This is a genomic window from Gilvirhabdus luticola (assembly GCF_040117515.1).
Lineage (GTDB): Bacteria > Bacteroidota > Bacteroidia > Flavobacteriales > Flavobacteriaceae > Gilvirhabdus > Gilvirhabdus luticola.
Window position 1 is genome coordinate 865,068 of the sequence record NZ_JBEEEN010000001.1, and the last position, 57,671, is coordinate 922,738.

Below are 57,671 nucleotides of genomic sequence, written 5' to 3' on the forward strand. Positions count from 1 at the left end.
GAGGTAGGGACAGTATTGACTGTTGGAGATGGGATTGTACGTGCTTATGGATTGTCTAATGCACAATATGGCGAATTAGTTGAATTTAAAGGAGGATTAGAAGGGATTGTATTAAACCTTGAAGAAGATAACGTAGGTATAGTATTGCTAGGACATTCTAGTGAAATAAAAGAAGGGTCGACAGTAAAACGTACAGAACGTATCGCCTCTATTAATGTTGGAGAAGATATTGTTGGCCGTGTTGTTGATACATTGGGAAACCCAATAGATGGTAAAGGCCCAATAACCGGAAAGACTTATCAAATGCCATTAGAGCGTAAAGCACCTGGAGTTATTTTCCGTGAGCCTGTAACGGAACCATTACAAACTGGAATTAAATCTATTGATGCAATGATTCCAATTGGTCGTGGACAACGTGAGTTGGTCATTGGTGATCGTCAAACAGGTAAAACAACAGTTTGTATAGATACTATCTTAAATCAAAAGGAATTTTATGATGCTGGTAATCCAGTCTATTGTATATATGTAGCTATTGGTCAAAAAGCATCAACAGTTGCAAACATTGCTAAAATACTAGAAGACAAAGGAGCTCTTGCCTACACAACAATTGTTGCTGCAAATGCGTCAGATCCAGCCGCTATGCAAGTATATGCACCTATGGCCGGAGCTGCAATTGGCGAGTATTTTAGAGATACTGGTCGCCCGGCTTTAATCATTTATGACGATTTATCAAAACAAGCAGTAGCCTACAGAGAAATTTCATTATTGTTACGCCGCCCACCAGGGCGTGAAGCATATCCGGGAGACGTATTCTACTTACACTCTCGTTTGTTAGAACGTTCTGCAAAAATAATTGCAGATGATGACATTGCTAAAGAAATGAACGACTTGCCAGAGGTTTTAAAACCAATGGTAAAAGGAGGAGGTTCTTTAACAGCACTGCCAATTATTGAAACACAAGCTGGAGACGTTTCTGCATATATTCCTACAAACGTAATATCTATTACTGACGGACAAATATTCTTAGATGGTGATTTGTTTAATTCCGGTGTTCGTCCTGCAATTAACGTAGGTATTTCTGTATCTCGTGTTGGTGGAAATGCACAAATTAAATCCATGAAAAAAGTAGCAGGAACATTAAAATTAGACCAAGCTCAATTCCGCGAGTTAGAGGCTTTTGCGAAATTTGGTTCAGATCTTGATGCTGCAACATTAAATGTAATTGAGAAAGGAAAACGAAACGTTGAAATCTTAAAGCAAGCCCAAAACGATCCGTTTACTGTAGAAGATCAAATTGCAATTATTTATGCAGGTTCTAAAAACTTATTAAGAGATGTTCCTGTAGAAAAAGTAAAACAATTTGAAGGCGAATATTTAGAAGTTTTAAGAGCAAAGCACAGTGACGTTTTGGGAACTTTAAAAGCAGGAAAATTAACTGACGAAGTTACAGATACATTGGCAAGAGTAACTAAAGATTTAGTAGCAGGATATAAAGCTTAATTCTAAATAATAGGAATGGCAAACTTAAAAGAAATACGTAACAGAATATCATCGGTATCTTCAACAATGCAGATAACCAGTGCCATGAAAATGGTTTCTGCTGCAAAGTTAAAGAAGGCTCAAGATGCTATTACTGCAATGAGGCCTTATGCCAATAAGTTAACCGAGCTTTTACAAAGTTTAAGTGCAACATTAGATGCAGATTCTGGAAGTAAATTTTCAATGCAACGCGAAGTAAACAATGTTCTTATTGTTGCTATTACTTCTAATAGAGGGTTATGTGGTGCTTTTAATTCAAACATTATTAAGCAAGTAATCAAACTTAAAGACGAAGAATATAAAAACAAAAATGTTTCTTTTGTTGCCATTGGTAAAAAAGCAAATGATGCTTTTAAAAAATCGTCAAGAGTAATTGCTAATAAGAGCAGTGTTTATGATGATTTAACATTTGATAATGTAGCAGAAATTGCTCAAATGCTTATGGATAAATTTGTTATTGGTGATTTTGATAAAATTGAATTGGTTTACAACAAGTTTAAAAATGCTGCAACACAAGAAATCATGACAGAACAGTTTCTTCCAATTGTTCCAGTTGAAGGTGAAGGTGAAGCAAACACTAATGTTGATTATATATTTGAACCATCAAAAATTGAGATTGTTGAAGCACTAATTCCCAAAGCATTAAAAACTCAATTATATAAAGCTATTAGAGATTCTTTCGCAAGTGAACATGGTGCACGTATGACAGCAATGCATAAGGCAACAGATAATGCCACAGAATTGAGAGATCAGCTTAAATTAACGTATAATAAAGCTAGACAAGCCGCTATTACTAACGAGATTTTAGAAATTGTTGGTGGTGCTGAAGCGTTAAATAATTAAATATTATAGAATTGTCGCCTTAAGTGCAGTCGAAAGATCTTTTCAAACAATTAAAATTTAGTCTTACTTTTTAGTAGGGCTTTTTTATGGCATATCTTTTGAAATAGTATCTTTATAATATTCTATTTTGAAAATGAAACAGATTGTAAATATATTTTTTGGAAGCTTTATTTTACTTAGTTTTTCGCATTGTTCAAGTGCGCAAAATTTGCAAGACAATGCTCCAGTTGAACTTGGAGAAGTCTATTATCAAAAATGGGTAGCAGGTATTCAAGGTGGTGGCTCTGGAATCAATCTTTTTGTAAACCTTGTTGAGAACAATCAAAATGTGATTTTTGACAGTGTTTATTTTAGAGGAAAAAGTGTAAAATTGGGAACGAATTCGAGTAATAATTCTTTTGTAGGTAGGTTTTCAACAGTATTAAACAGAAAGCCAGATGTTATTTTAAGTGATAAACCGCAAGGCGAATTTGGCAATCAAGTGCCAATAATTCCAAAGAGTATTCCTTTTAATCTTAAAGACAATGAATGTGTTATAAGCTATAAGGAAAATAATAGAATAAAATATTTCAAAATTAAGAAGATTAAAGAGAAGCCAACATTGTCTTACCCAAGCACACCGCAGAATAAGCAATGAGTTATCTTTGGTTTACGTTTGCTAAAAACGTATTTTTAGCAACATAAATTGTTATCTATTGGGTGCATTAAAAACCTTTTTTAAAGACACAGTAATCTATGGTATGGCAACTGTTTTACCTAGATTAATGAACTTTATTTTAGTGCCTCTTCATACGGATACTCTAGAAACTACCAGTTATTCTGATAATACAACGTTTTATGTCTATGCTGCTTTTTTTAATGTACTATTAACTTATGGCATGGAGACAGCTTTCTTCAGGTTCTTTAGTAAAAGTGAAGAAAAAGGCAAAGTTTTTTCTACAACACTTATTAGCTTAACAGCTACAGCCGTTCTATTTTTTGTGGTTAGTTTTAGTTTTAATCGGCAATTAGCAACATTAGTAAACCTTAATCAAGATTATTTCAATTTATTATTAAGTGTTTTAGTTTTAGACACGCTTGTTGTTGCTCCTTTTGCATATTTAAGAGCTACAGGAAGACCAATAAAATTTACAGCAATAAAACTATCAAATATTGCTATTTATGTGTTATTAAATTTCTTCTTTCTTTGGGCTGTTCCAAGATTCGGGTTTCAATTTTTCAATTTTGATTCTAATGATTTGGTCAAGTATATTTTCATTGCTAATCTAGTAGCAAGTATAGCCACATTACTGCTTTTGTCGCCTTATTTCTTTAAAACGAAGTTTCAATTTGATATATCAATATTAAAGCAATTGCTAAATTATGGCTGGCCGATAATGGTGGCTGGATTAGCCTATGTTATTAATGAGAATTTCGATAAATGGTTGCTTCCTGAAATGTTAGGAAAAGATATAAATGGTGCTTATAGTGGATGTTATAAGATAGCAGTTTTTATGACCATTTTTATTCAAGGATTTAGACTTGGAGCAGAGCCATTCTTCTTTAATCATTCAAAAGAAACCAATGCAAAAAGTACCTATGCAACGATAATGAAATACTTTGTAATCTTTGGAAGTTTTATGCTGGTATTTATAGTTGCTTATCTGGATATCATAAAAGAATTTTTAGTAAAAGATGAAAGCTATTGGATTGCCATAGAAATTGTTCCAATAGTGCTATTGGCAAATCTTTGTTTGGGAATTTACTTCAATCTAGCCATTTGGTATAAACTTACTGATAGAACACAGTACGGTATGTATTTGTCTCTTGTAGGTGCAATAATAACGATTGCATTTAATTATATCATGATTCCTAAAATAGGATTTATGGCATCAGCTTGGGCAACACTTGCTGCATATGGTGTTATGATGTTGTTATCGTACTTTTTCGGACAAAAATATTATCCTGTACCATACAATTTAAAGAATATTGCTTTCTATTTAATTTTAGCTATTGTGTTTTCAGTTTTAGCGTTAAGGACTAATAGCAACTATTATTTAAATACAGGTTTAGTTTTAGTATTTTTGGGAATTGTATCAGTTCTAGAAAAAAATCAATTAAAACTATTTTTAAAAAGTTAAAATGAACATTAAAATATTAAATAAATCCAATCACGAATTACCCAATTATGAAACTTTAGCTTCAGCAGGGATGGATTTACGCGCGAATCTTTCAGAATCAAGAACATTAAAGCCATTTGAACGCAGTATAGTTGGTACTGGCTTGTTTATTGAATTACCAATAGGCTACGAAGCACAAGTAAGACCCAGAAGTGGATTAGCAGCAAAAAAAGGAATAACAGTTTTAAATGCGCCTGGAACTATTGATGCCGATTACCGAGGAGAAATAGGTGTAATTTTAGTGAATTTGTCTAATGAAGATTTTATAATTCAGAATGGAGAACGCATTGCACAATTAGTCATAGCCAAACACGAACATGCCGACTGGATTAATATTGATGAACTTTCTGAGACTACTAGAGGAGAAGGTGGTTTTGGAAGTACAGGAACAAAATAGAAAAACTAATTTATGAAAATTATAGTCCCAATGGCTGGCCGTGGTTCTCGACTTCGCCCACATACATTAACAATTCCGAAGCCATTAATACCTGTCGCTGGTCAACCCATTGTTCATCGTTTGGTTAAAGATATAGCTAAAGTTCTTAAACAGCCTATAGACGAAATAGCTTTCATATTAGGAGACGAAGCCTTTTTTGGGAATGATGTTGTTTCAAGCTTAAAACAATTGGCTGAAAGTTTAAATGCAAAAGCTTCCATTTATCGTCAAGATCAACCTTTAGGAACCGGTCATGCCATTATGTGTGCGAAAGAGTCACTTTCTGGACCAGCTGTAATTGCATATGCCGATACATTAATAAGAGCAGACTTTAATTTAGATCAAGAAGCAGACTCCGTAATATGGGTAAAAAAAGTTGACAATCCTGAAGCATTTGGTGTTGTAAACCTTAACGATAAAAATGAAATTATTGAATTAGTTGAAAAGCCAAAAACTTATATAAGCGATTTAGCTGTTATTGGAATATACTACTTTAAGGATGTTGGCGTTTTAAAAGCTGAACTTCAAAAAGTATTGGATAACAATATTAAAAATGGAGGTGAATATCAAATAAATGACGGGATAAAAGGAATGATGGCAAACGGTAACATATTTAAAACTGGACAGGTAAAAGCTTGGATGGATTGTGGCAACAAAGCTGTGACTATAGAAACCAACTCAAAAATGCTTAATTTTTTACAGAAGGACAGAACGGAACAATTAATTTCACCTGATGTTTCAAAGAAAAACTCAGATATTATAGTGCCTTGTTTTATTGGTCAAAATGTGAAGCTAGTCAACACAACGATTGGCCCGAACGTGTCAATTGGTAACGATTGCACCATAGAAAACTCAACCGTTAAAAATAGCTTAATTCAAAACCATTCCATGATAAAAAATGCTAATTTAGACCAAGCCATGATAGGTAATCATGTTAGTTATGATGGTAAATTTACTAAAGTAAGCTTGGGAGATTATTCAGTTTTGGAATAATACTTGTTAAACTTCAATTGAAGAACATTAAATATCAATGAAATTAAACATTTACATAAAGTTATTTATTCTTGGAATTTTTTTAATTCCTAAAATAAATTTTGCTCAAGTAGATTTTAATAAAAAGCCTGATGACGATTTAGGACAAGTTGAAGACAACTTTCAAGAACATTTTTTCGAAGCACTTAAACAAAAAGGAATAGAAAATTACGATAGGGCAGTTAATGAATTATTAAAATGTTTAGAATTAGATGATTCTAATTCAGTAGTGTATTTTGAATTAGGAAAAAACTATGTAAAACTAAAAAATTTTGGTGCCGCCGAAGATGCATTAAAAAAAGCAGTAAATAAAGAGCCAGATAATGAATGGTATCTAGACGAATTGTATGAAGTTTATGCTCAACAAAATGATTATGATAAAGCTATTAAAACTGTCAGACAATTAGTTAAATATCATCCAGACTATAAGGAAGATTTAGCTGCTCTTTATGTTAAAACACAAAAATATAAAAACGCTCTAGAAGTTCTGGATGAACTTGATGCAGAGTTTGGAGTTACTTATAACAGAGATATTTTAAGAAACCAAATTTATGATGCTACAGGAAAGAAAAAAGATCAAATAGAAAATCTTGAAGAGCGTGTAGAAAATAATCCTGATCAAGAAACTAATTATCTGGCACTTATTTATAGATATAGCGAAAACAATCAAAAAGAAGAAGCCTTTGAAACAGCTAAAAAACTGTTAGAAATTAGCCCTGATTCTCATTTGGCACATTTAGCCTTATATAAATTTTATCTAGACGAAAACAATCCAGATAAAGCCATTGAATCCATGAAAATTGTTGTACAGAGTTCCCAGATAAAACCCAATGCAAAAGCATTAGTACTATCAGATTTTGTTAAGTATGTAAAATTAAATCCACAATATGAACCCGATTTAATTGAAGCCACGATTGTCGCTGGAGGTGAAGATAATAATGTGAATAGCTATTTAAAAGTAGCAGAGTATTATCATGCCAAAGAAGATAAAATAAATGCTTTAAAGTACTACAAAGAAGCTCTAAAAAGCCATACTGAAGATTACACAATTCTAAAGAATATCTTGCTATTGGAAATAGATTTAGAACAATACGAAGTTGCAAAATCAGAAAGTTTAAATGCCATTAACAGCTATCCATCTCAACCCTTATTATATTTAATAAATGGCGTTGCTTCCAATAAACTAAATAAACCCAAAGATGCCATTGAAATGCTAGAAATGGGTCTTGATTATATCATTGATGACACAAAAATGGAATTAGATTTTTATAAACAATTAAGTATCGCATATATGCAAACCAACAATACGCAGAAAGCAAAAACGTTTAGTGATAAAGCCAAACAATTAGAGATTCATAATTAATGAGATACAAGCGCTATATAGGTTTTATTTTTGTTTTATTATTGGTAGTTGAATTTGGATGTAAGTCCTCTAAATCATTGAGTACAAGTGATGCGAATCTAAACCTAAATAAAAAACAAGTTATAAGAGAAAACTCAAAGCGAGAGGCGACATTTAGAACCTTATCATCAAGAGTAAAAATTAATATACTTGACGGAAATAGAGAACAGAGCTATACGGTGAATTTGAGAATCGAAAAGGATAAGCAAATCTTGTTGATGTCAACTCCAATATCTGTAGTTAAGGCCTTAATTACACCAGAGAAAGTAAGTTTTTACAATAAATTGGATAACACGTATTTTGATGGCGATTTTGAGTATTTAAGTGATTTGTTAGGAACTGAATTAGATTTCGAAAAGGTTCAAAACTTGTTATTAGGAGAAGCGCTATATGATTTAAAAGCTGAAAATTATTTGCTTTCGGTTGATAACAATACTTATATTTTACAACCAAAAACCGCAAATGAATTGTTTGAAGTTTTCTTTCTCATAAACCCTTCACATTTTAAGTTAAATTCGCAACAATTTTTACAAACTGAAGAATCAAGGTTTCTGGAAATTGACTATCTAAATTATCAAAAAGTAAATAGGCAAATAGTTCCTGAAAATATTAAGATTATTGCGTTAGAAGCTGCGGACCAAATGATTATTGATTTAGAATATAAATCTGTTTCTTTAAATGAAGATTTAAGATTTCCATTTAAAATTCCTTCGGGATATGACGAAATAGTTCTAAAATGAGACTATCTAAACTTACATATAGAATAAATACTTTTCTGATATTTTTCTTTTGTTGCTTATTATCATTTTCGCAAAATGATAAACAAAAAGAACTAGAACAACGCAGACAGCAGATATTAAATGAAATCAAACAAATTAATGCTTTAATATCTGATAATAATTATAAAAAAAAATCGCAACTATCGGTTATTGAAGACTTAAATTATAAAATCAACTCGCTTAATAATTTAATTAAAGTAACGAATCAACAAGCCAATTTGTTGACTCGAGAAATCAACTTTAACCAAAACCAAATAACTGAACTCCGCGAAGACCTCAAGGGTTTAAAGGACAATTATGCCGCTATGATTGTTAAATCCTATAAAAGCAAAAACGAACAAAGCAGAGTCATGTTTTTATTGTCTTCAAGTGATTTTAGTCAAGCTCTTAAAAGGTTGAATTACATAAAGCAGTACTCAAATTATCAAAAAGAACAAGGCGAAATTATAAAAGCAAAAACGATTGAACTTCAGGAATTAAACACCAAATTACTAAAGCAAAAAGATGACAAACAAAAACTTATTGCCGAAAATAAAGTAACTCAAAGAGAATTAGAAGCTCAAAGAAAGCAACATCAAGCTGTTATGAGCTCGATAAATAAGAATCTAAATATTTATACTGCTCAAATAAAAGCAAAGCAAAGAGAGGCCGATAGAATTGATAAAGAAATAGAGAAAATTATTAAAGAAGCGATAGCAAGTTCAAATAAAAAAGCAGGGAAAAGTAATACAACTTTTGAATTAACTGCGGAAGCAAAAGCTTTGGCTGCTAGCTTTGTAGCCAACAAAGGAAGTCTGCCTTGGCCTGTAGAAAAAGGAATTGTTACTTTACGATATGGGAAACAACAACATCCAGTCGTGAAAACAGCAACAATACAAAGTAATGGCGTTCGCATTGCTACAGAAAAGAATGCCCAAGTTCGCGCTGTATTTGATGGTGAAGTATTGGCGGTTTCTACAATAAGGCACGGTAATCCCACGGTTTTGATACAACATGGAAATTACATTACAGCATATAAAAACCTCGCAAAAGTCTATGTAAAAAAAGGAGACAAAGTGAAAACAAAACAAAGCATTGGAGAAGTTTTTACTAACTCATCCAACGGCGAAACCATTTTAAACTTTAGTGTTTTTAAAGAAAGTACGACCCAAAATCCAGCAGAATGGATTTATAAAATGTAATTATTGAAACAGTGCTTTTAATTCGGTAGCATCATTTGGGTTCATTTTACCTGCCAGAACTAAGCTTAACTGTTTACGTCTTAAAGCACCTTCATAACGTTCCTTTTCTAAATCTGTTTCTGGATTTATTGCTGGGATTTTGACTGGTTTACCAGACTCGTCAACCGCAACAAAAGTGTATATAGCTTCATTGGCTTTTTCCCTTTCACCAGATTCCCTATCTTCAATCCAGACATCCAAAAACACTTCCATAGAAGTTTTAAATGCACGTGATACTTTAGCTTCAACAGTAACAACGCTTCCTAAAGGAATAGATCTATTGAATGCTACATGGTTTACTGAAGCTGTAACGGTTATCTTTCGTGAATGTCTTCTTGCAGCAATGCTAGCAGCACGATCCATTCTAGCCAAGAGCTCACCTCCAAAAAGATTGTTTAGTGGATTGGTTTCACTTGGCAAAACCATGTCCGTCAATATTGTTCTAGATTGCGTTGGTGTTTTGTATTCCATTGAAATGTCTTGATAAAACACAAAGGTAAGTTCCTTTTAGGAGGTATTAAAGAAAATGCGAATTAAAGTTCTTTAACCAATAACCAAGCTTCAGAATTATGCTCTTTTCTTATTTTTCGCAGAGCCTGTAGAGCTTCCAGTCTATCTTCATAACTTGAATATACCACTTCATGCAATCCATATTTGTTTTCACCAATGTAACGTGCATTATAACCCAAATTCTTTAATTGATCTATTATTTTTGTAGAATTTTCTTCAATTCTGAAAGCACCAGCTATAATGTGGTATTTACCAACTTGTTTTGTAACATTAAGTGTAATAGTTGGTAAAGGATTGTCTATTATAAAAGTGGCTTCTTGAATTCTGTTTTCAAGCTGTTGATTGGCTTCTTCTTGCGCTATTCTGTTATGAATTTCAATTTGATTGACATAATAATTAGACATACCAAAACCTCCAAGAGTTAATGCGATTAGTGCCACAGCAGCGTACTTTAAATACAGACGTGCTTTTTGACGCTCTGGCGTAACAGTAATAGGAACTACTTTCTCAATTTTTTCACCCTCTTTTTTATAGATTTCTCTATTTACTTTAGGCGATACAAATTGAGATAATCCAAAAGAATCTGTTAGATAATTTAGATGATAGGAAGGTTCAAACAAGATATTACCTTCTATGTTCAAAGAGATTTCGCCAATATTCGAAAAGTTTAATGTTTGTCCCTGTGTTAAATAAGACTTTAACAATTTTACTCGCTTTCTAATTTTATTGGAAGCAATCTCAAAAGGAATTTTTTCTACATCGGCTATATAATGTGCCAGTAAACCATCACTCTTTTGAATCTGTTCGTTAAAAGACAGCACTTTTTTTGGAGGATAAAAAGTGTTTGTGTTTTCGGTAATACTTGCAGAAACACGCTGTGTTAAAAACGCCCCAAACTCTGGTATGGTAACACATTCGTACCTATACAATAAATCGCTAATGTAGGTTTCAAGTTGCATATTAACAAAGTTAGAATTTTTTGCTAGTCAATAAAACATACTACTAATTTTTTATTAACAGTCCAAAATTTTGTTATTTGTAACCATAATTTAATGTTTTATGACCGAGCAGGAACTTATTTATACTTTAGCTCTACAACATGTTCCAAAAATTGGAGATATAACTGCAAAAAAGCTTATTTCACATTGTGGTTCTGGAGAAGCTGTTTTTAAAGAGAAAAAGCAAAATCTGCTTAAGATTGAAGGCATTGGCACCATTGTTATTAATGAACTGTTCGAAACAAATCATTTAAATGCAGCTGAAGGGGAGTTGAATTTCATTAAAAACAATAATATTTCATATTGGTACTTTACAGATTATCTCTACCCAGAAAAATTAAAACATTGTATTGATGGTCCAATTCTATTGTTTTATTCTGGGAATATTAATTTAAGAAATCAAAATATTATTAGTGTTGTTGGTACTCGTAAAATCACAACACAAGGCATCTCTTTTTGTGAAAATTTAATAGAAACCTTAACACCATATAATCCAATAATAGTTTCAGGCTTTGCTTATGGAACAGACATCACAGCTCAAAAAGGTGCTGTTAAAAATAACTTACAAACCATAGGTTGTTTGGCTCATGGGTTAAATCAAATTTATCCTAAAGCACACAAAAAGTATGTGCATGACATTGAAAAGAATGGAGGTTTTATGACAGACTTTTGGAGTAGCGATGTATTTGATAGAAACAATTTTTTAAAACGAAATCGAATTATTGCTGGCTTAAGCGAGGCAACTGTTGTTATTGAGTCTGCTGAAAAAGGAGGAAGTTTGGTAACGGTTGAGATTGCAAATTCATACAACAGAGAAGTTTTTGCTGTGCCAGGCAGAACAACAGATTCACAAAGTGTAGGCTGTAATAATTTAATAAAACATCAAAAAGCGCATTTACTTTCAAACCCTTTGGATGTTCCTTATATGCTTAATTGGAATTTAGAAACTGATAAAAAGCCTAGTGTTCAAAAAAAGCTATTTGTTAAATTGGATGATTTTGAAAAAGTGATTTATAATTATTTAAAAGAAAATAACAAACAACAACTAGATGTTATTGCTTTAAACTGTAATATGCCAACATTTAAAGTAGCTAGTCTATTATTAAATATGGAATTAAAAGGCGTGATTAGACCTTTACCGGGCAAGCAATTTGAGATTATTTAATAACCTACCTTTTCTCTTACTCTATTCAATACATCATCAGCCACATTTTTTGCTTTTGAAGCCCCTAAATTTAAAGCGATATCTACTTTTGAAAGGTTTTTCATGTAGTAATTATATTGCTCTCTTTCTGTAGCGAATTTTTCTAAAATAAGTTCAAACAAAGCTTGCTTTGCATGACCATAACCATATCCACCTTGTTCGTAATTAACTTTCATGGCTTCAATATTTTTTTTTGAAGCCAACAGGCTATATAATGCAAAACAATTACAAGATTTCCAGTCTTTAGGATCTTCAAGAGGAGTACTATCAGTCTGAATAGACATGATTTGTTTGCGCAGTTTTTTTTCTTCTAAAAAAATGTTGATTGTATTCCCTCTACTTTTACTCATCTTTTCACCGTCAGTTCCTGGAATCAGCATTGTGTTTTTTTGTACGTCGGCTTCTGGCAAAACAAATGTGTTACCCATTTTAGCATGGAATCTTGAAGCCACATCTCGGGTCATTTCTATATGTTGCAACTGGTCTTTTCCAACAGGAATAATATTAGCATCAAACAACAAAATATCAGCAGCCATAAGCATTGGATAAGTAAACAGGCCTGCATTTATATCATCCAATCTATCCACTTTGTCTTTAAAGCTGTGCGCTAAAGTTAAACGTTGATATGGAAAAAAGCAACTTAAATGCCACGCTAATTCAGTTACTTGAGGCACATCACTTTGTCTGTAAAATGTACTTTTTTCGATATCTAAACCACAGGCCAGCCAAGTTGCTGCCGTTGAATATGTATTTTCTCTTAAAGTTTTGGAGTCTTTTATTTGTGTTAGTGTATGTAAATTGGCAATAAATAAAAAAGAATCATTGTCAGGGTTGTTTGCCATTTCTATTGCTGGTAAAATAGCGCCTAGAATATTTCCTAAATGGGGTGTTCCAGTGCTTTGAATTCCTGTAAGTATTCTTGCCATAGGTTAAATTAATAATTCCTGCAAAGGTAATTGTTTTATTAAATTAGCTCAATACAATTGTGTATTTTTGAACCTTATGAATATTTTTAAATATCCTTTTTGGGTTTTATATCGAATTTGGTTTTATATATTAGTTGCCTTACCCATCATTTTATTACTTCCAATTTTATTGATTTCAATTTCTAGAGATTCTTGGTACAGGTTCTTTTTTAGACTAGCTAGATTTTGGGCCAAATTTATTTTAATTGGAATGGGGTTTAAATGGAAAATTAAATATGAGCAAATACCCGACCAAAGCAAAAGTTATATGTTTATAGCCAATCATACTTCGATGATTGATATTATGATGATGTTGGTGTCAGTAAAAAACCCATTTGTATTTGTAGGGAAGAAGGAATTGGCTAAAATTCCACTTTTCGGATATTTTTATAAAAAGACCTGTATTTTGGTCGATAGAAGTTCAGCAAAAAGTCGTCAGGCAGTTTTTTTAAGAGCACAACGAAAATTACAATCAGGTTTGAGCATCTGTATTTTTCCAGAAGGCGGAGTGCCAGAAGCGCATATTGTTTTGGACGAATTTAAAGATGGCGCTTTTAGATTAGCAATCAACCATCAAATACCTATTGTACCCTTAAGTTTTTTGGATAATAAAAAAAGATTCTCTTACTCACTTTTTAGCGGTGGACCTGGATTGATACGTGTTATTGTGAATAAGTTTATTCAAACCAAAGGATTGATTGTCGAAGACACAAAAGAACTGAATAATAAATCCAGAAGCATTATTTTAAATCAGCTATTAGAGGTAAACAAAAAAGCTATTCTGGATTAAGAATAGCTTTTAATAAAATAAGATATTTGAATTAGCTTAAAATTTAAAGCTAAAACCTGTGTAAAACCCTATAAAGTAAGGATTAAAGCTTCCAGAGACATTGTTAAATGTATTAATTTGATATTTAAAAATAGGTTCCAGATTAAAGTTAAAACTTTTAGAAAAACTATAATTTAATCCCAACCCTAAATTGGCACTATAACTTATATCATTTACATTGTTTGCTTCACCAATTAAGGTACTGTTTCCATTTATTTCTGAACGTAATTCATTTTCACTTAAAAAGAAAGAACTAAAGCCTCCAATAATATTTACGCCCAGTTTAGTGTTTAAAATATTGTATTGCAATTCAATAGGAATTTCAACAAATCCTAAAGCTTGATTGATTGATCCTACATTCGATGTGTTTACGATATTAGAGTTTTGGTCTAGTACCACAGATCTAGCATTAACAATAGATAAATGAGTATCATTTTTATTTTCTGAAACATTACTTAACAAAGCAGAATTTGGTCCTTTCCCAGTTGTTTCAAAAACAAGAATATCATTGGTATTATAACCCAAATTTACTTTATTAATTCCAGCACGAACCACCAATTTGTCATTAATAGCATAGCTTCCCGTAACACCATAACTCATATTAATTTCTCCAGTCTTTGAGTTTTGGTTAAACTGTTCATCAATTGAAGAACCATTTCCTAAACTGTTAAAATAAACAGGTGCAACATTAGGAGATATGCTCCACCTGTTCAGGTTTTTTTCTTCTTCAATAATATTTTTAAGATCTTCAATTTTTGCAATTTCTTCTTCAATTGATAGAGAGTCAACAGAAGCTATATTTACTAGTTCGTCTTCTTCTTCAGTTATATCATTTTGTGCTACTATAATAGGTGAATCGTCAACTAAACTTTTGTTGGATTTTATCTTTTGTAAATCTTCGGCACTAGTATTGTCTTGCGGTAAATTATCATCTGATTTCTGTGAAGTAATAGCCGCAGAGTTTGATGGCACACCTTGATTGATATTGGTTTTATTGTCTAAAGCAATAGAATTATCGATGTTTTTAGGTACACCATTATCGTTTGTTAATCCCTCGTTGTTCAAATCTTTATTTGAAGAAGTAGTTGTTGCTATGTTTGTTTCGTTATCAATAACATCATTAGGGATATCAACAGAAATGGCAGAATTATTTAAATTCTTATTTGTATTGTCAATATTACTTTCTTGTTTAGATTGAGGAGAAATTTTATCTTCTGAAGCTAAAGATTCATTTTGATTACTGTCTAAATTTAAATCAACTGAATTTTTTTCATCATCAGAAAGATTTTGAAGGGTTGAATTTCCTGAAGATGTTGTATTTTCCGAATCTACAACTTTTATTTCAGGCTCTGAATTAGCGTCGTTATTAAACATCAAACCACCAATGGATAGAAACAATAACAATAAAGCAGCAACTCCAGCATAGCGCCACCAAATTGGAATAAGCTTATCGTCATCTTTTTCTTTTTCAAGCTCTGACTTTATGTTTTCCCAAACCGCATCATCTGGAATGGCCTCAAAACCTTTTAGCCTTTCCTGAAAAATTCTATCTATATGTTTTTTTTCACTCATTATAAGGATTGCAATTTCTGCTCGTCTTTATAAACCTCTATTTTTTTCTTTAAAATCTCTCTTGCTCTAGCCAAGTTAGATTTTGAGGTTCCTTGTGATATTTCCAACATATTCGCAATTTCTTTGTGCGAATAATCATCCAATACATATAGGTTGAAAACCAATCTATATCTATCAGGCAATTCTTGAATAATTTGCAACAAATAATCCATTGAAATCTCATCTGTGTCTTCAACTTCCCAATCGGTTTCATCAAGTATATCTTCATTAACAATGCTAAAAACACCTTTGGTTCTATAACACTGCAACGCAGTGTTGATAGTTATCCGTTTAATCCAACCTTCAAAAGAACCTTTATTCTTAAATTGTGATATTTTTTTAAAAATAGTCACAAATGCATCTTGCAGATTATCTTGTGCTTCTGCATGACTTCTTGAATACTTTAAGCATAATGTAAATAATTTACTCTTATAGAGCTTGTATAATTCACCTTGAGCTTTAGTATCATTTTTTTTGCATTTTACTATGAGTTGCTCTAAACTCAAATTTTCTCGTATAAATTGTTTTAAACCTTATTCTACTACTGGCACTTCTACTTCATAATACAGATCATTATCATTGTCATCCAAACCTTGCCAAAACTTAAACACATAAGAGCCTGAATATAAGCAAACAAAGTTAAAAGAGACTTCAACTAAATCATCCGCTAAATCTTCACAATTATCACTTTCAATTACACGATTTATGACTGCTACAGTGCGCTCGTTCCCGTTTTTTTGAAAATAAAAGTCGTTGAAAGAATGACATATTGTAGGCCTGTAATAAGTAACATTTATTTGATATGTCTCATTCAAGACCATAGTGTCTGGAACATCTGCAGTTTCTATGGGTAGAAATTCAAAATAGTAGTTATTACCACTATCATTATCACCAACACTACATGAAACAGCAAGTATAGATATCAAACACAGAAAAACTAACTTTTTCATCGTAAAAAAGATTAAAGGTTTATTTATACATCTATAATATAGATGCTTTTATGTAGAAAAGGTTGCGCTATTCGGTATAAATAATTTTATTTACCCATTAATGGCAATCTTAATTTTTCCCTCAAGTTCTTCCAGTAATTCAGGATTATCTTTGATAATTTCTTTTACAGAGTCTCTTCCCTGACCTAATTTCGTGTCTTCATAACTAAACCAAGACCCACTTTTCTTGATGATTTCGTTTTCAACCGCTATATCAAGTACTTCACCAACTTTAGATATACCTTCACCATACATGATATCAAATTCTGCAGTTTTAAATGGCGGTGCAACTTTGTTTTTTACAACCTTAACCCTTGTTTTGTTTCCAACTACATTACCATTATTATCTTTAATCTGTGTAGATCTTCTAATATCTAGTCTTACAGAAGCATAGAATTTTAAAGCATTTCCACCTGTAGTTGTTTCTGGGTTTCCAAACATAACGCCTATTTTCTCTCGTAACTGATTGATAAAAATCATTGTACAGTTCGTTTTACTAATAGTAGCTGTTAGCTTTCTTAACGCTTGAGACATTAAACGCGCATGAAGCCCCATTTTTGAGTCACCCATTTCGCCTTCTATTTCACTTTTTGGAGTTAATGCCGCGACAGAATCTATAACCAAAATATCTATGGCTCCAGAACGCACCAAATTTTCAGCAATTTCTAAAGCTTGTTCTCCATGATCAGGTTGAGAAATAATCAAATTATCGATATCTACGCCCAACTTTTCTGCATAAAACCTATCAAAAGCATGTTCTGCATCAATAAAAGCCGCAATACCACCAGCTTTTTGTGCTTCTGCTATGGCGTGCAAGGTTAAAGTAGTTTTTCCAGATGATTCTGGTCCGTAAACTTCTATAACCCTTCCACGAGGATAACCACCAACACCTAGAGCTATATCCAATCCCAATGAACCAGATGAAATGGCCTCAATATCAACTACTGCCGAATCACTCATTCTCATTACAGTTCCTTTTCCGTATGCTTTATCTAATTTATCTAAAGTTAATTTTAGCGCCTTTAATTTCGCTTCTTTATCGTTACTCATTTGTTATATTTTTTCTTGTGAAGGTGATGCTAAAATACTACAACTTTTATCATATTACAATTTTATAACGCAACCTTTCACGTTTTTTTGCATCTACTTATTAAAGTGGGAATTTTTTTGCTATGAAAAAGGGTTTTATCGGTTAGTTAGGCCCTAAAATTCAACTTTTTAAGATTTTTGATTTTATAGAACTAAAAGTCTTTAAGGTGCTTTGTTAAAAGCACCTTTTTTTGTTTCTGAACTTGCTGTATTTTAAAAAAGGAGTATTTTTGCCCAAAACATTCTTTAACCTTAAAAATTAGTATAGCATGCAACTGTACAATAAATTAAGTGCTAAAGAAAGGGCTCAATTAATTGATAAGGCTGGCAAAAACAGACTTACCCTTTCTTTTTATCAATATGCTAAAATTGGCAATCCACAACTATTTAGAGATCATTTGTTCATTACTTGGGATGCGTTAGATGTATTGGGTAGAATATATGTGGCTCACGAAGGTATAAATGCTCAATTATCGCTTCCAGCAGATCGTTTTAATGAGTTTAAAACGCATTTAGACAGCATAACTTTTTTAAAAGACATTCGATTAAACATTGCTAGAGAACAAGACGATAAGTCTTTTTTAAAACTAAAAATTAAAGTGAGACATAAGATTTTAGCAGACGGGTTAAATGATAAAACTTTTGATGTCACAAACAAAGGAGTTCATGTAGATGCTAAAAGATTCAATGACCTTATTGAAAATGAAAATACGGTTTTAGTTGATATGAGAAATCATTACGAAAGCGAAATTGGACATTTTAAAAATGCAGTTACTCCAGATGTAGATACTTTTAGAGAATCTTTAGATATTATTGAAGAAGATTTAAAGGACCATAAAGAGGATAAAAATCTTGTCATGTATTGTACTGGAGGCATCCGCTGTGAAAAAGCTAGTGCTTATTTTAAACATAAGGGGTTTAAAAATGTATATCAGCTAGAAGGTGGTATAATTGAATATGCAAGGCAGGTAAACGAAATAGGTTTAGAAAACAAATATTTAGGACAGAATTTTGTTTTCGATGATAGAAGGGCTGAACGCATTAGCAATGACATTATTGCAAATTGTCATCAATGCGGAAAGCCGTTTGATATTCATACTAATTGCGCTAATGAAGCCTGTCACCTGCTTTTTATACAATGTGATCAATGCAAAGAAGTAATGGAAAATTGCTGTTCCGCCAATTGCATGGAAATAAATAGATTACCCTATGAGGAACAGAAAGCTTTAAGGAAAGGACAAGGCAACAGTAATGATATCTTTAAAAAAGGACGAGCAGATTATTTACCTTACAAAAAAGATTTAAGAAATATTTTTGAAGTGTTAAAACAAAAGGCAAATTAAAACCTATTTTATTTTTAAACTAAGAATAGTTCCTTTTAAGTCTTTAGAATAATAGTATATTTACGTTTAAATAATTATTAACTTCCATTCGCAACTTTTTGTTGACGAATTCAACATATATAAAAAAATGGCTTGTAACAGTTGTTCAACTGGTAAAGATGGTCAACCTAAAGGCTGTAAAAATAATGGGACATGTGGAACAGACAGCTGTAACAAACTTACTGTTTTTGATTGGCTCTCTAACATGTCGCTTCCGCAAGGTGAAAAACCATTTAATTGGGTAGAGGTACGTTTTAAGAATGGGAGAAAGCATTACTACCAAAACACAGAAAATTTATCATTAAGTATTGGTGATATTGTCGCCACTCAAGCAAAATCAGGACATGATATAGGGATGGTAACACTTACAGGCGAACTTGTAAGAGTACAAATGAAACGTAAAAATATTTCTGAAGATAGTGATGAAATATTTAAAATATATCGTAAGGCATCACAGAAAGACATAGATATTTGGTCTGCTTCACGCGACAAAGAAGAACTAATGAAGGTGAAAGCAAGACAGTTTGCAATTGACCTAAAACTTGAAATGAAAATTTCAGATATAGAATATCAAGGCGATGGCAGCAAAGCAACTTTTTATTATACCGCAGAAGATCGTGTGGATTTTAGAGAACTTATCAAAGTTTTTGCCAGAGAATTCAGAACACGAATAGAAATGAAACAAGTAGGTTTTAGACAAGAAGCCGCTAGGCTGGGCGGAATAGGTTCTTGTGGTCGTGAGCTGTGCTGTTCAACTTGGTTAACAGATTTTCGTTCTGTAAGTACATCTGCAGCCAGGTATCAACAACTTTCTTTAAATCCTTTAAAATTGGCTGGGCAATGTGGTAAGTTAAAATGTTGTTTAAATTATGAGTTAGACGCTTATTTAGATGCTTTAAAAGATTTTCCCAAAACAGAGATTAAACTTCAAACCGAAAAAGGTACAGCCGTTTGTCAAAAAACAGATATTTTTAAAGGACTTATGTGGTATGCTTATGAAGGAGAATGGGCAAATTGGCATATAATAACTAATGCGCAGGCCAAGGAAATTATAGTCTTGAATGAAAAAAACAAAAAAGTATCAAGCCTTGAAGACTATGCTTTAGATGTGCCTGTAAATACTAAAACTGATTTTGAAAACGTTGTTGGACAAGATAGTTTAACACGATTTGATAGACCAAAAAGCAAAAGAAAACGTAACTATAAAAGAAACAAAAGAAAACCAAACAATGCAAAGTAAATTATTGACAATTATTTTAATCCTATCTTTTGTCATTACATCCTGCAATTCTAATAGTGTTTTCGATAGTTATAAAACTGTTCCAAATAAATGGGATAAAGACTCCATTATCAGTTTTAAAATAAAACCTCCAGACTCGATTAATGCTTACAATTTGTTTGTAACTTTAAGAAATGACAACAATTATAAGTATAGCAATCTTTTTTTAATTGTTGGTATAAATTTCCCTAACGGAAAAGTAATTAAAGACACATTAGAATACCAAATGGCAGAACCTAGTGGTGAGTTTTTAGGCACTGGTTTTTCAGACATAAAAGAAAATAAACTTTGGTACAAAGAGAATGTTATATTTTCTGAAACTGGGGAGTATATTGTTAATATTCAGCACGCCATGCGAGAAAATGGAAAAGTAAACGGCGTTAAAGAATTAGAAGGCATTATCGATATTGGTTTTAGAATAGAAAATGCACCCACCAATTAAGCTTTTATTATGGCAAAGAAAACCCCAGCAAAAAACATAAACTATTTTGAAAAGTATATTCGTTGGTTTTGGATATTGTTTTCATCAGGTATTTTATTTATTATCCTTATTTTTTTACTGGCATCTTGGGGAGTTTTTGGCGAAATGCCAGATCACACAGTTTTAGAAAACCCTAAAACAAATTTAGCGACAGAAATAATTTCATCTGATGCTAAAACACTAGGGAAATTCTATTTTAATGATAATAGAACACCAGTTGATTATGATGAACTACCTCAACATTTAGTTGACGCTCTAATTGCAACTGAGGATGCACGTTATCATTCACATTCTGGGATTGATACAAGAGGCACATTAAGAGCGATTCTTACACTTGGTAATGGAGGTGGCGCTAGTACTATTTCACAACAACTTGCTAAACAACTATTTCATGGAGAAGGATCTAAAAACACACTAGGAAGAATTACTCAAAAAGTTAAAGAGTGGATTATTGCAATACGTTTGGAACGTCAATACACAAAAGAAGAAATTATCGCTCAATATTTTAATATTTATGATTTTCTGAATAATGCTGATGGTATTAGAAGTGCTGCGCGCATATATTTTGGCAAGGAACCTAGTGAGTTAGATTTAAAAGAAGCTTCAATGCTGGTAGGCATGTTTAAAAACTCATCACTTTATAATCCTAGAGTTCGCCCAGAACTTACCAAAAATAGGCGTAATGTAGTTTTAGCTCAAATGGCAAAGTATGATTATATTACTGAAAAAGTTAAAGATTCAGTTCAGCAGTTAGAACTAGATTTAAACTATTCTCCAGAATCCCATCGTGAAGGAATTGCGACATATTTCAGGGAATATTTGAGGGATTTTATCAAAAAATGGATAGAAGACAATCCCAAACCAGATGGCACAAAATATAACTTATATAGTGATGGGTTAAAGATTTATACAACCATAGATTCACGTATGCAACAATATGCTGAAGATGCAGTGCAACAACACATGCCTCGTCTTCAAGCGGAATTTTTTCATCAAAATACACCACAGCGCAATCCTACAGCTCCATTTTTAGAACTTACTGTTGGCGCTATTGATACACTAATGAAGCGATCAATGAAGCAATCTGAACGTTGGAGGAAAATGAAGTATGATTTAAAAAAGAGTGACGATGAAATAATTGCATCTTTCAATAAGCCAACAGAAATGACTATTTTCTCTTGGGAAGGAGAAATAGATACCATTATGAAACCATGGGATTCAATGCGTTATTACAAATCGTTTTTACACCCTGGTATGATGTCTATGGATCCACAAACCGGTCATGTAAAAGCTTGGGTTGGCGGAATGAATTATAAACATTTTCAATATGATCATGTAAAGACCAGTAAGCGTCAGGTAGGCTCTACATTTAAGCCTTTTGTTTATGCAACTGCTATTGACCAATTACATTATTCGCCATGCGACGAACTTCCAGACACGCCTTTTTGCATTGAAAAATATAAATATGGAAACCCTGAAGAATGGTGCCCTAAAAACTCAAGTGACGAATATGGAGGTGTAAGAACCTTGAAGAATGCACTTGCAAATTCAGTCAACACAGTCACAGCAAGGTTAATAGATAAAGTAGGGCCTCAACCAGTAATTGATTTAGCTGAAAAATTAGGAGTTACCACTGAAATTCCACCCGTACCTTCAATTGCGTTAGGGACAACAGACTTGAGTGTTTATGAAATGGTAGGAGCTTATTCGGCTTTTGCCAATAAGGGAGTATATACAAAACCTGTGATGGTTATGAGTATTGAAGATAAAAATGGAGCAATTTTATATCAATTTACTCCAGAGACTAGAGATGTATTAAGTGATGAAGCTGCGTATATTACTGTAAAACTTTTGGAAGGCGTTACACAATATGGCTCTGGTGTTCGTTTAAGAACAAAAGGAGCAGATGAGTATCGGGCGGAGTATAGAGAAATTATTACAGGATACCCATATCAGTTTACAAATCCTATCGCTGGAAAAACTGGAACTACACAAAATCAAAGTGACGGTTGGTTTATGGGTATGGTACCTAATCTGGTGACTGGAGTTTGGGTTGGGGCTGAAGAGCGAGCTGCACATTTTGCGAGTATCACTTATGGGCAAGGAGCATCTATGGCTTTACCAATTTGGGCTATCTATATGAGAAGCTGTTATGAGGATGAAGACTTAAATATTTCTAAAGAAGACTTTGTAGCACCTAAAGAACTGTCAATTAATGTAGATTGCTCTAAATCGGGTGAATTGTTAGAGGACAATAAGGGTGAAATTCAAGAAACTCCTGACGAGTTAGAATTTTAGGTTTTAATCCATTGTTTTATGGATTTCGCAAACTCAATAAAATAATCTACTGATTCCGGGTTACGCATAGAGTCGAAATTAATAGATCTTTCTAACGGCATTTTTAATAGAATTTTTTTTATCGGTGCTTCCATTTTTTTCCCACTAATTGTATATGGAATGTCATTTACTTCTAGTATTTCATCAGGAACATGTCTTGGGGTATATTCTCTTTTTAATTGAAATATTATTTTGCCCTTGATGTCTTCTGTTAAAGTCAAATTATTTTTCATTTTAACAAACAAAGGCATATAATGTTTTCCTTCGTCAAGTTCTAAATTCACAATTAACGAATCTTCAACCTCTTCAATTTTATTAACTGCTCTGTAAATTTCACTAGTGCCAATTCTAATGCCGTGCCTGTTTAAAGTTGCATCAGAGCGGCCATAAATAATTAAGCCATTGGTTTTAGAATTGATTTTTATAAAGTCACCATGTCTCCATATTCCGGAGTAATGTTCAAAATAACTTGATTTATAACGTTTATTGTCTTTATCGTTCCAAAAATAAATGGGCATAGAGGGCATTGGTTTGACAATAACCATTTCACCTAATTCATCATAAACGGGTTTTGCCTTGTCGTCATATGCATAAAGGGCAACTCCTAGAGCCCTACATTGTATCTCTCCAGCATGAACTGAATAAAAAGGTGTTCCACCAACAAATGCCGTACAAACATCTGTTCCACCAGCCATAGAGCATAACCAGACATCTTTTTTAATGTTGTTGTAAACATACTCAAATGCTTCATACGGTAAAGGCGCTCCAGTAGAACTAATTGAACGAATCGAACTTAAATCAAAATTTGATTTAGCATCAACTCCTTTTTTCATACTTGCTACCAAGTAAGGTGCGCTTGTACCAAAATGATGAATATCAATCTTATCTGAAATAGCCCAAAGAGAATCAAAATTAGGATATGTTGGACTACCATCATATAAAACTATTGAGGCTCCCATTAATAAGGCAGACTGAACAAAATTCCACATCATCCAGCCAGTCGTAGAAAACCAGAAATAACGTTCGTCTGGATGTACATCATTATGGAACGCCATATACTTATAATGTTCTAATAGAATACCTCCGTGAGAATGTACTATTGCTTTGGGTATTCCTGTTGTACCAGATGAATACAATACCCAAATAGGATGGTTAAAATCTACTGCTTCAAAGGTTAGTTCATTCTCAGAGACATCAAAAACAGAATTGATATTTACAAAATCATCTGAAAAATTATCTAAAACATTAGGATTCAAATAAGGCTGAATGATAACCATTTTTAGAGAAGGTAAAGCTTTAACAATATCTTTTACAATTTTAGATTTATCATAAGGTTTTCCATTATAATGGTAGCCATCTACTGCAATTAAAACTTTAGGTTCAATTTGAGCAAATCTATCGACGACACTTTCTGTACCAAAGTCGGGCGATGTGCTGGACCAAACAGCTCCTAACGAATTGACAGCTAAAAACGATATTGTAGCTTCTGGGATGTTTGGTAAAAAAGCAACAACTCGATCACCTTTTGTGACGCCAAGAGATTTTAAGTAGTTAGCCATTGAAGCTACTTTGTTTTTTAATTCTTTCCAAGTAATTTCTGAATATTTTCCAGATTCGTTTTTAAAATAAACGGCTATTTTATTGTCATCTTTATGTCTAAAAATATGTTCAGAATAGTTTAATGTGGCGCCTTCAAACCAACTACAATTTGGCATACCATTGTCTATAAGAACATTTTTGTAAGGGCTATGAGAAATGATTTTGAAGTATTTCCAGATACTTTCCCAGAATAAATCTATATGATCTACAGACCATTTCCAGATACTTTGATAGCTTTCAAATTTAAGATTATAGGTTTCTTCTAACCATTTTTGATAGCAGTATAAATGGCTATTGGTTTTAAATTGATTATCACCTTCCCAAAGTTTTTTATTAGACATTCTTAAAGTTATTTTTTAAGGTTTTCAAATATAGTTAATTTGAAAGGTTGTAGTTCTAGATACTGTGAAATATCTATTTGAAAAATTTTAATGTTCAAACTTAAGTTATTATCAAATGTTAAAAAAACATGCATTTTATCGAATAAATATACTTTTAAACTGATAATTGAAAAATTTATCACATATTTACATCACCCAAATAAATTAAATATTATAAAAGATTCCCCAAATCTACCATAAATTTAACTTATGAATTTTGCCTCAAATCTACCTGAACCTACTTACAAATCTGAAAGAACTATAGCAAGCTTTGAAAACACCAAAAAGTTTTTAAGAAGTATTGCTTATTTGACCAAGAAACTATTGATGCTATAACCCTTTTGGGATAGCATCAATTAATTTTTTAGTATAGTCTTTTTGAGGGTTACAGTAAATTTTATCAGCTTCATCTAACTCTTCAATTTTACCATTATTCATTACCAATAATTGGTCTGACATATATTTTACAACTGCAAGATCGTGTGAAATAAAGATGTAGGTAAAATTATATGTCTCTTTTAATGTATTTAGTAAATTAAGAACTTGAGCTTGAACAGAAATATCCAGAGCAGATACAGATTCATCGCAAATTATGAGTTTAGGCTGTAAAACTATAGTTCTGGCAATACCTATACGTTGTCTTTGCCCTCCAGAAAATTCGTGTGGATATCGATTAAAATAACTCTCATCTAGCCCAACATTTTTTAAAATATCTAATACTTTTGTTTTTCTTTCAGAGTTAGATTTGTAAAGGTTATGCACTTTCATAGGCTCCATAATGGCATTTCCAATAGAAATTCTGGGATTAAGTGAAGAATAAGGATCTTGAAAAATTATCTGAATATCTTTTCTTAATGCCAAAAGGTCATTTTTTGAAATTTTGGTGATATCTTTTCCTCTATAAAATATAGAACCAGAAGTTGCTTTATCAAGTTGCAGAATAGCATTTCCTAATGTAGATTTCCCACAGCCAGACTCTCCAACAAGACCAAGGGTCTCTCCTTCATATAGCTTGAAACTCACATCATTTACTGCTTTAAAGGTTTTAGGCTTTGAAAACCAACCAGATTTTGAAATGTATTCTTTTTCTAAATTAATGACTTTTAAAAGAGGAGCTTTAGAATATAAATTTTTATGCTGTTTTTTTCTGGCTTCGACAGTCACAATTTCTTCAGTAAAGCTTCCTTCCATATAATCTTGAATTGTAGGTAATTTTTTTAATCTATGTTTCAGAGAAGGTCGAGAATTTATGAGAGCTCTTGTATAAATATGTTCTGGAAATTTGAATATGTTCTTAACTGTATTTTGCTCAACTATTTTTCCTTGGTACATAACCAAAACGCGGTCTGCAATTTCAGAAATTAAGGCAAGGTCGTGTGTTATAAAAATAACACTCATATTATTTCTTTCCTGCAGTTCTTTCAGTAATGTGACAATATCTTTTTGGACCGTAACATCTAGGGCAGTTGTTGGCTCGTCTGCAATTAAAATATCAGGATTACATGCTATTGCCATGGCAATCATGACACGTTGTTTTTGACCTCCAGAAATTTCATGAGGATAAGCATCATAAATTCTTTCAGGAATAGGAAGTTTTACGTTTTTAAAAAGTTCTACAACCTCCTTTTTCGATTCTAATTTTGTAAGTCTGGTATGCTTTAATAAAATTTCCTGAACTTGCTTACCACAAGTCATAGATGGATTTAAAGAGCTCATGGGTTCTTGAAAAATCATAGCGATTTTCCTACCTCTAATTTTTTCAAAAGCTTTAGGAGTTAAAGTTGTTAAATCAAGATTTTCAAAAAGAATTTCTCCATCAGTAATTTTTGAAATATTTTTTGGCAACAGTCCTAATATAGCTAATGATGAAACAGATTTACCGCTGCCAGACTCTCCAACAATGCCCAGAATCTCATTTTTGTTTAAGACATAGGAAATATCTTTTATCACTTCATTTTCTCCAAACGAAATACTTAAATTTTTGACTTGTAAAATAGATTGTTCTTCCATTTAAACATGAAGTATTTCTTCATCGCTTAATAGCTCATCGTTACGTAAACGCAGAAATATCTGCGCTACAGCAATAGTATCTTTCTCACAATATTGAATTATTTTATCAATATCATTTTCAGCGTAATAAACACGATATACATCACTACCTTCAATATCGTCTTTTGGTGAAGGAATTCCTAAAACATTAGTTAGAAGTTTAAGAGAAGTATAGTTTTTGTAATCGCCAAACTTCCATAATTCAAGTGTGTCTAGATGAGGTACTTCCCAAGGTTTTTTGCCAAATAGATTTAGTTTGTATGGCAATTCTATATTATGAATTATCATGCGTCTGGCAATATACGGAAAGTCAAATTCTTTACCATTGTGAGCGCAAAGTAGATGTTTGGCTTGACTAAAATGAGAAATTAATAAGCTTTTAAAATCTTTCAGAATTTTAATTTCTTCACCATAAAAAGAGGTTGTTCTAAATTGTCTCGTATCACCTTGAAAGGTAAAATATCCAACTGAAATACAAATAATTTTTCCGAATTCAGCCCAAATACCAGCACGTTCATAAAACTCTTCGGCAGTAAATTCATCTTTTCTTTGGTATTGTGATTTTAATTCCCAAAGCTCTTGTTTAGTCTTATTTAAATCAGAAAAATGCTGTACTTCTGGAACCGTTTCTATATCCAGAAATAAAATGTTTTCGAGATTTAATTTAGAGATCATTTTACTTTCAAATTAATTTTTAGTTGCTAATAGCACAGAACATTGTTTCCCAAATACACCTGCAATACCTCCTGCTATTCCACCAATTATACCAGTAAAAAGCATCAAAAGCGTAACATTTCCATTAAGTGGAAATAATACCGCAATTTTTTTTGCTAGTATAAAATCGTTACTACTGCTTAAGATGTATGAATAAACAATCCAGAAAATGAGAATTGCTAAAAACGGCACAAAAAACACAGCGGCCTTTTTTAAGTTAATAAATAAACCTGTTGCAAAACTCGCTACCATGATTGTCCACCAAGGAAAAAATTGAGATAATATAGCCGCGATAATAATAGTCCCTATAAAATTGATGATATTTTTGCTCATTGTTTTGGTGTTAAAGTTTGGGTAGCTATTACATTATCTGTTTGACTTTCATTTTGTAAGAAGTTTAAACTATGATAGTTACCAACTGCCCAATCGTCTATAAAATTATCATAATATTTGCTACCAGGGTTTCCAGATTGTCCACCTGGGTAAATACCTAAAGCTGTTGGAGGTGTTGTCATTTCAACAATCATTCGCCAAGAAGGCCCCCAATTTTTTGCGGCGGCATTTACTGTATTTTTATCACCACCAATGGGTAAATCGAACCTTGAAAAAGCTGGTATTGCTTGTAGTAAATGGCCAACATATGTGCCTTTATAGGCTTGCCAATTATAATCTCCATTTTCAGATTTCCAATCAATCAATTCTTTTGCAGTTTTCTTAAACGCAATCAGAAATAAATCATGAGAAGTTTCTTTTTCTGGAGTTTTGAGAATATCCATGAACTCATCATTTGGGTAGTTTTTCAACATCGAAATGGCTTGGTAGGTAAAGGGTTTTTCTAATACAACATCTTTAGTTTCAAATTCGTCCCAAATCAAGTCATATAAATTGTTCCACCAAGAATCCCAAATGCTTGGAGCTACTTTATCAATATCACTATTAAAGTCCCAAGTTTTAATGCTACTTAAAATTTCGTTTTCTTCATCAGAAAGTGTAGAAACATCCATATTATCAAACATATATGGCAATAATTCTGAAGCTTTCTTATTAAAATTTGTGTTCTGTAAATCTTTAAAATCTTTAATATTGAATTTTTCTTTAGACCTAAAGAAATCATTTATAACTCTATTGCGATAAGCGTCGTAACCATCGTTGAACACATAAAATGGATATAATGAATCTGTTGGATGCTGATTTGATGAACTCACGAAACCACGCTCTGGATTTTTAGTATGCGCATTAAACTTTTGAGGAATAAAACTTTGCCAGTCATGATCTGGATTACTACCATCCAATAAAAACTTGCCTTGACCTCTCCATTTATTAGGAAACTGCCCTTGAATCCATAGTGCAATATCACCAGTTGTTGACGCAAAGACAAAATTCTGTGCTGGAGCTACCCAATTTTTAATAGCATTTAAATAATCATCATAATTTTTTCCTTTATTTAAATCTAAAAAAATATAAGAATTCGCTTTAGCCATGTGTCCAATCCACTTCATAGCATATCCTTCTTTTTTACCATTCCCTTTAAAAGCTTGGTCATAACTTACGGGACCATGATGTGTGTAAATCACAGAATCAATATAGGTCTCTTTGTCTTTAATTTTTATTTTTTCAACTCTTACAGAGGTGTTTTTCCAATTATTATCATGTTTGTACTGTTTTCTACTTTTATCTTTAAATTCAATTTTATACCAATCTTTCACATCTCTAGTAGCATTGGTTTCTCCCCATGAAATATGATTGTTAAATCCAGAGATAATTCCTAGAGCTCCAGGCAAGGTTGCTCCCATAGAGTTGTGTTCTGGTGTTGCTAACTGCATCACATACCAAATAGATGGTAAGTTTAGTCCTAAATGCGGATCATTTGCTAAAATTGGATTACCCGAATAGGATTTACTTGGACCTACTGCCCAATTGTTACTTCCATTATGTGGATTTGGTTTTTCCAATACCGAAGTGATTGAATCTAATGGTAACTCACTTTGTGGCGTTTTAGTCATTTCAACATCAATAAAACTCCAGTCTGTATCCGTTGGGATTACAGGCTCATCAAAATCGTAAAAATCAGGATAAAGCATATCAAATCTATCTTTGCCAAATTCTCTTAAGGCATTGGTATATTCAAAATCTGTTTCACCTCCGCAAAGCATATCAGTCATATACATAAGTAATAATGCAGATTTTTTTAAAGTCCAAGGTTCTGGTTTATAGTCTAATAGTTTATACTCTAAAGGCAGTTCACTTTGATTTAATGAATTAATGTAATTATTAACGCCATTTGTATATGCACTTAATAGATTTTTTACATTTGTATTTTGGTTCCATTTTTTTAGTAAAACCTCGGCGCCATAACCCATTCCCTTTCTACGTTGGGCTCTATCATAATTTAATGCTTTCTCACCAATAATTTCTGATAAGCGTCCAGCTGATGCATGCGTTTGGAATTCCATTTGCCATAATCGGTGTTTTGCCGTTATATAGCCTTGTGCTCTATATAAATCTGCATCGTTTTGAGCAAAAACATGAGGAATTAATTGCTCATCATAATGTACAATTACCTCGTCTTTCAATCCTTCAATTTGAATCTTTCCATCAATAGATTCATCACTCTCATTTTGCCAAACACCTTGTGAAGGGCTTAAAAATTTTCCAATTGGAGGAGCAGACCCAATTTTTGTATCCAGAATATAAAAAACACCAACAGTTAAGATAAAAGATAAGAGGAATTTGAATAGTTTCATTTAGGTGATTTTAATCGATTAAATATAGGAAATATTTTGCGCAAATGAGTTTTAAACGAGTAACTATAACTAAAAAAGCGATTGCTGTTTATAAGGGCTTTCGTGCTCTAACAACCATTGTTTTCTATGCAAGCCACCAGCATAACCAGTTAAATTTCCATCACTTCCTATTACTCTATGGCATGGTACAACAATCCAAAGTGGGTTCTTACCATTGGCGCTAGCAACAGCACGAATGGCTTTTACATCACCAAGCTGTTTGGAAAGATCAAGGTATGATATTGTTTTACCATAAGGAATATTAAGTAATGCATCCCAAACTGTTCTCTGAAAATCTGTCCCGCTAGGGTTTAATTTTAAATTAAATCCTTTGCGTTTACCATCAAAGTATTCTCGTAATTGAAAAACACAATCTTCTAATTCTAAAGGAATAACATCTGTAATTTTTTCTTCAGAATTAAGCACAGTAATCGTAGAAATGCCATCAATATCACCAACAATTTTTGTGAAGCCCAAAGGCGATGAAATGATACATGTTTCCATTATTCTTCTGGTGTTGTGTCTTCTAAAATTCCCAATTTTTTAGCGCGAGCTTCCCAGTTTCTACGTGCTTGTAATTGTAGGTCTGAAACATTATCACTTTCGTCCATAATTTCTAGCCCCAACAGGGTTTCAATTACATCTTCCATAGTTACCAATCCACTAACTGAACCATATTCATCTACCACTAAAGCCATGTGATTTCTACTTTCAACGAGTTTTTCAAACAAAATAGGAATGGATAAATTTCTATTGACAATTATAATTTCACGTTTTAATTCAGATAGTTTTTTAGCACCATTATCTAATGCCATTTCCTTAAAAACATCATCCTTTAAAACAAGTCCTTTTATATTATCTTCTGCGTCAACAAAAACAGGAATTCGTGAAAAACGAAGATTTAAATTTTTATTAAAAAATTCTTCAACTGTTGTATTCTCATCTTCGGTTTTCATAACGGTTCTAGGTGTCATGATGTTTTTAGCCATAACGTCTTTAAAAGTTAATAAATTTTTGATGACCTTGCTTTCACTCTCATGAAAAACACCTTCTTCATGAGCGATATCTGCCATAACCAAAAACCCTTCACGACTTAAAATACTTCCATGACCTTTGCCACCAATGAGTTTGGTTGTTAAGCGTAATACCCATAAAATACCTGTCCATTTTAATGGGAATATTAAAATTTTTAAAGCGGTAGCGGTAAATCTAGCCAATGATTTCCAGTAGGTCGCACCAATGGTTTTTGGAATTATCTCTGAAGCAATCAAAATAAGCAAGGTCATAATTGCAGAAACAATACCAACTGTGTTTATTCCAAATATTTCAACTTTGTAAGGTAATTTTTCGGCTTCTATACCAACCATCATGGCACCTAATGTATGTGCAATAGTATTAAGAGTAAGTATTGCGATAAGAGGATGATCGACATCCTTTTTTAAGTTTTCCAATGTTAAAGCATAATCTTTGCCCTCCTGCTTTTTAACATTGATAAATGTTGGTGTGACACTTAACAAAACAGCTTCTAGGATTGAACATAAAAAAGAAAAGAAAATAGAAACGGTTGCCCAAAGAATTAATGTACCCATTAAATAGTAATTAGTTTAGGCTAATTTACAAAATCAATTTCACACAATTTTTAGTTATTCTGCCAAATAAAAAACTTCTTGTAAGGCTGGGCGAATATTTAAATCATAAATATTTCTATGGGTTCTAGAAGGGTAAACACGATTGGATAAAAACACAAAAACTAATTCAGTTTTAGGATCTGCCCAGACAAATGTTCCAGTAAAACCTGAATGACCAAAACTTTTAGGACTCACTTCTGGCGCAGGATAAGCTTTATCAATGCTTAAGGTATCGTTACCAATCAATGGTTTGTCAAAACCTAAACCTCTTCGGTTATTATTTTCAGGATATTGAATTCGAGTAAACTCATTTACGGTAGAAGGTTTTAAATATTGTTTTCCGTTGTATTCACCTTTTTGCAAATACATTTGCATAATAATAGCCAAGTCTAATGCACTACCGAACAATCCAGCATTTCCTGAAACTCCACCTAATAAAGCTGCATTTTCATCATGAACGTAAGCAGTGGTTAGTTCTTTTCTGAAAATAGTGTCAATTTCTGTTGGAACGATACGATTTTTAAAATCTCTTTCAGAAGGTAGATAAGCTAAAGTTTTACACCCTAATGGTTCATAAAAGTTTTTCTCTAGGTAAGTTTGATAAGGCGTGCGAGTAATATCTTCAATTAATTGTGGATAAATTAATGATGCCATTCCTGAATACAGATAAACTTTTTTTGAGTTTACTTCAGATTTTTTAATTTTTCTAAACATTACATTTTTGAAACGATTATTTGCATAAATATTGGTGTAAACTAGTTTAGAAAATCGTTTCGATTTTTTATATCTGATAAATCGTTTTTTTACCTTTCCGTTTTTAGTTACTTCATTTAGAAAAACAATATAGGATTGCAAACCCGATTGATGAGCCAATAATTCACGTAGCGTAATATCTTTTTTGTCTTTTCTATGTTTCCAAGACTTCCAGTAAGTACTAAAAGGTTTATCCAAATCTAATTTGCCTTCTTCATAAAGTTTCATTAAAGCTGGCAGTGGACCAGTTATTTTAGTAACCGAGGCCAAATCATAAATATCGTCTAGTGCAACTTTTTGAATACTATCATAAGTATGATAACCATAAGCCTTGTGAAATATGATTTTTCCTTTCTTGGCAACCAAAAGTTGAGCGCCAGGGAAAGCTTCTTGTTTAATTCCAGCAGTAATTATTGAGTCTATTTTGGGTTGAATAAACTTTGAATTTAACCCAACAGATTCGGGAGTATCATGGGCAAGTTGAGCATTCGCTATTAATGCAGAAAAAATAAAAAAGTAAACAATTAAAAGATTAATACGAAGCATGAATTCAAGCGAATTAGTCTTCTTGAAAGTTACGAAATCAATTTTACAATATCTTTAGCAAAATAACTAGCAATGATATCTGCTCCAGCACGTTTGAAAGCCATTGTACTTTCAATCATAATTTGATTATGGTCTAACCAACCTCTTTCTGCTGCTGCTTTAATCATGGCATATTCACCAGAAACCTGATATACAGCAACCGGAACATCAAAATTATTTTTTACATCTCTGACTATATCTAGATAGGCCATTCCAGGTTTTACCATTACAATATCTGCGCCTTCGTCAATATCCATTTCTGTTTCACGGAGCGCTTCAAGACGATTGGCATAATCCATTTGGTAAGTTTTCTTGTTCTTTGGAACTTCTTCAGCATCTACAGGAGCAGAGTCTAAAGCATCGCGAAAAGGCCCATAAAAACCAGATGCATATTTTGCAGAATAGCTCATAATGCCAGTATCAGTATGCCCTTGTTCTTCTAATGCTTCACGTATGGAAAGAATTCTGCCATCCATCATATCGCTTGGAGCAACAAAATTGGCACCTTCTTTTGCGTGAGAAACACTCATTTCTGATAAAACACCAACCGTTTCATCATTTAAAATTTTGCCTTTTTCAATAATACCATCATGACCATAAGATGAATAAGGATCAAGTGCAACATCTGTCATCACTAACATGTCTGGACATGCATTTTTAACAGTTTTAATGGCGCGTTGCATCAAACCATTTGGATTTAATGCTTCTGTGCCTTTATTGTCTTTCAGGTTGTCAGGAACTTTTACAAATAGCAAGACCGCTTTCAATCCTAAACGCCAAAGTTCTTTTACTTCTTTGTCAAGTAAGTCCAAACTAAACCTAAAATAATTAGGCATTGAAGCTATTTCTTCTTTAATCCCTTTTCCTTCTACAATAAAAAGGGGCACTAAAAAATCATTAGGTGTGATAGTAGTTTCACGAACCAAAGAACGAATGGCTTCACTACTTCGTAATCTTCTATTTCGTCTTAATGGATACATACTATATGGTTAAATGGTCATTGAAAAAATTCTCGTTTCTGGTTTTTTATCAATCAATCTTAAATCGAAAGCCATACAAATATTACGCACAAACATGCGTCCTTTTTCTTTAATGACCAATTTTTCTTCAAACACTTCAATCAAGTCATCATCTTTCATTTCTTGTAAACGTTCTATAATTTCGTATTTAGTTTGAGAGTCAAGATTTTCGTTCCAAATGGTCTCTAAATTACACATTAAATCTAAAATGTGCTTTCTTATAATCAAATCAGTTTCGGTTAAAAGATGGCCTCTAAAAACAGGAAGCTTTCCTTGATTAACCCTTTGCGCGTAAGTTTCTACTTTCTTTTCGTTTTGAGCAAAACCATACCAGGAATCACTAATAGAGGACATTCCCAGGCCAATCATTAATTGTGTTTTGCCAGAAGTATAACCCATAAAATTGCGATGCAATTTTTTATTTTTCATCGATTCGTATAGAGAATCGGTTGGTAATGCAAAATGGTCCATTCCAATTTCTACATAACCGTTTTCAAAAAACAAATCTTTACCTAGTTCATATAAGTGACGCTTTTCTTCATCTTTTGGCAAATCGTTTTCATCAAAACCTCTTTGGCCAACTCCTTTTATCCATGGTACATGAGCATAACTGTAATAAGCAATTCTATCAGGCTTTAATTCAATAGTTTTTTTAATACTGTCTCTAATGGAGCTTTCTGTTTGAAACGGAAGCCCAAAAATTAAATCATGACTAATAGATGTATAACCAATCTCTTTTGAAAGATGATGGACTTTTTTCACCTGTTCAAAACTTTGAATTCTATGAATAGCTTTTTGAACAACTGGATCGTAATCTTGAATACCAAAACTGTTTCTTCTGGAACCTAAATTGTATAAGGTTTGTAACTGCTCTTTATTAGTGTGATTGGGATGGCCTTCATAACTTAATTCAAATTCAGCAAACTTATCTGCTTTTTTAAAAATTCCATGTATAAGTTTTTCTAAATTCTCTGACGAAAAGAAAGTTGGGGTTCCACCACCAAGATGAATTTCTCTTATCTTTGGGCGAACAATTAATAAATCACAGTACAAATCCCATTCTTTTAGAATAGTGTCTACATATGGTTCTTCAACACTGTGCTGTACAGTTATTCGCTTATGGCAAGCACAGAATGTGCATAAGCTTTCACAAAAAGGTAAATGTATATATAAGCTTATGCCTTCAGAATCGTTACTTTCATTAAAAGCCTTTACAACAGATTTTTTCCAAGAATCTATGGCAATACCATTTTCGTCCCAAAACGGAACAGTTGGATAGCTGGTATAGCGAGGTCCTGGAATATTATATTTTTGAATTAGCTCTTTCATATTAAAACCTAATATACAGGTTCATATTCTTTTACGGCATCAACAAAGGCTTTAGCATTTTCTAAAGGAATATTTGGTAAAATACCGTGACCAAGGTTGACAATATATTTGTCTTTACCAAACTCATCAATCATTTGTCTAACCATTTTTTTAATTTCTGAAGGTGGAGATAATAATCTTGAAGGATCAAAATTTCCTTGAAGTGTAATATTTCCACCAGTTAAATATCTTGCATTTCGCGCAGTGCAAGTCCAGTCGATTCCTAAAGCGGACGCATTGGATTTTGACATTTCATGCAATGCAAACCAACATCCTTTACCAAAAGCAATTACAGGAGTTAAATCTTTTAAGGCTTCAATAATTTGGTTGATATATTGCCATGAAAATTCTTGATAATCTGTTGGAGAAAGCATGCCTCCCCAAGAATCAAAAATTTGAACAGCGTTGCAACCAGCTAGAACCTTTTCTTTTAAATAGGCAATAGTTGTATCTGTTATTTTTTGTAATAATTGGTGTGCCGCAACTGGATTGGTAAAACAAAATTCTTTTGCTTTATTAAATGTTTTACTACCTTGACCTTCTACACAATAACATAAAATAGTCCAAGGAGAACCCGCAAAACCAATTAAAGGAATTTCGTTGTTAAGTAGTTCTTTAGTTGCTTTTATAGCTTGATAAACATAATCTAATTCTTGCTTTACATCAGGGACAATAACATTATCTACCTCTTTTTGTGAATGAATAGGATTTGGTAAATAAGGACCAAAATTTGGTTTCATTTGCACCTCAATATTCATGGCTTGTGGAATGACTAAAATATCAGAAAACAAAATGGCTGCATCCATCCCGAACCTACGAATAGGTTGAACAGTAATTTCACTAGCTAATTCTGGCGTTTTACAACGCGTAAAGAAATCATATTTTTCTCTAATCGCAATAAATTCAGGCAAATATCTACCAGCTTGTCTCATCATCCAAACTGGCGGACGCTCAACGGTTTCTCCCTTTAATGCTTTTAAAAATAAGTCGTTATTAATCATATTTTTTGCCTTAAACTGTTTATATATAATGATTGTTTACCAATTCAATAACACTTTCAACGGTTGGTACTTTTGCAGTATAAACTTTTTTGAAATATTTTGAAGCTTCTTTTGCGGTAGTTTCTCCAATACAAAAGGCAATACTTTCTGCCTTGTTTTTCTTTAAAAACCCTTGAACTGTTGAAGGGCTATAAAACATTACACTTTCTATATTGGGATCTATTTTTATAGAATCATATTTTGTTTGGTAAGCTTCAACTTCATAGACGGTTATATTGTTTTCAGATAAAATAGTTGGTAATTCATCTAATCTTAAATCGCTACAGAAATAAGTAACTTCTGTGCCTTCCAAATATTTAACCAAATATTCTGCTAACGCTTTGGCGTTTTTAGCAGAATACTTTACTTGGCCAATTTTATCTTCAATCATACGTTTGGTACGACGTCCAACGCAGTAAATATTTTTAAACTTTAAATCTTCTTTAGGGCAATTGTTCAAAATTGCTTCAACAGCATTTTTACTGGTTATTATGACGTTTTCAACAGGTGATTTTAAAAGAGTTATGGGGATTCTATTTAAACTAATTTTAATGGCATCATTACTTTCTACAACCAGATTATTATTAAATAGAAATTTCTGTGCTTCTGTTATTTTTTTAGTAGAATACACATTTGCTTTTTTGACAGTGAGCTTAATATCATCCATAAGTCGCTTTCCACCATGTTCAATAATATAGTCGGAAGCAAATCTTGCAATATTGTGGTGATTACCTAATTTTTCTGAACGATTAACCTCAATTTTTTTGCTTCCATCAGGGCTTAACAAAACACCTTTAAAATTGACCTCTTCATTTTTAATATAAGCCAACGCTCCAATTGGAGCCGTGCATCCTCCTTCAAGTAAATTTAAAAACGCACGTTCTATTGAAGTGCAAACTTCGGTTTCTTCGTGGTTAATTTCTTGACAGATGGCCTTAATTTCTTCATCATTCTTCAAGGCCGTAATCATGATTGCTCCTTGAGCTGGCGCAGGAATCATCCAATCTAAATTATCTGAAGTTTCTGGTTTTAGATTCAACCTTCCTAAACCAGCCGCAGCGAAAATAGCTCCATTCCATTCTTTATTATTTTCTAGTTTTTGTAGCCTAGAATTAACATTGCCTCGTAAATCTACAATAGTGTGTGTAGGATACCTATTTAACCATTGAGATCTTCTGCGTAAACTTCCAGTCGCGATAATTGCATCTTTTTGAGACATGAACTCTTCATTTTTTTTGTAAACGAGCATGTCTTTTACATTTCCTCTTTTTAAAACAGCGACTTGAACTATATCTTCAGGTAAAACAGTTGGTACGTCCTTTAAGGAATGTACAGCAATATCAATATCACCATTAAGCATGGCTATGTCTAAAGTTTTTGTAAAAATTCCAGTAATTCCAAGTTGATAAAGAGGCTTGTCTAATACTAAATCTCCAGTAGATTTTAATGGTACTATAACAGTTTTATGACCTAAAGCTTCAAGTTGTTGTTGTGCGATTTTTGCTTGCCAAAGAGCTAGTTGACTGTCACGAGTACCTATTCTAATAGTTTTCATTCTGTCGTGCTTTCAAGTTGAAACACTTTTTTTATCAATTCAAGGCTTTCGTCGGTTGGAAATTCGTCGTCTTTTAGATGATGTGCAAAATGATTGGTTATTTTTTGGATAATATTATTACTTATGAGTTCTGCTTGATCTTCATTAAAGTTCAGCATTTTTTTTCTTTGTGCTTCCAATTCAGAATTTTTGAATTCCAACAATTTGCCTTTTAACGCATGAATTGTTGGCGCGAATTTTCTAGTTTCTAACCACGAAATAAATTCAGACATTATATTATTAATAATATCTTCTGCTATAGGAATATGAGCTTTTCTGTTTTCTAATGTTTCATCTGTGATTTGCGACAAATGATCTAAATGAACTAGTGATACGTTATCTAATTCATCAACATTTTCATCAACATTTTTTGGAATTGAAAGATCTAATATTAAAAGAGGTTTGTTCGTTTGTATGATGTAATTGTCGATGGTTGGGTTTTGAGCTCCCGTTGCAACAATCAGGATATCAGTCTTGTTTATTTCTTCTTGTAAATCGCCATAGTCTTTAACAATTAAATTAAACTTACCAGCAATTTTTTCTGCTTTGTCTTTAGTCCTATTAATTAATGTGATATGACTGTTTTTAGTATGCTTAATAAGGTTTTCGCAGGTGTTTCTGCCAATTTTTCCTGTTCCAAACAATAAAATATTTTTAGAAGAAACATTTTCTATGTTCTTAAGTATATATTGAACCGAAGCAAATGAAACAGAAGTTGCTCCGGATGAAATTTCTGTTTCTGTTTTTATACGCTTACTGGCTTGAATTACAGCATTAATTAAACGTTCTGAAAATGCATTCAACAAACCATACTTTTTTGATATACGCGCGCTGGTTTTTAATTGAGATATTATTTCGAAGTCACCAAGAATCTGACTATCAAGCCCAGAACCTACTCTAAACATATGAGAAATAGCTTCCTTGTTTTTGTAAACATAAGCTACTTTTTGAAATTCTTCAAGAGTTCCTCTGGTATTATCACATAATAGTTTTATGAGTTGAAAAGGATGTTGTGCATGACCATAAAGTTCTGTTCTATTACAAGTTGAAGCAATAATAAGGCTTTCAATGTTGTTTTCTTTAGCCTGTTCAAGTAGAATTTGTTTAGTCTTTTCATCTAAACTAAAATCACCTCTAACTTTGGCATCAGCTTTTTTGTAGCTTAACCCAATAGTATAAAAGGAATTTCCTTTTGCAGCGGTATTATAATCCATAATAATGAACAGAATAAAACGAAACAACAAATTTATAAGCCTTAATGCTAAAAAAATAACGCCAGAAGAACTTTTAGTATCGTTGATGGTTTTTTGTAGTATTTCATATTGGATATTTCGTATTTATACTATTTTTGTAGTAAATTCAATATATTTGGGGCAATTAAAATAGAATGAATCTAAATAATATAAAAGACAATAGTGTGAATTTGATTCAAAAAAATAACGCAGAAAGTACTTTCCATAAAGTTGCAATTGATGATGATTTTGAAGTACTTACGTTTAAAAACTCAAGTAGCGAGGAGCAATATGCATCACGGGATGTTGATTGTAATTTTATTCAATTTCATTTTTGCATAAAAGGATCTAGTAAATTTAAATTTAACAATGGAAGCTATACTTTAGATATTCTTGAAGAAAACTCATTGTTGCTATATAACCCTAATCGAGAACTACCTTTAAATCTTGAGATCAGTCCTAATTCATGGTTGCTGACAGTCATTATATCTATAAAGAAGTTTCATGGTTTATTTTCTCAAGAAGCAGATTATATTACCTTTTTGAGTCCTGAAAATAAAGGAAAGAAATATTATAAAGACGGAAAGATAACTCCATCTATGGCTATTGTTCTTAATCAGCTTATTAACTTTAATCTAAATCGGTCAATCAAGACCTTATATTTTAAAGGGAAGACTTATGAACTATTGAGTTTATACTTTAACAGAAGTGAAGACACTAATGTTGAACAATGCCCTTTTTTGGTTGACGAGACCAATGTAATTAAGATTAGAAAAGCAAAAGATATTATCATTTCAAGAATGGCAGAACCGCCTACCTTACAAGAACTCGCTGACGAAATACAGTTAAGTTTAAAAAAGCTTAAGGAAGGATTTAAACAAATTTATGGCGATTCAGTTTTTAGTTTTTTGTTCGATTATAAAATGGAAGTGGCAAGAAAGCTTTTAGAAACTGGTGATAACAATGTTAATGAGGTAGGCTTAAAGGTTGGCTATAGCACAGCAAGTCATTTTATTTCGGCTTTCAAAAAGAAATATGGAACGACTCCTAAAAAATATGTGCAATCCATAAATTAAGAATAGTTTAGATGAAATATTTAACCCCAGAAATTGAAGCTCTATCAAAGAATAAACATTTAAATTCTTTAGTCCATATAACCATATCCTGTGGAATTTTTCAAGAATATGTAAATAATAAACGACCAAAGTTGAATTATCAAGAAAGTAATGAAATAAAGTAAATGAAAAAAGGTGTTTTACTTATCAATTTGGGTTCTCCAGACAGCTACAACCCAAAGGATGTAAAAAAGTATTTAGGCGAATTTTTAATGGATGAACGTGTTATAGATATTCCATATGTTGCAAGAGCTTTGCTTGTAAGAGGAATAATTTTAAAAACCCGACCAAAAGCTTCTGCCGCAGCTTACAAAAAGATCTGGTGGGAAGAAGGGTCACCTCTTATAGTAATTTCAGAACGCTTAAAGAAGAAAGTGCAAAAGCAACTGAAGGTGCCAGTGGCATTAGCTATGAGATATGGAAGCATGACTATAAAAAAAGGGCTTCAAGAACTTGTAGATAAAGAGGTAGAAGAAGTCATATTGTTTCCTTTGTATCCACAGTTTGCAATGGCTACTACTGAAACTATTTTAGTACTGGCAGAACAGTTGAAACAAGACTATTTTCCAAATTTAAAATTAAGTTCTATTCCTGCATTTTATAATAAGCCAGATTATATCGAATTACTTTCCAACTCTATTAAGAAACACCTACAAGGCATCAATTATGAGCATATTTTATTCTCGTACCATGGTGTACCAGAAAGGCACATTAAAAAAAGCGATATCACAAAATCACATTGTAAAATTGATGGAAGTTGTTGCATTACACCTAGTAAAGCACATCAATTTTGTTACAGACATCAATGTTTAGAAGTTACTAGATTAGTAGCTGAAAGACTTCAATTTAAAGAAGGAACGTTTTCTACATCTTTTCAATCGCGTTTAGGATTTGACCCATGGTTACAGCCATATACAGATAGAACGATTGAACGTATGGGAAAAAATGGCATAAAAAATATGGCTATCGTGACACCTGCATTTGTAAGTGACTGTTTGGAAACGCTTGAAGAAATTGCTATGGAAGGAAAAGAAATATTTGAAGAAATGGGAGGAGAAACTTTTACAACCATCCCATGTTTGAACGATGATGAAGAATGGGCAAGTTTGATTTCTAAATGGGTTAAAGAACAATTTGAAACTACAAATAATTAATTTAGTTTTTAAAAATAATGGAATACTATTACTATATAAAATCGTTGCATCTCATTTTTGTAATCACCTGGTTTGCCGGACTTTTTTACATCCCCAGGCTTTTTATTTATCACATTGAAGCTCAAGATAAGCCTTCTCCGGACAAAGAAATTTTAAGTAATCAATTAAAACTCATGGCAAATCGTTTGTGGAATATTATCACTTGGCCATCTGCTATTCTGGCTACACTCTTTGCTATTTGGCTATTAATATTGATGCCTTCTTGGCTTGAACAAGGCTGGATGCTTGTAAAATTGCTTTTTGTTTTATTGTTGATAATTTATCATTTAAAAACACATCAATTTTATAAGGAACTTCAAAACAATGTAATAAAACGAACCTCTAACTTTATGAGGCTATGGAATGAAGGAGCTACATTTATTTTATTTGCTGTTATTTTTCTAGCTGTTTTAAAAAATGCTTTAAATTGGATGTTCGGCATTATTGGAATTGTTGTGTTAGCAATCTTAATTTTCCTTGGGTTTAAACTATACAAAAACATCCGCTCTAATAATCCTGATGCTTGATATAATTGGTGTGATTATTGCTATATTTATGTCAATATTTTTTTGAATGAATCTTAAAAATCTTTCTTTACGTAATCGCATATTTATAGCAATGATCCTCTTGGTTGTATTTGCTTCAGTGTTAATTGCTGCTGTTGCGATTTATCAATACAGTGAGGAGACTAAAGATTATCATGAACAAAGACTTGAACGAAAGGAAAAAAACATAAGAGCTCATATCAGTTTTATTATAAGAGGTAGGGAGAATACTTATGAAACGAAAACCGAAAACATTCCATTTATATTTAAAGATAAAATATACGAAATTGCAGATATACACAGTCTTCAAATTAACTTATATGATTTAGAAGGATCACTTTTGATCTCATCTAAAGCTGCTTTGGTTCAAGATACTATACCCAAATGTTTACCAGCTGAAATTCTGAATACACTTTCAGAATCGGTTGAAAGACGATATGTTGAAAAAAGAATTATAAACGACAAAATTTCACAATCTTCCTATACCTACGTTACAGATCAAAAGTTCAAACCGCTAGCAATTTTAAACCTACCATATCTTGAAGACGATGATTTTCTCTCAAAAGAGCTGAATGAGTTTTTAGAGCGTTTAGGCTACGTGTACCTTTTGGTTTTAATAACAGGAATTATTATTGCTTTTTTACTTTCAAAATATATTACTAAATCTCTTAAACAGATAAGTGATAAGATAAATGCTACACGATTAGAAAAACAAAATGAAAAGATTGAGATTATTGATGGCAGTGAAGAAATTTCAACATTAGTGAACTCATATAATAGTATGATTGACGAACTAGAAGAAAGCGCAATAAAACTAGCGAGAAGTGAACGAGAACAAGCATGGAGAGAAATGGCAAAACAAGTAGCGCACGAGATAAAAAACCCTTTAACTCCCATGAGGTTAAGTGTTCAAAACTTTGAGCGTAAATTTGACCCCAATGATCCAGATATTGACAAAAGAGTTAAAGAATATACCAAAACACTTATTCAGCAAATAGACACGATGAGTTCTATTGCTTCTGCATTTTCTAATTTTGCCAAGATGCCAGCACAACAAAATGAAACCTTAAATGTGGTGAACATTGTTAAGTTGGCGTTAGATATTTTTAGCGAGAATTATATTGAGTTTCAGTCAACAGAAAAGGAAATTGTTGCCAAATTTGATAGAACCCAACTGATCCGTGTGGTGACCAATCTGGTTAAAAATGCCATTCAAGCTATGCCTGCTGAAAATGAGCCTAAAATATTTGTGATAGTAGATTCAGACAAAGACAATGTTATTATAACGGTCGCTGATAATGGTGTTGGTGTTTCAGAAGATAATAGAAACAAAGTCTTTGAACCCAAATTTACTACCAAAACAAGTGGCATGGGATTAGGTTTGGCTATGGTCAAAAATATTGTCGAAACCTATAACGGGACGATTACATTTACGTCTAAAAAAGGTGTAGGTACAACCTTTAAAGTTACATTTCCAAAATCTTAAAATATGAGTTATAATAATATTCTTGTTGATTATAATAATAACATTACAGTTATTACCATAAACAGACCAAACAAGCTAAATGCTTTAAACAGAGAAACCATTCAAGAACTTCATGAAGCTTTTGACGAAGCAGATGAAGACAAAGACACCAAAGTCATTATTGTAACAGGAAGTGGAGAAAAAGCCTTTGTAGCTGGTGCAGATATTAGCGAGTTTGCTCATTTTGATGTCAAAAAAGGCAAGAAGCTTGCAAAAAAAGGACAAGAACTACTATTTGATTTTGTTGAAAATCTATCTACTCCGGTTATTGCGGCTATTAATGGTTTTGCCCTTGGTGGTGGTTTAGAATTGGCTATGGCTGCACATTTCAGGGTAGCCAGCGACAATGCTAAAATGGGATTACCAGAAGTTTCACTTGGAGTTATTCCAGGTTATGGAGGCACACAAAGATTGCCTCAATTGGTTGGTAAAGGCAGAGCTATGGAAATGATAACAACAGCAGGTATGATAGATGCCCAAACGGCTTTAAATTATGGTTTGGTTAACCATGTCACTACACAAGAAGAACTTATCTTATTGGCTCAAAAAATTGCCACAAAAATTGCAAGGAACTCTTCTGTGGCAATTGGTGCTGCAATAGAAGCTGTAAACGCAAATTATGAAGAAGGCGTTAATGGTTTTGATGTTGAAATAGAAGCTTTTGGTAATTGTTTTGGTACTAAAGATTTTAAGGAAGGTACATCTGCGTTTTTAGCCAAAAGACAAGCTAATTTTCCAGGGGAATAATTTTAAGTTTCGTTTAACGGTCTCGTGTATGCGGCGTTGCCAGCTTCTGCTGACAATGAACGCATATACAATGTTACAGTCAGTTTTCTTTCTTATGATATTCTAATCCAAATCCGAATTCGAACAATGGATTTTCGCTATCATACGGGACATCTGTTTTTTGATTTTTGACAGTGTCCATAGAAGACGGCAGCTCGAAAGGTAACTTTCCTTGCGGTGCAGTATTTCCAAAAAGCACTTCACAAACCGATTTATCACTTGCACCATAATTAGCAATCAGAGCCGCTGCGGCATTCGTAATTTCAGGAATGACAGCAGGTCTATCTAAATAAATATCCACGATGGTTGGCACTTTGTTTAATAAATCTAAAATTCGCTGTTTTTCATCGCCTTTAAAATCCAAATCACCATGATGAAACCCTTTTGCCATAGGTACATTTGTTTCGGCAGGATACCACGGCGTATTTAATCTAATAATTGCAAAATCAGCCGCTTCTGGTGTTGCTACTACTTCTGCGTAGTTCGCTACCGCTGCACTGTCTATGTTTTCAAGATATACTTTGAATTTCTTTTGTGATAATGGCAAAGTTGATTTGTCATTTTTCAAAAGTGTCATAGAGATTTTTTGCGTTTTTTCTCCTAATGCCACTGATGCTTCCGTACCAACAATTTCGTTGACTTTAGTTTCATCCACAAAAGGATTATCAAACAAACCCAACTCGAATTTTTGTTTCAGCAAACGTTTTATGGAAACATCAATACGTTCTTCCGTCAATTTACCTTCTTTGACCAATTGCACCACCAACTCTGGTCTATTTTCACCACCAAACTGGTCACAACCTGCTTCAATAATCTTCAACGCTCGGTCGGCAGCATTTAAATCTTCTACGCCCCACGCCCTTGCTTTCCAAACTACATCTGGCCCCATAGGCAGGTCGGTAATTAAGCCCCAATCTGTACAGACAACACCATCGTATTTGTACTTTTCTCTCAATAAAGTGGTAATAATGGTTTTGTTATAAGCCATCGCTACATTCTCATCCGTTTGGTCAGTCGGTACGCCATAGTAAGGCATGATAGCAGCCGTATTGACTTCAAAAGCGGCTTCAAAAGGAATCAAGTGATAGTCAAAGTTATCACCTGGATATATTTGTCCTTTTTGAAATGAAAAATGTGGGTCTAAACCTTCCTTTTGTGGTCCACCGCCTGGGAAGTGCTTCGTCATACAAGCTATGCCATTGCTCAATTTCTCGCCTTGCAAACCACGAATATAAGGTTTGACCAATCGAGCAGTTAACTCCGCATCTTCGCTAAAGTTCCCACTAATCCTTGCCCAACGAGGTTCAGTAGCTAAATCGATTTGAGGATGCAATGCCTCTCTAATACCAATAGCCAAATATTCTTGACGGACGATATTTGCAAATTCCGCCACCAAGTTTTCGTCACCAATAGCCGCAAAACCCGGCATTTCACAAAATTGAGCAAAACCCTTTGCACTCATTGAAAAAATCGTATTACTAAAATGATGTCTTGGGTCAGATGCAATAGTAATTGGGATACCTAACCTTGTTTTTTCAGCGACTTGTTGAGTATTATTATACCATTTAGCAAAAAAATTTGGGTCAGCAGGAATGCTCCAAATATTAAAATGTGTCATTTTTAGTTTATCCATGTTTTCGACAACCGAAGCCATTCGTGACGCAGGACCTTCAAGACCTTCTTTGCCATCTGGTTTCGCATCAGCACTAACAGGCGCACCATTGATAAACATCATACCTGCTTTTTCTTCCAAAGTCATTTGGCTTAATAAATCGTCAATTCTAGCTTCGATAGGTTGATTGATATCTTCGTATATGTCCAACTTTTTGTTTTTGTTCAAATCTCTAAATTGGACACCATTCTGGTCAACAAGAATGGTGGATTTGCCTTGCACAACTTCATTTAGCTCCAATGACTCTTTTTTCTTTTGAGATTGCTGGCAACCTGCAAGAATTATGAATGTAAGAAAGTAAAATGTTGATTTATTCATTTGTTGATATTTTGTTTTCTTAATTGACTGTAATGCTTTGATATGGAATTTTTTAATTGGCTATATCAGTTGTTAAACGAAGTTCGACTATTTTTATCACAAAGTCAAATTTGCTCAAAAACCCCATTTTGTTAATAACCCATTTTTGTTTAGCATATATCAAAAACAATAATATGTAACTTTAAAGCTCTACTCTAAAATACAGGAGAAGTTTCATTATTATTTTACTTGTTATGTACCCAAAATCTGCTATTAAAGGCCGAGGAGCCCAACTTAATGTACCCAATCGCTTCTTTGAGTTAAGCCATGAAATGCTTGACGATTTCCTTGAATACTGTGCCCAAGAAGGTGAAGAAGCAGATAAGAACAAGACACTTTACTTGCCTGTTTTTCCAAAAACGATAGTCAATAAAGTAGAAAGTCCAGATGTTGGTATGATGTATTCTATGAATCCGTATCAAGGTTGCGAACATGGTTGTATTTATTGCTATGCCAGAAACTCACACGAGTTTTGGGGCTACAGTGCAGGTCTGGATTTTGAAAGACGTATTCTAGTAAAAAAAGATGCCCCAAAGTTATTGGAGGAGCTGCTTAAAAAGAAAAGTTGGAAAGCGCATCCAATAGTATTGTCAGGCAATACAGATTGTTACCAACCAGCAGAGCAACAATTTAAAATAACTAGAGAATGCTTAAAGGTTTTTCTCAAGTATAAACATCCTGTAGCTATCATCACTAAAAATACTTTAATCTTAAGAGATTTGGATGTTTTAAAACAATTAGGAAAAGACAACCTGATTGGTGTAAATGTATCTATCACTTCATTATCTGAAGACATCAGGCGCATTTTAGAACCCAGAACAGCAACCATAAAAAAACGTTTGGAATCTGTTAGGGTTTTAAGCGAAAACGCTATTCCTGTTAATGTCATGATTGCACCAATAATACCTTCAATTAACAGTCATGAAATATTACCTCTTGCCAAAATAGTTTCGGAGCATGGTGCATTGTCTATTGGTCATACTATTATTAGGCTTAATGGTGCAATTGGTGAGATCTTTACAAATTGGATTAAAACAACAATGCCAGATAGAGCGGAAAAAGTTTTACATCAAATTGAAGATTGCCATGGCGGCAATCTGAATGATTCACGTTTTGGAACACGTATGAGAGGCGAAGGTAAGATTGCACACCAAATTAATGAGACTATAGCCTTGGCAAAAAGAATGTATTTTAATAATAAAGTGATACCAAAACTAAATACTTCTTTTCATGCACAGTATAAAACAGGGCAGTATAAATTATTTTAAATTGAACTCTTATCAAACTCATCTCCGATTATGGCATCAAACAATATCGCTGCTGATATCCAGTAAATTAATCCATACATTAATATTAGAATCAACCAAAAAACTTCCCAACCCGTTCCTATGATTAAGGAGGTGATTACAATTAAAACAGTAACATTTAAAGCACCCCAAATTATATTTAAAAGAATTCTTTTCAAACGCCAGTTTGTGATTGTAAAGTTTTTGATTGCTGTTGATATTTTGTTGGTCATTTTATTTAAGAACATAATTATTAAAACGAATGGTAGTGCAAGTAATCATGCTAATAGTTAACATTTATAGAATTGCAGGTAATTCACTTAATGCTTTACCGCATTTATAGCATAATGGGTCTTTTTTGAAATTAAGCACATCGCCAATTTCAAACTCATGCTTACATTTTTTAACTTCTTTATTAACATGTATCAAAGATGTTTTTTTTAATTTTTTAATAAACTTTATCATTATTTCAAGTTTTTAAACGAATTGGATTTTTGTTAAATTCTGATAATTTAAAAGGATAAGCAGGCATAAGAAAACCCGCTTATCCACTAACAAACTAAACTAGAATGACACTAATTAAATATTAATGTATTCAACAAATTCTCTTCCTTCAGATTTTATGACAATTTTATAAGTAGATTTATATTTTTCAGCTATCCTATAAATTCTTTCAATGATTTTTGTGTTTTCAATAGATTCAGAGTGTACCAATTTAGCCCCTTCAGAAGTCATCTCATAGAATTTAATTTCCGTAGGCTTTAATTCTAAAGATAATTTTGAAATTAGAATACGATTATCTTTCACCCTAATAATAGGTTTAAAAACAGATACTTCTTCTTCTTTTTCAAAAACCACACTATTTGATTTTACTTTAAAAGGAATTGTTTTGATCTCAAAATCCTTATCAAGTTCAAAATAATATTTACCATCTGGTAATGATGTAAGATCAAATCCTTTATAGTATGTTCCAGATTCTTTAATTAACTCCTTATATAGAGTTAAACCGTTCTGATCTTTTATTACTAATTTTTGACCCTCTTTAACACCATTTAAGGTTAGACTCGTTTTTTTATACTCTTTTTTAGAAGTCATTACTTTACTTTCATTGGCATAACCTAACAAAGTGGTAAACATAATTATCAACGCGATACTTTTTTTGATTACTTTTTTCATGATTTGGTTTTTTAAATGTTTTTACAAGACAAATGTAGAGGTGATTACCGTTTTAAAAAACATCAATTTTGGCTGATTTGTAGACTAAATTAACCTGAATAAGCATGTTAATTTAATGTTAAGTTAATATAGCATATAAAATAGTTAAATCTACACAGGTATTTTAGGCTTTTTAACCTTATTTTTGTTATTAATTACCCCATTATGATAGTTAGCAAACCTGCTTATGAGAAGATTAGCCCAAGTTTTGGGAGTTCATTATTAGTCAGGCAACATACGGAAAACAGAGAAAGGAATAATGCGTTTTGGCATTTTCATCCAGAGATTGAACTTGTTTACGTAAACAAAGGACGCGGTAAAAGACATATTGGCAATCATTTATCTTACTTTAATAATAGTCAGCTAATATTAATAGGCTCCAATTTACCTCATAACGGTTTTACCGATAGATTAACAGCCAGAGGCACAGAAACTATTGTTCAGTTTAAAGAAGATTTTTTGGGTAAGGAATTCTTTGAAAAACCAGAATTTAGTGAAATATTATCAATGTTTGAGCGAGCTAAAAAAGGCATTTTGTTTAAACCTGAAATAAAATCCATAGTTGGCCCTAAAATTGAAAAACTTAATGAAGAAAAAGGAGTACAAAGAATTCTAAAACTATTGGATGTTCTTAATGATTTGGCTACTTCTCCAGATTATTCGCTATTGAATGTTGATGGGTTTGCATTTGAGACCAAACCTCAAGACAGTGAGAAAATAGATATTATATTTAAGCATATAAATAACAATTTTAAAAATCACATAAGCCTCGAAGAAATTGCAGATAAAGTGAGCATGACTGTTCCGTCTTTTTGTAGGTATTTTAAAAAAGCCACAGGAAAAACATTTACAAAGCTAGTAAATGAATATCGTGTTGTACATGCTACTAAATTATTGTTAGAGAAACAATCAAGTATTACAGATATATGTTTTGAATGTGGGTTTAATAATTTTTCTCACTTCAATAAACTTTTTAAGGAAATAACAGGCAAAAGTGCTTCAAAATACAGAAGCGAAATGAAACGCTTTATTCAGCAATAATTATTTTTTGCCATCCCATTCAGCATAAAACTGTTCTAGAAATTGTTCCATAAATTGGTGCCTTTCTTGAGCAATTCGTTTGCCTGTTTTAGTGTTCATCTTATCTTTTAAGAGTAATAGCTTTTCATAAAAATGATTTATTGTAGGTGCTGTTGAAGTTTTGTATTCTTCTTTGGTCATATTCATTTTAGGTAAAATGCTTGGGTCAAAAAGCGTTCTGTTTTTATAACCTCCATAATTAAAGCATCTTGCAATACCTATAGCACCAATGGCATCCAAACGGTCGGCATCCTGTATTACATCCAATTCTTTTGAGTTGAATTCTTGTTCAGTATTTCCGCCTTTAAACGATATGTTCTCTATAATTTTAACCACATGTTCAATAATGGCTGAATCTACATCATGCTTGAATAAGAATTCGCGTGCTATTTTTGGCCCCATCGATTCGTCACCATCATAAAATTTACTGTCTGCAATATCGTGTAACAAAGCACCTAAACAAACTACTTGCATGTCAACATCTTCAGTTTTTGCAATAAGCTTGCTATTGTTAAATACACGAAGTGTATGAAACCAGTCATGGCCGCCTTCGGCGTTTTTTAAAGTTTTTTTTACAAACCGTTTAGTAATATCGATGAGATATGAATTAGTTAAGTTCGATGGCATCTGTAATTTGTTTTTCAATAGCATTAATTATTTGATTATGATCTTGATCTCCAAGTTTAATAGGTTGATGAACCGTGAATGAAAGATGATTACCAATACCCATTGGAAATTTCCCATATCGAAGCATTTTCCATGAATTATTGATGGTGATTGGAACTACCAAAGCTGAAGGAATATGCTCAAATAAAGTTAAGAGGCCTTTTCTTTGAAAAGGTTTTGGAACACCATTCCGACTTCTGGTACCTTCTGGGAAAATTACGGCCGCATAGTTATTGTTTTTAATATACTGGGCAAAATCCTTAATTGCATTTATGGCTTGAGCAGGTTTTTTTCTGTCAATGAGCACAGAGCCTCCATGCCGAAGGTTATAAGAAACACTTGGAATACCTTTACCTAGTTCAATTTTACTAATAAATTTCACATGATGTTTTCTTAAAAACCACATAATTGGAGGAATATCATACATACTTTGATGATTGGTAACAATAATGAGTGGCTGCTCTTTTTCAATCTTATAAGGATTTTTATAGTTAAAGCGAGTTCCTAAAACATTAAGGCATCGCATAATAAAAAATTGAAGCCAGTCTACGGAAATTTTATGCGCTTTGTAGCCTAAAATATTAAAACAAAACCATTGAATTGGATGAAAAATGAGAATCGTTATTCCAAAAAGCAAGGAATAGATTATAGTAAGCAGATATGCTAATAATTTTCGCATGTATAAAATTAAAAAACCACGTTGAAAAACGTGGTTTTAATATTCAAAACTTTAATTCTTTTTTGAGACTAGCAATACTCGTTATATGCATCCACAAGATTTTCTGCAATTAATTCAGCAGGACGGCCTTCAATATGATGACGCTCTAACATATGTACCAATTCGCCATTTTTAAACAATGCCATACTTGGAGAACTTGGAGGGAATGGGACCATATATTCACGTACTTTGTTCGTAGCACCTCTGTCAACACCCGCAAAAACCGTAACCAAATGATCTGGACGTTTTGCATTCTGCAAACTTAATCTTGCACCTGGGCGAGCATTCGCTGCTGCGCAACCACAAACAGAATTAACAACTACCAAAGTTGTGCCTTCTTTTGCTATGGCTTCATCTACTTGTTCTACAGTATGCAATTCTTCAAAACCTACATTGGTAAGATCTTCTCGCATTGGTTTTACTAATTCTGCTGGATACATATATTTAAAGTTTAAATTAATATTTATGTTACAAAGATATCAATTGTGTAACAAAGTTTCATTGTAATCTACTAACAAATATTATATTTGGTCATAATTAAATTCTATTACTTACATGAGTTTTTCTAAATGGATAGGAGCTGCTATAGGTTGGTCTTTTGGAGGACCTATTGGCGCAATCATTGGATTGGCTTTAGGCAGTATGGTAGATTCTGTTTCTGATAATCAAAAGAGACCATTTATAGGCCAGGGTAACTCTGGAAACCGAAGTAGGCGAACAACATATTCTGGCAGACCTGAACAGCCGAATACTCAACCTGGCGACTTTGAAGTAAGCTTGCTTGTTTTGTCTTCTATTGTGATCAAAGCGGATGGAGTACAAGACCAAAGAGAATTGGATTTTGTGCGAAAACATTTTGTAAGTATGTATGGCAAAGAAAGAGCTAATCATGCATTTAAGCTGTTTAAAAGTATTAGTAGACAAAATATCTCGACAAGACAGGTTTGCTTACAAATTAAGCACATGATGGATCACCCATCTCGATTACAGTTATTACATTTTTTGTTTGGAATTGCTAAAGCAGATGGACATGTCACAGAAGATGAGATTAGACAGATTTATACTATAAATGGATATTTAGGAATAAGTTCGCGTGATTTTGAAAGCATTAAGGCTATGTTTTTTAATAGTGTTGATAGTGCTTACAAAATATTAGAAATTGATAAAAGCGCTACTGTTGATGAAATTAAAAAAGCCTATCGAAAAATGGCAAAGAAATATCATCCTGATAAAGTAATTCATCTTGGAGAAGAACATCAAAAAGGAGCTGAAGAAAAATTTAGACAGGTTCAACAAGCTTATGAACAGTTGCAAAAGGAAAGGAAATTTTAAACTAGCAACATAGAACTAAATTCCTTGAGGGTTGTAGTGTGTTAATTGCACGAGGTAATTATCCTCTAAACAAAAAGAAATCTTCTTTCATATATTCAATTTCTTTATCGTCATTGGTAATTATATAGTCTATAGCTTGTGTGGTAAAGTCTTTGCCTTTTTCGGTTAGTGATACAAGGTCATTGTTTATAACGATCATATTGTTTTTAATTGCCAAATCTAAAACTGTTTTAGAACGTACTTTTTGCCAATTAATATGTTCGTTCAAATGATTTACATGACGTTCACTTTCTTCATCATGATTTCGCAAGTGTAATAGAAAAGTAAGTAAAGAAACTTCAATACGTTGTTGTTTTTCACGATATAAAACGGCAATTATCCCTTTGTTTGGAGCAAAAAAATACACCATTAAAAAAAGTAATCCCAGAACTGTTGTTATAGATCCAGCAATAGAGGCATCTAACCAATGCGCAACCCAATAACCAGCAATTGCACTAAACACACCAAAGCAGGAAGCTAATATCAACATTTTTTTTAGGTCTTTAGTAATTAAATAAGCTGCCGCCGCTGGAGCAATCATTAAGGCGACTACCAAAATAGCACCGACCGCATCAAACGCACCAACTGTAGTTACAGAAGCAATAGACATGAGGCCATAATGTATCACAACAGGAGAAAACCCAAGTGATGCTGCCAATCCAGCATCAAAAGTGCTTACTTTTAATTCTTTAAAGAAGGTGAATAATAATATTAATGTTATTAATAGTATGCATCCAATAATCCAAAGTGATTTAGGGCCAAAATCTATTCCTGTAATTAATAATCTATCAAAAGGTGCGAAAGCTAATTCACCCAAAAGAACAGCGTCAACATCTAAATGGACGTCATTGGCATTTTTAGCAATCATAATTACGCCAATACTAAAAAGGGCAGGAAATACCAATCCAATAGCGGTATCTTCTTTTACTAACCCAGTTTTCTGAATATATTCAACTAAAATAACTGTTATTATACCAGTAATAGCTGCTAGTAAAATTAATAATGGCGAGTTGAGGTCATGAGTAATAAAAAATCCGATAACAATTCCGGGCAATATAGAATGACTAATGGCATCACTTATCATTGCCATTTTTCGAAGCACCAAGAATGTTCCTGGAATAGCACATGCAACGGCTACCAAACTCGCTATGAGCTGTATCTCAAATTGTGCGTTACTCATTATTATCTTGCTGATTATACAAATTAGATGCTATTTTAAACCCTTTATCAGTCATACTCCACATATTATCTTGAAGCGTCACGTAGCTTTTATCTTCTAGCTTTTTAAGCGTGCCTTTTGTAAATCCTTGAAAATTATTTAGGATTTTTACTGTATGAGGATGTGAAATGTTTTCGTGTGTTTTAGCAATTTCATGCATAAATGCCAATGTTTTATGAAGCTTAAGATCACGTCTATTCTTTATAAACCTTATTTGTTTAAAAAGCAAACCTCTACTTGGAGAAAAGACAAATGAAAATAGGACGAAGACAGCTGCAACCAATACAATTACAGGTCCTGTTGATAGGTTGTTTTGACTTGCGCTGATTGCTGTACCGAATACACCAGAAAAAGCACCGAAAACTGCCGCAAGAAATACCATGGTTGCTAGACTATTTGTCCACTGCCGAGCAGCAGCAGCAGGCGCTAATAGCATTGCGCTCATTAAAACGACACCAACGGTTTGTAAACCCAAAACTATAGCTAGCACTATAAAAGATGTTATGAGTATATCTATAAATTTTGTATTGAACCCTAATGTTTTGGTATAGTCTGCATCAAACAAAAGTATTTTGAATTCTTTCCAAAATAGCAAGAGAATAATCAAACAAATTCCAGTTACTACAGCCATAAGCCAGACATCACTTTCTAGCAAAGTTGCAGCTTGTCCAAACAAGTATTTATCTAAACCAGCTTGATTGGCATTAGGCTGTTTTTGTATAAATGTAAGAAGCAGCATTCCGAAGCCAAAAAATAAAGATAAAATTAATCCTAAAGCAGTATCAGATTTTAAATGTGTTTTGGTGATTATACCTCGAATCCAAAATGTACCAATTAGTCCACTAACTAATGCGCCAAGCAGTAGCGTGTTACTGTCTTTAACGCCTGTAATTAGAAATGCTAGAGCTATTCCAGGTAAAGCAGCATGTGAAATGGCATCACCAAGTAAACTTTGTTTACGCAAAACAGCAAAGCTTCCGAGCATTCCACAAACAGCACCAAGTATAGCTGTACCTAAAGTGATAGTCCTTAAGGTGTAGTCTGAAAATACTAAAGAAAAATACTCCTGCAGATCCATTATTCTTGAATACTTACTTTATAATTAATACCGTAGGTTTTGGTTAAGTTATCATCATTAAAGATGTCTTTAACGGGTCCTGTAGCTATTTTTTTCACGTTTAAAAATGTTACCCAATCAAAATATTCAGGGACGGTTTGTAAATCGTGATGTACTACAATTACTGTTTTTCCTGCTTTACGCAACTCCTTTAAAATATTTATAATGGCAATTTCTGTAGTAGCATCTACACCTTGAAACGGCTCGTCCATAAAATAGATTGATGCACTTTGCACTAAAGCTCTGGCTAGAAAAATACGTTGTTGCTGTCCTCCAGAAAGTTGACTAATTTGCCTGTTTTTAAAGGAAAGCATTCCAACTTTCTCAAGGGCTTCAAGTGCTGCTTTTTTTTCTTTTTGACGTGGTCGTTTAATCCATCCAAGACTTCCATAAGTTCCCATCTTCACAACATCTAAAGCTGTTGTTGGGAAGTCCCAATCTACACTTCCTTTTTGGGGCACATATGCCACTTTCTTGCGTTGTTCCTTATAAGGTTTTCCGTAAATACTTACACTACCAGCAATTGGATTTAGGATGCCTAAAATTGATTTTATTAAGGTCGATTTACCAGCGCCATTAGGACCTACAATTGCCATTAATACACCTTCTGGAACTTCAAGATCTATATCCCAAAGTACAGGTTTATAATTGTATGCTACAGTGAGGTCATCTACTTTAACCGCTATTTTATTCATTATTTTAAAGCATTTACAATTGTATTCACATTATACTCAAACATACCAATATACGTACCTTCAACAGTGCCAGCATCACCTAAAGCATCTGAATATAAAGTACCTCCTATTTCTACTTGATGATTTTTTGCTTTTACCGCAGCTTGTAAAGCTTGAATGGTACGTTTAGGAACAGAACTCTCTACAAAAATGGCTTTCACATTCTTTTCTATAATAAATGCTGCTAATTTTTGCACGTCTTGTACACCAGCTTCTGTGGCGGTACTTAAGCCTTGTAATCCAACTACTTCAAAATTATATGCTTCTCCGAAGTAATTAAATGCATCATGTGCAGTAACTAGTATGCGATGTTCTTTAGGAAGTGTTTCAATAATATTATTTATCTTTTCTTTTAACTCAATTAGCTTGTTTAAATAAAAGGATTCATTTACTTTGTATGTTTCTGCATTTTCAGGATCTTCTAAAGATAATTCTTTGGTAACTTTTTTAGCGAATTGTTTAAAATAGTCAATATTAAACCAAACGTGGGGATCGTAATTAGACTGAAAGTAATCAGAACCAATTAATCTATCTTTATCTAAATTATCTGCTAATGCAATGGTATTAATATCTTGATGATGCATTTTTTCAAATACTTCAACTAGCTTTCCTTCGAGATGTAACCCATTATAAAAAATAATATCTGCTTGAGCCAGTTTAGCTACATCGCCTTCACTGGCTTTATATAAATGCGGATCCACGCCACTTCCCATTAAGCCTTCAACATTGATAAGGTTCCCCCCAATATTTTTTACCAAATCGGTTATCATGGTAGTAGTAGTTACCACATTGAGTTTATTGTCTTCTTTTTTTCCATTTTTACAATTGAACAATAAACCTATAGTAATAAGTATTAAGAATTTCTTTTTCATATCAAAAACATTATTTTTTTCGTATTCTATAACTAGCACCTAAACCTATAAGAATATCTTGCCCATTGGTTATGCTGGTTCCAAAATAAGCATCAAGCTGTAAATCAATTGAAGCGAGATAGGTTATTCCAGCATCCCAATAGTGATTTGCTGAATGATCTTCAGGAATATCCCCATATAGTTCTGCATAAAAACCAAACTTATCTGAAATACTATAACCATATGCTATAGTATAAATCGCTGCAGCTTCTGGAGAATCATTTCCCCATTCTGCCCCAAGATTATAACCCAAACTGGACTTTTTATTAATGGTGTGTGCAAAAGAAAACCTAAAATCTACTCCTGTAGATTCTGGCCTATAATCTTTAGAGG

57 protein-coding genes (2 of these 57 cut by a window edge) are annotated in these 57,671 nt (G+C 32.8%); 25 read left to right on the top strand and 32 right to left on the bottom strand.

The genetic code is table 11. The annotated features are described in order from the left end of the window. The 9 genes from atpA to AAFP94_RS04005 form a co-directional block, all read left to right on the top strand. On the top strand, nucleotides 1-1,500 hold the 3' portion of the coding sequence (atpA, locus tag AAFP94_RS03965; RefSeq protein ID WP_316660339.1) for a F0F1 ATP synthase subunit alpha. Its footprint begins 81 nt before the window's first position; 1,500 of the gene's 1,581 nt are visible here — the last part of the coding sequence; its start codon lies off the left edge, out of view; the stop codon is at nucleotides 1,498-1,500. Nucleotides 1,501-1,515: 15 nt separating this feature from the next. Next, nucleotides 1,516-2,382, top strand: coding sequence for an ATP synthase F1 subunit gamma (atpG, locus tag AAFP94_RS03970; protein WP_316660337.1), 867 nt, complete (start codon nucleotides 1,516-1,518; stop codon nucleotides 2,380-2,382). A 133-nt stretch (nucleotides 2,383-2,515) separates the two neighbouring features. Continuing rightward, complete coding sequence (locus tag AAFP94_RS03975) at nucleotides 2,516-3,019, top strand: hypothetical protein (protein WP_316660335.1); 504 nt, start codon at nucleotides 2,516-2,518, stop codon at nucleotides 3,017-3,019. A 58-nt stretch (nucleotides 3,020-3,077) separates the two neighbouring features. Then, the gene (locus AAFP94_RS03980) at nucleotides 3,078-4,502 is read left to right on the top strand and encodes an oligosaccharide flippase family protein (protein WP_316660334.1); all 1,425 of its coding nucleotides are present in this window, start codon (nucleotides 3,078-3,080) and stop codon (nucleotides 4,500-4,502) included. 1 nt (nucleotide 4,503) lies between these two features. Beyond that, nucleotides 4,504-4,938, top strand: coding sequence for a dUTP diphosphatase (gene dut / locus AAFP94_RS03985; RefSeq protein ID WP_316660332.1), 435 nt, complete (start codon nucleotides 4,504-4,506; stop codon nucleotides 4,936-4,938). 12 nt (nucleotides 4,939-4,950) lie between these two features. Then, a complete protein-coding gene (locus AAFP94_RS03990) occupies nucleotides 4,951-5,970 on the top strand; it encodes a sugar phosphate nucleotidyltransferase (RefSeq protein WP_316660331.1) in 1,020 nt (339 codons plus the stop codon). A 37-nt stretch (nucleotides 5,971-6,007) separates the two neighbouring features. Beyond that, entirely contained in the window at nucleotides 6,008-7,372 is a 1,365-nt protein-coding gene (locus AAFP94_RS03995; RefSeq protein WP_316660330.1) for a tetratricopeptide repeat protein, read from the top strand. Continuing rightward, on the top strand, nucleotides 7,372-8,151 hold the full coding sequence (locus AAFP94_RS04000; protein ID WP_316660329.1) for a DUF4292 domain-containing protein: 780 nt from the start codon (nucleotides 7,372-7,374) through the stop codon (nucleotides 8,149-8,151). Before AAFP94_RS03995 ends, AAFP94_RS04000 begins: the two co-directional genes overlap by 1 nt. Beyond that, nucleotides 8,148-9,371, top strand: a complete 1,224-nt coding sequence (locus AAFP94_RS04005) for a murein hydrolase activator EnvC family protein (protein ID WP_316660328.1) — start codon at nucleotides 8,148-8,150, stop codon at nucleotides 9,369-9,371. Before AAFP94_RS04000 ends, AAFP94_RS04005 begins: the two co-directional genes overlap by 4 nt. On the opposite strand, the gene AAFP94_RS04010 is transcribed toward AAFP94_RS04005, so the two are convergent. Together AAFP94_RS04010 and AAFP94_RS04015 are read right to left on the bottom strand one after the other, a co-directional pair. Beyond that, the gene (locus AAFP94_RS04010; protein ID WP_316660327.1) at nucleotides 9,372-9,881 is read right to left on the bottom strand and encodes an acyl-CoA thioesterase; all 510 of its coding nucleotides are present in this window, start codon (nucleotides 9,879-9,881) and stop codon (nucleotides 9,372-9,374) included. Between the two features lie 62 nt (nucleotides 9,882-9,943). After that, nucleotides 9,944-10,879: an HU domain-containing protein gene (locus tag AAFP94_RS04015; protein ID WP_316660326.1), complete on the bottom strand. Its 936-nt coding sequence runs from the start codon at nucleotides 10,877-10,879 to the stop codon at nucleotides 9,944-9,946. 100 nt (nucleotides 10,880-10,979) lie between these two features. Between AAFP94_RS04015 and dprA the strand changes: the two genes are divergently transcribed. Further along, complete coding sequence (gene dprA / locus AAFP94_RS04020) at nucleotides 10,980-12,083, top strand: DNA-processing protein DprA (RefSeq protein ID WP_316660325.1); 1,104 nt, start codon at nucleotides 10,980-10,982, stop codon at nucleotides 12,081-12,083. Here the strand turns inward: dprA and trpS are convergent. After that, nucleotides 12,080-13,048: a tryptophan--tRNA ligase gene (trpS, locus tag AAFP94_RS04025; protein WP_316660324.1), complete on the bottom strand. Its 969-nt coding sequence runs from the start codon at nucleotides 13,046-13,048 to the stop codon at nucleotides 12,080-12,082. The genes dprA and trpS overlap by 4 nt on opposite strands. Nucleotides 13,049-13,124: 76 nt before the next feature. Here trpS and AAFP94_RS04030 point away from each other — a divergent pair, with 76 nt between their 5' ends. Next, nucleotides 13,125-13,877: a lysophospholipid acyltransferase family protein gene (locus AAFP94_RS04030; RefSeq protein ID WP_316660323.1), complete on the top strand. Its 753-nt coding sequence runs from the start codon at nucleotides 13,125-13,127 to the stop codon at nucleotides 13,875-13,877. Between the two features lie 36 nt (nucleotides 13,878-13,913). Here the strand turns inward: AAFP94_RS04030 and AAFP94_RS04035 are convergent, their stop codons facing one another. The 4 genes from AAFP94_RS04035 to recA form a co-directional block, all read right to left on the bottom strand. After that, the gene (locus AAFP94_RS04035) at nucleotides 13,914-15,488 is read right to left on the bottom strand and encodes a hypothetical protein (protein ID WP_316660322.1); all 1,575 of its coding nucleotides are present in this window, start codon (nucleotides 15,486-15,488) and stop codon (nucleotides 13,914-13,916) included. After that, the gene (locus tag AAFP94_RS04040) at nucleotides 15,488-16,033 is read right to left on the bottom strand and encodes an RNA polymerase sigma factor (RefSeq protein WP_316660321.1); all 546 of its coding nucleotides are present in this window, start codon (nucleotides 16,031-16,033) and stop codon (nucleotides 15,488-15,490) included. Before AAFP94_RS04040 ends, AAFP94_RS04035 begins: the two co-directional genes overlap by 1 nt. Nucleotides 16,034-16,060: 27 nt before the next feature. After that, complete coding sequence (locus tag AAFP94_RS04045; RefSeq protein ID WP_316660320.1) at nucleotides 16,061-16,477, bottom strand: hypothetical protein; 417 nt, start codon at nucleotides 16,475-16,477, stop codon at nucleotides 16,061-16,063. A 90-nt stretch (nucleotides 16,478-16,567) separates the two neighbouring features. Next, nucleotides 16,568-17,566, bottom strand: coding sequence for a recombinase RecA (gene recA, locus AAFP94_RS04050; protein WP_316660318.1), 999 nt, complete (start codon nucleotides 17,564-17,566; stop codon nucleotides 16,568-16,570). A 308-nt stretch (nucleotides 17,567-17,874) separates the two neighbouring features. Between recA and trhO the strand changes: the two genes are divergently transcribed. The 4 genes from trhO to AAFP94_RS04070 all read left to right on the top strand — a co-directional run bounded on the left by trhO (nucleotide 17,875) and on the right by AAFP94_RS04070 (nucleotide 23,045). Next, nucleotides 17,875-18,948 (top strand): oxygen-dependent tRNA uridine(34) hydroxylase TrhO, encoded by a 1,074-nt coding sequence (trhO, locus tag AAFP94_RS04055; protein WP_316660317.1) that lies wholly within the window; start codon nucleotides 17,875-17,877, stop codon nucleotides 18,946-18,948. 127 nt (nucleotides 18,949-19,075) lie between these two features. Continuing rightward, nucleotides 19,076-20,227: a PSP1 domain-containing protein gene (locus AAFP94_RS04060; RefSeq protein ID WP_316660316.1), complete on the top strand. Its 1,152-nt coding sequence runs from the start codon at nucleotides 19,076-19,078 to the stop codon at nucleotides 20,225-20,227. After that, nucleotides 20,217-20,708, top strand: a complete 492-nt coding sequence (locus tag AAFP94_RS04065; protein WP_316660315.1) for a gliding motility lipoprotein GldH — start codon at nucleotides 20,217-20,219, stop codon at nucleotides 20,706-20,708. The genes AAFP94_RS04060 and AAFP94_RS04065 overlap by 11 nt, the downstream gene beginning before the upstream one ends. A gap of 9 nt (nucleotides 20,709-20,717) precedes the next feature. Beyond that, nucleotides 20,718-23,045, top strand: a complete 2,328-nt coding sequence (locus tag AAFP94_RS04070) for a penicillin-binding protein 1A (protein ID WP_316660313.1) — start codon at nucleotides 20,718-20,720, stop codon at nucleotides 23,043-23,045. Here AAFP94_RS04070 and AAFP94_RS04075 read toward each other — a convergent pair. Further along, nucleotides 23,042-25,024 (bottom strand): acetoacetate--CoA ligase, encoded by a 1,983-nt coding sequence (locus tag AAFP94_RS04075; protein ID WP_316660312.1) that lies wholly within the window; start codon nucleotides 25,022-25,024, stop codon nucleotides 23,042-23,044. The genes AAFP94_RS04070 and AAFP94_RS04075 overlap by 4 nt on opposite strands. Nucleotides 25,025-25,273: 249 nt before the next feature. On the opposite strand from AAFP94_RS04075, the gene AAFP94_RS04080 reads away from it, so the two are divergent. Continuing rightward, the gene (locus tag AAFP94_RS04080; RefSeq protein ID WP_316660311.1) at nucleotides 25,274-25,399 is read left to right on the top strand and encodes a hypothetical protein; all 126 of its coding nucleotides are present in this window, start codon (nucleotides 25,274-25,276) and stop codon (nucleotides 25,397-25,399) included. Here AAFP94_RS04080 and AAFP94_RS04085 read toward each other — a convergent pair. The 12 genes from AAFP94_RS04085 to hemA all read right to left on the bottom strand — a co-directional run bounded on the left by AAFP94_RS04085 (nucleotide 25,394) and on the right by hemA (nucleotide 39,810). Continuing rightward, nucleotides 25,394-27,073, bottom strand: a complete 1,680-nt coding sequence (locus AAFP94_RS04085) for an ABC transporter ATP-binding protein (RefSeq protein WP_316660310.1) — start codon at nucleotides 27,071-27,073, stop codon at nucleotides 25,394-25,396. The genes AAFP94_RS04080 and AAFP94_RS04085 overlap by 6 nt on opposite strands. Then, a complete protein-coding gene (locus AAFP94_RS04090) occupies nucleotides 27,074-27,787 on the bottom strand; it encodes a 3'-5' exonuclease (RefSeq protein ID WP_316660309.1) in 714 nt (237 codons plus the stop codon). A gap of 12 nt (nucleotides 27,788-27,799) precedes the next feature. After that, on the bottom strand, nucleotides 27,800-28,159 hold the full coding sequence (locus tag AAFP94_RS04095; RefSeq protein WP_316660308.1) for a hypothetical protein: 360 nt from the start codon (nucleotides 28,157-28,159) through the stop codon (nucleotides 27,800-27,802). After that, a complete protein-coding gene (locus AAFP94_RS04100; protein WP_316660306.1) occupies nucleotides 28,156-30,570 on the bottom strand; it encodes a penicillin acylase family protein in 2,415 nt (804 codons plus the stop codon). Before AAFP94_RS04100 ends, AAFP94_RS04095 begins: the two co-directional genes overlap by 4 nt. A gap of 69 nt (nucleotides 30,571-30,639) precedes the next feature. After that, entirely contained in the window at nucleotides 30,640-31,113 is a 474-nt protein-coding gene (locus AAFP94_RS04105) for a methylated-DNA--[protein]-cysteine S-methyltransferase (protein ID WP_316660304.1), read from the bottom strand. Further along, on the bottom strand, nucleotides 31,113-32,198 hold the full coding sequence (locus AAFP94_RS04110; RefSeq protein ID WP_316660303.1) for a CNNM domain-containing protein: 1,086 nt from the start codon (nucleotides 32,196-32,198) through the stop codon (nucleotides 31,113-31,115). Before AAFP94_RS04110 ends, AAFP94_RS04105 begins: the two co-directional genes overlap by 1 nt. Before the next feature lie 54 nt (nucleotides 32,199-32,252). Beyond that, entirely contained in the window at nucleotides 32,253-33,536 is a 1,284-nt protein-coding gene (locus tag AAFP94_RS04115) for a serine hydrolase domain-containing protein (RefSeq protein WP_316660302.1), read from the bottom strand. Nucleotides 33,537-33,565: 29 nt separating this feature from the next. Next, nucleotides 33,566-34,555 (bottom strand): porphobilinogen synthase, encoded by a 990-nt coding sequence (gene hemB, locus AAFP94_RS04120; protein ID WP_316660301.1) that lies wholly within the window; start codon nucleotides 34,553-34,555, stop codon nucleotides 33,566-33,568. 9 nt (nucleotides 34,556-34,564) lie between these two features. Beyond that, nucleotides 34,565-35,923, bottom strand: coding sequence for an oxygen-independent coproporphyrinogen III oxidase (hemN, locus tag AAFP94_RS04125; RefSeq protein ID WP_316660299.1), 1,359 nt, complete (start codon nucleotides 35,921-35,923; stop codon nucleotides 34,565-34,567). Between the two features lie 8 nt (nucleotides 35,924-35,931). Then, the gene (gene hemE / locus AAFP94_RS04130; RefSeq protein ID WP_316660297.1) at nucleotides 35,932-36,963 is read right to left on the bottom strand and encodes a uroporphyrinogen decarboxylase; all 1,032 of its coding nucleotides are present in this window, start codon (nucleotides 36,961-36,963) and stop codon (nucleotides 35,932-35,934) included. A gap of 19 nt (nucleotides 36,964-36,982) precedes the next feature. After that, entirely contained in the window at nucleotides 36,983-38,557 is a 1,575-nt protein-coding gene (hemC, locus tag AAFP94_RS04135) for a hydroxymethylbilane synthase (RefSeq protein WP_316660296.1), read from the bottom strand. Continuing rightward, nucleotides 38,554-39,810, bottom strand: a complete 1,257-nt coding sequence (gene hemA, locus AAFP94_RS04140; RefSeq protein ID WP_316660295.1) for a glutamyl-tRNA reductase — start codon at nucleotides 39,808-39,810, stop codon at nucleotides 38,554-38,556. Before hemA ends, hemC begins: the two co-directional genes overlap by 4 nt. 173 nt (nucleotides 39,811-39,983) lie before the next feature. On the opposite strand from hemA, the gene AAFP94_RS04145 reads away from it, so the two are divergent. The 6 genes from AAFP94_RS04145 to AAFP94_RS04170 are packed head-to-tail and all read left to right on the top strand — an operon-like array spanning nucleotide 39,984 to nucleotide 44,953. Then, a complete protein-coding gene (locus AAFP94_RS04145; protein WP_316660294.1) occupies nucleotides 39,984-40,904 on the top strand; it encodes a helix-turn-helix transcriptional regulator in 921 nt (306 codons plus the stop codon). 11 nt (nucleotides 40,905-40,915) lie between these two features. Further along, nucleotides 40,916-41,068, top strand: coding sequence for a hypothetical protein (locus tag AAFP94_RS04150; protein ID WP_316660293.1), 153 nt, complete (start codon nucleotides 40,916-40,918; stop codon nucleotides 41,066-41,068). Beyond that, nucleotides 41,069-42,097 carry a ferrochelatase gene (hemH, locus tag AAFP94_RS04155; RefSeq protein ID WP_316660292.1) on the top strand — a complete coding sequence of 343 codons (1,029 nt, stop codon included), beginning with the start codon at nucleotides 41,069-41,071 and terminating at the stop codon, nucleotides 42,095-42,097. Nucleotides 42,098-42,114: 17 nt separating this feature from the next. Beyond that, complete coding sequence (locus AAFP94_RS04160) at nucleotides 42,115-42,663, top strand: CopD family protein (RefSeq protein ID WP_316660290.1); 549 nt, start codon at nucleotides 42,115-42,117, stop codon at nucleotides 42,661-42,663. A 46-nt stretch (nucleotides 42,664-42,709) separates the two neighbouring features. Continuing rightward, nucleotides 42,710-44,167, top strand: coding sequence for a sensor histidine kinase (locus AAFP94_RS04165; protein ID WP_316660287.1), 1,458 nt, complete (start codon nucleotides 42,710-42,712; stop codon nucleotides 44,165-44,167). A gap of 3 nt (nucleotides 44,168-44,170) precedes the next feature. Further along, nucleotides 44,171-44,953, top strand: coding sequence for an enoyl-CoA hydratase/isomerase family protein (locus AAFP94_RS04170; protein ID WP_316660286.1), 783 nt, complete (start codon nucleotides 44,171-44,173; stop codon nucleotides 44,951-44,953). Between the two features lie 79 nt (nucleotides 44,954-45,032). On the opposite strand, the gene AAFP94_RS04175 is transcribed toward AAFP94_RS04170, so the two are convergent. After that, nucleotides 45,033-46,886, bottom strand: a complete 1,854-nt coding sequence (locus AAFP94_RS04175; protein ID WP_409628104.1) for a glycoside hydrolase family 3 protein — start codon at nucleotides 46,884-46,886, stop codon at nucleotides 45,033-45,035. A gap of 329 nt (nucleotides 46,887-47,215) precedes the next feature. Between AAFP94_RS04175 and AAFP94_RS04180 the strand changes: the two genes are divergently transcribed. Beyond that, a complete protein-coding gene (locus AAFP94_RS04180; protein ID WP_316660284.1) occupies nucleotides 47,216-48,289 on the top strand; it encodes a PA0069 family radical SAM protein in 1,074 nt (357 codons plus the stop codon). Here the strand turns inward: AAFP94_RS04180 and AAFP94_RS04185 are convergent. From AAFP94_RS04185 to AAFP94_RS04195, 3 genes are all read right to left on the bottom strand, one after another. Then, entirely contained in the window at nucleotides 48,286-48,540 is a 255-nt protein-coding gene (locus tag AAFP94_RS04185; protein ID WP_316660283.1) for a hypothetical protein, read from the bottom strand. The two genes, AAFP94_RS04180 and AAFP94_RS04185, sit on opposite strands and share 4 nt — an antisense overlap. 64 nt (nucleotides 48,541-48,604) lie before the next feature. Further along, nucleotides 48,605-48,772, bottom strand: coding sequence for a hypothetical protein (locus tag AAFP94_RS04190; protein ID WP_316660282.1), 168 nt, complete (start codon nucleotides 48,770-48,772; stop codon nucleotides 48,605-48,607). 114 nt (nucleotides 48,773-48,886) lie between these two features. After that, nucleotides 48,887-49,483: a hypothetical protein gene (locus AAFP94_RS04195; protein WP_316660281.1), complete on the bottom strand. Its 597-nt coding sequence runs from the start codon at nucleotides 49,481-49,483 to the stop codon at nucleotides 48,887-48,889. Nucleotides 49,484-49,687: 204 nt separating this feature from the next. Here AAFP94_RS04195 and AAFP94_RS04200 point away from each other — a divergent pair, with 204 nt between their 5' ends. Further along, nucleotides 49,688-50,563, top strand: a complete 876-nt coding sequence (locus AAFP94_RS04200) for an AraC family transcriptional regulator (protein WP_316660280.1) — start codon at nucleotides 49,688-49,690, stop codon at nucleotides 50,561-50,563. Here AAFP94_RS04200 and AAFP94_RS04205 read toward each other — a convergent pair whose 3' ends face one another. The 3 genes from AAFP94_RS04205 to AAFP94_RS04215 form a co-directional block, all read right to left on the bottom strand. Then, nucleotides 50,564-51,229 (bottom strand): HD domain-containing protein, encoded by a 666-nt coding sequence (locus AAFP94_RS04205; RefSeq protein WP_316660279.1) that lies wholly within the window; start codon nucleotides 51,227-51,229, stop codon nucleotides 50,564-50,566. It abuts the gene before it with no gap. Beyond that, a complete protein-coding gene (locus tag AAFP94_RS04210; protein WP_316660278.1) occupies nucleotides 51,210-51,947 on the bottom strand; it encodes a lysophospholipid acyltransferase family protein in 738 nt (245 codons plus the stop codon). Before AAFP94_RS04210 ends, AAFP94_RS04205 begins: the two co-directional genes overlap by 20 nt. Nucleotides 51,948-52,015: 68 nt before the next feature. Next, nucleotides 52,016-52,426: a BrxA/BrxB family bacilliredoxin gene (locus AAFP94_RS04215; protein ID WP_316660277.1), complete on the bottom strand. Its 411-nt coding sequence runs from the start codon at nucleotides 52,424-52,426 to the stop codon at nucleotides 52,016-52,018. A gap of 115 nt (nucleotides 52,427-52,541) precedes the next feature. On the opposite strand from AAFP94_RS04215, the gene AAFP94_RS04220 reads away from it, so the two are divergent. Continuing rightward, nucleotides 52,542-53,318 carry a TerB family tellurite resistance protein gene (locus AAFP94_RS04220; RefSeq protein WP_316660276.1) on the top strand — a complete coding sequence of 259 codons (777 nt, stop codon included), beginning with the start codon at nucleotides 52,542-52,544 and terminating at the stop codon, nucleotides 53,316-53,318. 58 nt (nucleotides 53,319-53,376) lie between these two features. Here the strand turns inward: AAFP94_RS04220 and AAFP94_RS04225 are convergent, their stop codons facing one another. The 5 genes in view from AAFP94_RS04225 to AAFP94_RS04245 are tightly spaced (at most 10 nt apart) and all read right to left on the bottom strand, a layout consistent with a single transcriptional unit that may run on beyond the window. Then, nucleotides 53,377-54,537 (bottom strand): metal ABC transporter permease, encoded by a 1,161-nt coding sequence (locus AAFP94_RS04225; RefSeq protein WP_316660275.1) that lies wholly within the window; start codon nucleotides 54,535-54,537, stop codon nucleotides 53,377-53,379. Next, nucleotides 54,530-55,654, bottom strand: coding sequence for a metal ABC transporter permease (locus AAFP94_RS04230; RefSeq protein ID WP_316660274.1), 1,125 nt, complete (start codon nucleotides 55,652-55,654; stop codon nucleotides 54,530-54,532). The genes AAFP94_RS04225 and AAFP94_RS04230 overlap by 8 nt, the downstream gene beginning before the upstream one ends. Further along, the gene (locus AAFP94_RS04235; protein ID WP_316660273.1) at nucleotides 55,654-56,388 is read right to left on the bottom strand and encodes a metal ABC transporter ATP-binding protein; all 735 of its coding nucleotides are present in this window, start codon (nucleotides 56,386-56,388) and stop codon (nucleotides 55,654-55,656) included. Before AAFP94_RS04235 ends, AAFP94_RS04230 begins: the two co-directional genes overlap by 1 nt. Next, nucleotides 56,388-57,299 carry a metal ABC transporter solute-binding protein, Zn/Mn family gene (locus AAFP94_RS04240; RefSeq protein WP_316660272.1) on the bottom strand — a complete coding sequence of 304 codons (912 nt, stop codon included), beginning with the start codon at nucleotides 57,297-57,299 and terminating at the stop codon, nucleotides 56,388-56,390. The genes AAFP94_RS04235 and AAFP94_RS04240 overlap by 1 nt, the downstream gene beginning before the upstream one ends. 10 nt (nucleotides 57,300-57,309) lie before the next feature. Beyond that, nucleotides 57,310-57,671, bottom strand: partial view of a transporter gene (locus tag AAFP94_RS04245; RefSeq protein WP_316660271.1) — the end only. The gene runs 430 nt beyond the window's last position; the window shows 362 of its 792 coding nt (coding positions 431-792); the start codon falls outside the window, past its right edge — the gene reads right to left on this strand; its stop codon occupies nucleotides 57,310-57,312.

What these genes read in the sequence shown, in the direction of transcription:
- AAFP94_RS04235 (WP_316660273.1), bottom strand. Translation starts at nt 56,388, where the DNA reads ATGAATAAAATAGCGGTTAAAGTAGATGACCTCACTGTAGCATACAAT.
- AAFP94_RS04110 (WP_316660303.1), bottom strand. Translation starts at nt 32,198, where the DNA reads ATGGGTACATTAATTCTTTGGGCAACCGTTTCTATTTTCTTTTCTTTT.
- AAFP94_RS04165 (WP_316660287.1), top strand. Translation starts at nt 42,710, where the DNA reads ATGAATCTTAAAAATCTTTCTTTACGTAATCGCATATTTATAGCAATG.
- AAFP94_RS04225 (WP_316660275.1), bottom strand. Translation starts at nt 54,537, where the DNA reads ATGAGTAACGCACAATTTGAGATACAGCTCATAGCGAGTTTGGTAGCC.
- AAFP94_RS04010 (WP_316660327.1), bottom strand. Translation starts at nt 9,881, where the DNA reads ATGGAATACAAAACACCAACGCAATCTAGAACAATATTGACGGACATG.
- AAFP94_RS04035 (WP_316660322.1), bottom strand. Translation starts at nt 15,488, where the DNA reads ATGAGTGAAAAAAAACATATAGATAGAATTTTTCAGGAAAGGCTAAAA.
- AAFP94_RS04160 (WP_316660290.1), top strand. Translation starts at nt 42,115, where the DNA reads ATGGAATACTATTACTATATAAAATCGTTGCATCTCATTTTTGTAATC.
- AAFP94_RS03975 (WP_316660335.1), top strand. Translation starts at nt 2,516, where the DNA reads ATGAAACAGATTGTAAATATATTTTTTGGAAGCTTTATTTTACTTAGT.
- AAFP94_RS04150 (WP_316660293.1), top strand. Translation starts at nt 40,916, where the DNA reads ATGAAATATTTAACCCCAGAAATTGAAGCTCTATCAAAGAATAAACAT.
- AAFP94_RS04075 (WP_316660312.1), bottom strand. Translation starts at nt 25,024, where the DNA reads ATGTCTAATAAAAAACTTTGGGAAGGTGATAATCAATTTAAAACCAAT.
- AAFP94_RS04085 (WP_316660310.1), bottom strand. Translation starts at nt 27,073, where the DNA reads ATGGAAGAACAATCTATTTTACAAGTCAAAAATTTAAGTATTTCGTTT.
- AAFP94_RS04220 (WP_316660276.1), top strand. Translation starts at nt 52,542, where the DNA reads ATGAGTTTTTCTAAATGGATAGGAGCTGCTATAGGTTGGTCTTTTGGA.
- AAFP94_RS04095 (WP_316660308.1), bottom strand. Translation starts at nt 28,159, where the DNA reads ATGAGCAAAAATATCATCAATTTTATAGGGACTATTATTATCGCGGCT.
- AAFP94_RS04105 (WP_316660304.1), bottom strand. Translation starts at nt 31,113, where the DNA reads ATGGAAACATGTATCATTTCATCGCCTTTGGGCTTCACAAAAATTGTT.
- AAFP94_RS04210 (WP_316660278.1), bottom strand. Translation starts at nt 51,947, where the DNA reads ATGCGAAAATTATTAGCATATCTGCTTACTATAATCTATTCCTTGCTT.
- AAFP94_RS04090 (WP_316660309.1), bottom strand. Translation starts at nt 27,787, where the DNA reads ATGATCTCTAAATTAAATCTCGAAAACATTTTATTTCTGGATATAGAA.
- hemA (WP_316660295.1), bottom strand. Translation starts at nt 39,810, where the DNA reads ATGGATTATAATACCGCTGCAAAAGGAAATTCCTTTTATACTATTGGG.
- hemN (WP_316660299.1), bottom strand. Translation starts at nt 35,923, where the DNA reads ATGAAAGAGCTAATTCAAAAATATAATATTCCAGGACCTCGCTATACC.
- AAFP94_RS04115 (WP_316660302.1), bottom strand. Translation starts at nt 33,536, where the DNA reads ATGCTTCGTATTAATCTTTTAATTGTTTACTTTTTTATTTTTTCTGCA.
- AAFP94_RS04240 (WP_316660272.1), bottom strand. Translation starts at nt 57,299, where the DNA reads ATGAAAAAGAAATTCTTAATACTTATTACTATAGGTTTATTGTTCAAT.
- AAFP94_RS04080 (WP_316660311.1), top strand. Translation starts at nt 25,274, where the DNA reads ATGAATTTTGCCTCAAATCTACCTGAACCTACTTACAAATCTGAAAGA.
- hemE (WP_316660297.1), bottom strand. Translation starts at nt 36,963, where the DNA reads ATGATTAATAACGACTTATTTTTAAAAGCATTAAAGGGAGAAACCGTT.
- AAFP94_RS04145 (WP_316660294.1), top strand. Translation starts at nt 39,984, where the DNA reads ATGAATCTAAATAATATAAAAGACAATAGTGTGAATTTGATTCAAAAA.
- AAFP94_RS03990 (WP_316660331.1), top strand. Translation starts at nt 4,951, where the DNA reads ATGAAAATTATAGTCCCAATGGCTGGCCGTGGTTCTCGACTTCGCCCA.
- trpS (WP_316660324.1), bottom strand. Translation starts at nt 13,048, where the DNA reads ATGGCAAGAATACTTACAGGAATTCAAAGCACTGGAACACCCCATTTA.
- AAFP94_RS04065 (WP_316660315.1), top strand. Translation starts at nt 20,217, where the DNA reads ATGCAAAGTAAATTATTGACAATTATTTTAATCCTATCTTTTGTCATT.
- hemB (WP_316660301.1), bottom strand. Translation starts at nt 34,555, where the DNA reads ATGTATCCATTAAGACGAAATAGAAGATTACGAAGTAGTGAAGCCATT.
- AAFP94_RS04045 (WP_316660320.1), bottom strand. Translation starts at nt 16,477, where the DNA reads ATGAAAAAGTTAGTTTTTCTGTGTTTGATATCTATACTTGCTGTTTCA.
- dprA (WP_316660325.1), top strand. Translation starts at nt 10,980, where the DNA reads ATGACCGAGCAGGAACTTATTTATACTTTAGCTCTACAACATGTTCCA.
- AAFP94_RS04190 (WP_316660282.1), bottom strand. Translation starts at nt 48,772, where the DNA reads ATGATAAAGTTTATTAAAAAATTAAAAAAAACATCTTTGATACATGTT.
- AAFP94_RS04005 (WP_316660328.1), top strand. Translation starts at nt 8,148, where the DNA reads ATGAGACTATCTAAACTTACATATAGAATAAATACTTTTCTGATATTT.
- AAFP94_RS03995 (WP_316660330.1), top strand. Translation starts at nt 6,008, where the DNA reads ATGAAATTAAACATTTACATAAAGTTATTTATTCTTGGAATTTTTTTA.
- trhO (WP_316660317.1), top strand. Translation starts at nt 17,875, where the DNA reads ATGCAACTGTACAATAAATTAAGTGCTAAAGAAAGGGCTCAATTAATT.
- AAFP94_RS04195 (WP_316660281.1), bottom strand. Translation starts at nt 49,483, where the DNA reads ATGAAAAAAGTAATCAAAAAAAGTATCGCGTTGATAATTATGTTTACC.
- dut (WP_316660332.1), top strand. Translation starts at nt 4,504, where the DNA reads ATGAACATTAAAATATTAAATAAATCCAATCACGAATTACCCAATTAT.
- AAFP94_RS04000 (WP_316660329.1), top strand. Translation starts at nt 7,372, where the DNA reads ATGAGATACAAGCGCTATATAGGTTTTATTTTTGTTTTATTATTGGTA.
- hemC (WP_316660296.1), bottom strand. Translation starts at nt 38,557, where the DNA reads ATGAAAACTATTAGAATAGGTACTCGTGACAGTCAACTAGCTCTTTGG.
- AAFP94_RS04185 (WP_316660283.1), bottom strand. Translation starts at nt 48,540, where the DNA reads ATGACCAACAAAATATCAACAGCAATCAAAAACTTTACAATCACAAAC.
- AAFP94_RS04100 (WP_316660306.1), bottom strand. Translation starts at nt 30,570, where the DNA reads ATGAAACTATTCAAATTCCTCTTATCTTTTATCTTAACTGTTGGTGTT.
- atpG (WP_316660337.1), top strand. Translation starts at nt 1,516, where the DNA reads ATGGCAAACTTAAAAGAAATACGTAACAGAATATCATCGGTATCTTCA.
- AAFP94_RS04015 (WP_316660326.1), bottom strand. Translation starts at nt 10,879, where the DNA reads ATGCAACTTGAAACCTACATTAGCGATTTATTGTATAGGTACGAATGT.
- recA (WP_316660318.1), bottom strand. Translation starts at nt 17,566, where the DNA reads ATGAGTAACGATAAAGAAGCGAAATTAAAGGCGCTAAAATTAACTTTA.
- AAFP94_RS04170 (WP_316660286.1), top strand. Translation starts at nt 44,171, where the DNA reads ATGAGTTATAATAATATTCTTGTTGATTATAATAATAACATTACAGTT.
- hemH (WP_316660292.1), top strand. Translation starts at nt 41,069, where the DNA reads ATGAAAAAAGGTGTTTTACTTATCAATTTGGGTTCTCCAGACAGCTAC.
- AAFP94_RS04230 (WP_316660274.1), bottom strand. Translation starts at nt 55,654, where the DNA reads ATGGATCTGCAGGAGTATTTTTCTTTAGTATTTTCAGACTACACCTTA.
- AAFP94_RS04200 (WP_316660280.1), top strand. Translation starts at nt 49,688, where the DNA reads ATGATAGTTAGCAAACCTGCTTATGAGAAGATTAGCCCAAGTTTTGGG.
- AAFP94_RS04070 (WP_316660313.1), top strand. Translation starts at nt 20,718, where the DNA reads ATGGCAAAGAAAACCCCAGCAAAAAACATAAACTATTTTGAAAAGTAT.
- AAFP94_RS04030 (WP_316660323.1), top strand. Translation starts at nt 13,125, where the DNA reads ATGAATATTTTTAAATATCCTTTTTGGGTTTTATATCGAATTTGGTTT.
- AAFP94_RS04205 (WP_316660279.1), bottom strand. Translation starts at nt 51,229, where the DNA reads ATGCCATCGAACTTAACTAATTCATATCTCATCGATATTACTAAACGG.
- AAFP94_RS04215 (WP_316660277.1), bottom strand. Translation starts at nt 52,426, where the DNA reads ATGTATCCAGCAGAATTAGTAAAACCAATGCGAGAAGATCTTACCAAT.
- AAFP94_RS04060 (WP_316660316.1), top strand. Translation starts at nt 19,076, where the DNA reads ATGGCTTGTAACAGTTGTTCAACTGGTAAAGATGGTCAACCTAAAGGC.
- AAFP94_RS04180 (WP_316660284.1), top strand. Translation starts at nt 47,216, where the DNA reads ATGTACCCAAAATCTGCTATTAAAGGCCGAGGAGCCCAACTTAATGTA.